The organism is Proteus cibi (assembly GCF_003144405.1).
In the GTDB taxonomy this organism is placed as follows: Bacteria; Pseudomonadota; Gammaproteobacteria; order Enterobacterales; family Enterobacteriaceae; genus Proteus; species Proteus cibi.
In genome coordinates this window covers 1-57671 of record NZ_PENW01000033.1, presented here as the reverse complement: position 1 = coordinate 57671, position 57671 = coordinate 1, and the positions used below count along the sequence as shown (strand labels likewise).

Sequence of the window (57671 nt, the reverse complement as noted above, 5' to 3'; positions counted from 1 at the left end):
GGCTAATATCCCAAAATCACAACAACTTGATGAATTACAATTCTATTTACCTATTGAGAAAGCGGTTTCATCAGCGCAATTAACTGAATTAATTAGTCAGTTTGACCCTCTATCAAAACGTTGTCCGGCTTTGCAATTTCAACAAGTTGAAGGGATGCTCAAAGGTTTTATTGACTTAGTCTTTTCTTGGGAAGGGAAATACTATGTTGTGGATTACAAATCGAATTGGCTTGGTGAATCGAGCGAGGATTACACTCAAGAAGAGATGATGAATGCAATGATGGATCATCGCTACGACTTGCAATATCAACTCTATACCTTAGCGTTACATCGTTTTTTACAACAGCGCATCCCTGATTATGATTACAAAAGCCACTTTGGAGGGATTTATTACCTCTTTTTACGTGGAATAGACAAAGCACACCCCGGAAATGGCGTTTATGCTTATTTGCCTGATGAAGCTTTTGTTTTGGCACTAGATTCACTATTTACAGGTAAAAGTTGTAAGCCCGATGAAGTCGGTGAGAAATAAAAATGATCAAACTCTTAGAACAAGCGATTACACAAAACTTATTACGACCTTTAGATCTTCGATTTGCACAAATGCTGGTTGAAGATGAAAACCCTATTTTACTCTTTATATTTGCTTATTTGAGTGCTCAAACCGGAGCGGGTCATGTCTGTTTACCATTAAATATTATTCAAAAAGATCAGCTTTTTGATGGTAGACAAAAAGAGTTTGCACAAGAGATTTGGCAAAAAATGGGTAAGCCTTCTGCTCAAAAAATAGTAGAAGAATTGACTCATTGTCATTGCGTTAATCAAAGTAGTGATGATTCACCTTCTCCTATTATTTTAGATAATGAACTGCTTTATCTACAAAGAATGTGGAGCTATGAAGAGAAAGTTGCTCAATTTTTTAGGCAAGAGCACGCCATTGTTGATCTTGATGAAAATGATTTAATTAAGGTGCTCAATGCGCTTTTTCCAGCAACAAAAGAAAGCCAAGAAACCAATTGGCAAAAAGTGGCTGCCAGTGTTGCTATTACCAGCCCCATCTCTATTATTTCTGGCGGTCCTGGAACGGGGAAAACGACAACCGTTGCTAAAATTTTAGCCGCTTTTGTGATGCTCACATCGAATGAAAAGCCGATTATTCAATTAGCGGCTCCCACAGGTAAAGCCGCTGCGAGATTAACGGAATCTTTAGGTAACGCCTTAGCGCAACTTAATTTAAGTGAAGAAGAAAATAAGTGGATGCCAAAGCAGGCACAAACTATTCATCGTTTATTAGGCGCTCAGCCTGAAAGTCAGCAAGTGCGTTATCATAAAGATAATCCATTACAGCTTGATATTTTAGTTGTTGATGAAGCCTCAATGGTTGATTTACCTATGATGGCACGCTTGATTGATGCGCTCCCACCAAAATGCCACGTTATTTTCTTAGGTGATAAAGACCAACTTGCTTCTGTTGAGGCGGGTGCTGTATTAGGTGATATTTGCCGCTTTTCTGAAGAGGGTTTCAGCCAAAAACGATTTGATCAGATTAATCATTTAACTCAAGGTGAATTGGTTAAATCTACAGATATTATTCCTGTCTCTCAAACACCAGTCTCCGTCGTCAGTGATTCTCTGTGCCTATTACGTAAAAGCTACCGTTTTGGTGAGAATTCTGGGATAGGACAACTTGCTTTTGCGGTTAATAAAGGGCAGACAAAAACGGCTATTGCGTTACTAAAAAAAGCAGAAGTTAGTTCCCAACAACTCGAAATAGCATTAGAACCTCAAGATGTGAGTTTTATTGCTTTAGAGTCAAAAGAACGTTATTTACTGATGATACAAGATGCCGTTAATGCTTATCGTGAGTACCTCAATTTAGTGTTTCAAAAAGCATCACCTGATATTATTCTGAATGCTTTTAACCAATACCGTTTATTGTGCGCGCGAAGAGAAGGTCCTTTTGGTGTCAGTGGTTTGAATGACAGAATTGAAATGTTCTTGCATCGCCAGCGATTGATCCGTCGTCCTACCCATAGTTATCAAAGTGATTATATTGGACGCCCTATTATGATCCAACGAAATGACAGTACGTTAGGTCTGTTTAATGGTGATATTGGTATTATGCTCAATAACGATGAAGGTGAAATGAAAGCTTTTTTTCAATTGCCTGATGGGAAGTTGAAAGCGATACAACCAAGTCGATTACCACAACATGAAACTGCGTATGTAATGACAGTGCATAAATCACAAGGTTCTGAATTTACCCATACAGCATTAGTGCTACCTGATAAATTTTCACCTGTTGTTAGTCGTGAATTGTTGTATACCGCATTAACACGCGCTAAACAGAAGCTTTCTCTTTATGCTTCAGAGTCTATGGTGAAAATGGCAATACAAACACGTATTCAACGTCGAAGTGGGTTAATTGATAAATTACGTTATTAGCAGTTCGTTAATAATGCGAAAATAATAAAAGACAGGCATGAGAGGGAACCTGTCTTTTTTGTACTGGGTAATTACTCTTTATGTAAGTCCAAAATCAAAATTTTAGAACGGCGTTGATAATTATAAAGTGCTTGTTTTTCAATTGGTAGCTTATCAATTTCAGCTGGTTCGAAACCTTTTTCTTGAAACCAGTGGATGCTACGAGTTGTTAGAACAAACAGCTTTTCTAACCCTAATTGCTTCGCATGTGCTGAAATACGCTGTAGCAAAACCTCACCACGACAAGAGCTACGATAATCTGGATGTACTGCAACACAAGCCATTTCACCAATTTTTTCTGATGGATAAGGGTAGAGTGCTGCGCATGCAATCGTCATATTATCGCGTTCAATAATCGTAAATTGGTCAATTTCAATTTCCAATTGTTCTCTTGAACGTCTGACTAAAATGCCTTGCTGCTCTAATGGGCGAATAAGTTCGAGTATGCCACCAATATCATTAATATTCGCTCTACGAACTTTCTCTGCACTCTCCATGACGATTTGAGTACCAATACCATCACGAGAGAATAATTCTTGAATAAGCGCACCATCAGATTGATAACTGAGTAAGTGGCTGCGCTCTACACCACGACGACAGGCTTTCACCGCTCCCCGTAAGAATCTTACTGTGCCTGAATGGTAATCACCTTCTGTTTGTAGCTCTCGAATTTTATCTTCAGCTTGATTAGGTAGCAGTTCAGAAACAATGTGACCTTCTTCATCGACAACACCTTGGAATGAGCAAAAACCAATTAGTTTTTGTGCTTTAAGCTTTATCGCAAGCTGGGTTGCCACTTCTTCTGAAGTGAGATTAAAGCTTTCGCCAGTAACAGACACTGCAACTGGACCAATTAATACAATGGCGTTACTGTCTAACTGGCGATGAATAGCTTCTTCATCAATACGACGAATTTTTCCGCTATGACAATAATCAACGCCATCATCAACTCCTAATGGCTGTGCGATAACAAAGTTACCACTGACAACATTAATATGCGCACCTTGTAATGGCGTATTGCTTAAACTCATAGAGAGGCGAGCTGTAATATCGAGTTGCAATGTCCCCGCCGCTTGTTTAACAACTTCTAAGGTTTTGCTATCGGTGATACGCGTATATTTATGATAAATTGGAGATACTTTTTGTACCTCAAGAGCAGCATCAATTTGTGGACGAGCACCATAAACAACCACTAAGCGAATGCCTAGGCTGTGTAATAATCCAATATCATTAATAATAGATGGGAAGTTTTCGTCAGCTATGGCTTCGCCACCTAACATAATGACAAATGTTTTGCCTCTATGTGCATTAATATACGGAACCGAATGGCGGAATCCATCGACCAATTCGGTGCTACGCTCTTTCATAAAACCCTCTCAAGTGAATTTTTATTCGCATTTAATGTATTTTTATTCTTTTTGAGGAGGAATGGCAAGTAAAATCCTATCTTATTGTTTTCCCTGAAGGCAGAATATTCGTGTAAAAGTGAGTAATTGTGCTGTTTTTAAGTGACAGTGAAGTGTGGATTGGGTAAAGTTTTTCGTTCTTAACTTTTTTTATCTCTTTTTAGAGTTTATTGACGTTAATCGTTTTTTTGGAATATTTTCATGAGTCATTCTGAGCACAATCAAACTCGTCGTCGTCTTGTTAAAGGAATTGGCGCGTTATTATTGTTAAGTGTTAGTCCTGTTGGTCTTGCTGCCACAGCATCTATTGTTGCTGTGAGGGTTTGGCCTGCCTCGACTTATACTCGCGTGACTATAGAATCCAGTACCCCACTGAAATATCGTCAGTTTGCATTATCAAACCCCGAACGTATTGTGGTGGATTTAGAAGGTATTCAACTTAATAGCGTACTGAAAGGTGTCGCTAATCAGGTTCAGACTAACGATCCGTATTTAAAACTGATCCGCGTTGGTCAAAATACACCTAAAACAGTACGACTGGTATTTGAAGTAAAAACGCCTGTACAACCACAAATGTTTACGCTTAAACCGGTGGCCGAATTTAAAAACCGTTTGGTGTTAGACTTCTACCCAAGCCATGGTGCTGACACAGAAGACGATCCTCTTTTAGCACTATTGCGTGAATATAACGACGGTGATCTACAACAAGCAGTACCCGCACAAACCGACACCCGTAAACCAGGTAGAGCAGGGCGAGATAGACCCATTATTATCATGATCGATCCTGGTCATGGTGGGGAAGATCCGGGCGCGATTGGTAAATATAAAACACGTGAAAAAGATGTGGTGTTGCAAATTGCTCGTCGTTTAAGAACGCTTATTGATAAAGACGCCAAAATGAAGGCGTATATGACACGTAATGAAGATGTTTTTATTCCATTAACAGTACGTGTTGCTAAAGCTCGAAAAATGCAGGCAGATTTATTTGTCTCCATTCATGCTGATGCGTTTACAAACCGCTCTGCAAGAGGTTCATCTGTTTTTGCATTATCAAAAACGGGGGCAACCAGTAATACGGCACGCTATCTTGCTCAAACACAAAATGAGTCTGACTTAATTGGTGGGGTGAGTAAAAGTGGTGATCGCTATGTAGACCATGCAATGCTCGATCTCGTGCAGACTGCGACAATTAATGATAGCTTAAAATTTGGTAGTGAAGTACTAAAGCTATTAGGCGGTATCAATAAACTGCATAAAAATAAAGTCGATCAGGCGGGTTTTGCGGTATTAAAAGCGCCAGAGATCCCTTCTATCTTAGTAGAAACCGCTTTTATCAGTAATATTGAAGAAGAGAAAAAACTAAAAACAGCTAAATTCCAGCAACAGATTGCAGAATCTATTTTCAAAGGGATCAAAGCTTATTTTGCTAATGGCGGTGAATTAACCTTAGCGGATCGTAGCTAATCTTTTTCTCTATTTTTTTTATATTCCAGTAGAAAGCGAAGCTTATGTGCTTTCTATTGGAGTGTCTTATTGTATTTTCAATACGAAAATCCATTTAATACAATATGTTATTGAGATAAATAGAAATTAATGTAGCAAATCGATGAGTGGTATGATTAGGTTTGTAAAATAAGAGAGAAAATAAAATAAGAAGAAATTTTGAAGAGTNACCATGCTGCTCCATCCCGCGACTGAATTATTGTTTATAGAATTGGTTGCGGGAGCTGGATTTGAACCAACGACCTTCGGGTTATGAGCCCGACGAGCTACCATGCTGCTCCATCCCGCGACTGAATTATTGTTTATAGAATTGGTTGCGGGAGCTGGATTTGAACCAACGACCTTCGGGTTATGAGCCCGACGAGCTACCATGCTGCTCCATCCCGCGACTGAATTATTGTTTATAGAATTGGTTGCGGGAGCTGGATTTGAACCAACGACCTTCGGGTTATGAGCCCGACGAGCTACCATGCTGCTCCATCCCGCGACTGAATTATTGTTTATAGAATTGGTTGCGGGAGCTGGATTTGAACCAACGACCTTCGGGTTATGAGCCCGACGAGCTACCATGCTGCTCCATCCCGCGACTGATACTATAACTTATTGCTTTGTGAATTGGTTGCGGGGGCCAGATTTGAACTGACGACCTTCGGGTTATGAGCCCGACGAGCTACCAAGCTGCTCCACCCCGCGTCTCCACAGAGGGGCACTATACTCAGGATCTGCCGAGTTGCAAGTTTTTTATGAAATTTTTACAGTTTTCTTTTAAAAACGGTCAGAAATAATACATCGAGACGCAAATTTAGGCAGTTATACTTGTTGGGTGAATTTTAATTTCACTAATGATAAGAAAAATATCTCAAGTGTTTGTCTATCCATATCTTTATTGATTTTGCTTTGGTATCTTTCTAACTCAAAATCAACACTCAATTCAGTCATTAAGTGGGTCGAAAATGGTTACTTGGCGAAAATCGTTAATTTTAGGTATGTTAGCGCTTGCCTTGACAGGATGTCATCGTCCAACAGAGCAAGGGCAACAGTATAAAGATGGAAAGCTTAAGCAAGATCTCATTGAAGTAACTTCGCCAAATACACAAGGTACACCTATTAATGGCCCTGATTACTTACAACAAGTCAGTCAGATAAACCAAACATCATCTCGTTTGTATAATAGCAACAAAGAGACTTATCAGGCGGTTGAAAACTGGCTACGTTCTGGTGCAGATACACGACAATTACGTCAGTTCAATCTTTCTGCATTTCAAATGGAAGGGGTTGATAAGTACGGTAATGTCCAATTTACGGGATATTACACACCTGTTCTTGAAGCCCGTTTAACAAAACAAGGTGAGTTCCAATACCCTCTTTATAAAATGCCTGCTAATAGTCGGTCAAAATTACCTTCTCGTGCGGCTATTTATAATGGTGCATTAAGCCCATCTTTAATTGCAGCGTACAGTAACTCCATTATGGATAATTTTATGATGGAAGTTCAGGGAAGTGGTTATGTTGATTTTGGTGATGGTAAACCTTTGACGTTCTTTGGTTATGCAGGGAAAAACGGACACCCTTATCGCAGTATTGGCAAAGTACTTATTGATAATGGTGAAGTAGAAAGAAAAGATATGTCTATGCTTGCTATTAGAGATTGGGCTGATAAACACAATGATGCTGAAGTGAGAAAATTATTAGAAGAAAATCCATCATTTGTTTTTTTCAAACCAGAGCCTTTTACACCAGTTAGAGGTGCCAGTGCTATCCCTCTCGTTGCACTTGCTTCTGTGGCTTCTGATAGAAGTATTATTCCAGCCGGAACGGTATTACTCGCTGAAATTCCTGTACTTGATAATACGGGTAATTTCACTGGCGAATATCAAATGCGTTTAATGGTGGCATTAGATGTAGGAGGGGCAATTAAAGGCCATCATTTCGATATTTATCATGGAATTGGTAAAGATGCTGGTCATATGGCAGGTTTTTATAATCATTATGGGCGCGTTTGGGTATTAAAAAAATCACAACTCAACTTATTAAACCCTTCGTCATAAAAACGATTTACTCTTTATCTGCACGTTATTAACGGTAAAATGATGCAAACGACATGGCTATTGATATTAATAGCCATGATTATTTCTGTTATTTAGGTTGTTATCGCATTATGCAAAATTCATTATCAGATTCATATTTACAACGCTTTTCTGGAATAGGGCGACTCTATGGGCAACAAGCGTTGTCTTATTTTGCTCAGGCTCATATCTGTGTCGTGGGTATTGGAGGGGTCGGCAGTTGGGCTGCGGAAGCATTAGCACGTAGTGGTATTGGTGCTATCACCTTAATTGATATGGATGATGTGTGTGTGACGAACACGAATCGGCAGATACATGCATTGAAAGAAAGTGTGGGTCAACCAAAATGCGATGTGATGAAACAGCGTATTTTAGAAATCAATCCAGAATGCAACGTGACCAGTATTGATGATTTTGTCACGGTTGATAATGTCGCTGAAATGATGAATAACAACTTTGATTATGTCATTGATGCCATTGATAGTGTAAGACCCAAAGCTGCGTTATTAGCGTATTGCCGTCGTTATAAAATTCCGGTGATCACTACAGGTGGTGCGGGTGGTCAAATTGATCCAACACAAATTCAAGTCGTTGATTTAGCAAAAACAATTCAAGATCCTTTAGCGGCTAAATTAAGAGAACGTTTGAAATCTGATTTTAACGTCGTAAAAAACAGTAAGGGAAAACTTGGGATCGACTGTGTTTTTTCAACAGAACAACTCGTGTATCCACAAGGCGATGGTACGGTTTGTGCCGCAAAAAGTACGGCAGATGGTGTGAAACGAATGGACTGTTCAGCTGGCTTTGGGGCTGTAACGATGGTAACGGCATCGTTTGGGTTTATTGCGGTGTCTCATGCTTTGAAGAAGATGCTAGCAAAGGCGCAGCGTACTCAGCCACAGCGTTGTTGATGGCGTTCATTCGCACTAGTCGCATACTGATGTATGCTCCTAGTGACTCACTGACTTGTCGCCTAGCGACATCTTGAATGATTTAGAGTATAAAACTTAATACTGGGAGGTGAGTGATTTTAATCGTGCGATAATCGCATTCACTCCGTCAGTACGAGATTGGCTAATTTGATTAGCCAATCCTAATTGTTCAAAAATCGCTAACATATCGATATCAGCGATTTCTTGCGCCGTTTTATTTTCAACTGCGGTTAAAATAATAGTCAGTAAGCCTTTTACAATACGACCATCACTATCACCATAAACATGGTATTTACCGTCACTATTTAATTCGACACCTAGCCATACTTTGTTCTCACATCCCTTGATCTCTTTTTCTGATGTTTTTAATTCATTAGGTAATGCGGGTAATTTACGTGAGAGTTGGATTAATTGGCGATATTTCTCTTCCCATGCTTTTGATTTTTGAAAATCATTAAGCAAGATATCTAACGTAATTTCATTGCCAAAGGGATGCTGTGTTGTGATGTTAGTCATGATGATTATTCGTCTTTTAAGAGTGTTAACGCAAAAATAACAGCGTCAATAAAGGCATCGATATCAGAAAGTTGATTATAAGGCATAAAAGAAACGCGTAAACAGCCTGAAATATTTAATGAATCAATAAGCGGTTGTGCGCAATGTTGCCCTGTGCGTAATGCAATGCCTTTCTCTGTGATTAATGTTGCTAAATCACTATGATGAACACCGTCGAAATTGAAAGAAATAACCGATGAATTGGTGGCTCGGTAACTGATAAAGCCATTTAGCTTACTGAGCCGCTTCTCAGCTTCTTCTGCAAGCTCAATAGCATATTGGTTAGCACGATGCATATCTTGTTGTTCTAGCCATGCTAATGTGGCTGAAAATGCCATAACACCGGCAACATTTGGTGTTCCTGCTTCAAAGCGTTGAGGAATAGGGGCTGGCGTAAATCCGTTAAATGTTGCGTTAGTTAGCATCTTTCCACCACCATGCCAAGGTGCCATGTCCTCTAAATGTTTTCGTTTGCCATAACAGACACCTAATCCATTAGGACCATACAGTTTATGAGCAGAAAAAACATAGAAATCAATATCAAGTGCTGTGACATCGGTTGGATGATGCGCAATACCTTGTGCCCCATCGACAACGAGTAAGCAATTATCATATTGATGGACACATAGAGACACTTTATCTAATGCGATTTGAGCGCCTGTCACATTTGACATTTGGCTAACGGCGACAATTCGTGTCCGCTTATTGATTAACGCATTTAAGCGATCAATTGAAGGTAAAAAATGATCTTCAATTGCCCAACGGATCACTCGAGCGCCTGTTTGTTCTGCCAGTATCAGCCAAGGAATAAGGTTTGCATGATGTTCTTGTTCACTAACAATTATTTCATCACCTGCTTGTAAGCGTGGGCGAAAATAACCTTGAGCAATAAAGTTCAGAGATTCTGTGGTGCCTTTTGTCCAAATAATCGTATCACTATCAGCACTATTGATTAATTTGGCAACTTGTTGACGCGTCGCTTCATATTGTTGTGTTGTCTCTTTCGCATGCTGATATTGGCTACGGTGAACTGTAGCAAAATTATGGCGATAAAACGCATCTGAGGCTTCTATCATGGCAAGAGGCTTTAATGCAGTTGCTGCACTATCGAGATAAATCGTCTTTTCTTTAAGAGCAGGAAATTGTTGTCGAAATAAATCAGGTGAAAATACGTTCATAGTTAGGCTGTATTGGTAGACGAATAAATTTTCGTGATTTGTCGTTAAAAACAGGGCGTATATATTATACGGTTAATTATATTTATTTATAACGGAAACCTGAAAGCATCCGTTTGTTATGGGTCATTGCGCCCATAATAGCACGATTAAGATGATGAAAGTTCACTCAATAAAAAATCATGGAGAGCAGATTAATATCCTATTTTTTCTTATTTTAATTTATTGAGGATAATTTGCGGTGAGTTTTTTAGAATAATGATGATAAGTTCATTATAAAAAATGGATGAAAACATCAAAACGGTGTACGTGAGTAATTAAAAAGTAGAGAAAAATAGGGAATAAAAAAAGCACCGCCTTGGCGGTGCACTATAAAATCACTATGGACAGACAGGGTAAATGTACAGGAAGTGAAAAAAAACAGTAGCATCAGCTACTAAGTCTGGAATTTCCAGACAACTTGCAAACACAACATCACAACCACAAAGCCAAAAGTTTTGCAGTATTACTACTACACAACTTTTCGTTCCGGCTTAGGAAGTGCGCTTACTATAGGTATTTACTGGCTAATCATCAAGGGACAATTTATAATGCTTCGCATAAAAAAAACTAATGATGAAAGTTAGGGTCTACTAATAGCCAAAATAGGGGGTTAAGAACTGAATATGTCTAAACGTTTACCGCCATTAAATGCGCTTAGGGTTTTTGATTCAGCGGCACGTCATTTAAGTTTTACTAAAGCCGCTGAAGAATTATTTGTGACACAAGCAGCCGTGAGCCACCAAATTAAAACATTAGAAGAATTCCTTGGGCTAAAATTATTTAGAAGACGCAACCGCTCTCTTTTATTAACGGAAGAAGGGCAGAGTTATTACCTCGACATTAAAGAAATCTTTTCATCAATTAACGAGGCAACTCGCAAATTATTAGCGCGAAGCGCAAAAGGTGCACTTACCGTTAGCCTTTCTCCAAGTTTTGCTATTCAATGGTTAGTGCCACGGTTATCTGGATTTAATCAAGCTTATCCCGGCATTGATGTGCGAATTCAAGCGGTGGATAGAGAAGAAGATAAGTTGGCTGACGATGTTGATGTCGCTATTTTTTATGGTCGAGGAAATTGGACAGGATTACGTACAGATCGCCTTTATGCGGAATATTTGATCCCTGTTTGTGCACCATCTTTGCTGACAGGTGAAAAACCACTAAAAACCCCATCCGATCTGATTTATCATACACTGCTACATGATACATCTCGTCGAGATTGGCAAGCTTATGTACGTCAATTAGAGATACAAAATCAGATCAATGTGCAACAAGGACCAATTTTTAGTCATAGTTCAATGGTGATACAGGCTGCTGTACATGGACAAGGCGTTGCATTAGTTAATAATGTAATGGCACGTAGTGAAATAGAATCAGGTCGATTAGTAAGACCTTTTCCAGATGTCCTTGTTAGTAAAAATGCATTTTATTTAGTTTGCCAAGATAGTCAGGCTGAATTAGGTAAAATTGCGGCTTTTCGCCAATGGATTTTATCTCAAGCAGCGAATGAGCAAGAAAAGCTGGGTTTACTGACATCATCTTAATATTGCGATTGGCAAATATCTTCTAAATAGGAAGGAATAAACAGTGAATAGTCGTACATTGCTTATGTTTTCCGCGATCAGTGGCTTCTTTTATGTTGCTTTTGGTGCATTTGCAACTCATAAGCTTGCACCTCATTTATCGCCACAACATTGGGAATACATTCAGTTAGCGATGCGCTACCAAATCGTCCATACCTTATTACTTGTCGGGATTGCGGCAATGTTAATGCGTAAAACCATTTTATGGTTTTATTGGGCGGGTATTTTCTTTGGTGTTGGTATTCTACTTTTCAGTGGTAGCCTTTATTGTATGGCGCTAACCCAAGTCAGATTGTTATCTTATTTTACGCCAATTGGTGGATTTAGTTTTCTTATTGGTTGGGCTTTAATTTTTATTGGCGCTTTGCGTCTAAGGGCACCGGCGTCTCGCCATGAATAAAGTTGCATTATATTGTCGCCAAGGTTTTGAAAAAGAGTGCGCGGCTGAGATTACGGATAAAGCAGGTCAAATCGGCGTTTATGGTTTTCCTCGAGTTAAAGAGGGAAGTGGTTATGTGATCTTTGAATGCTACCAAGAAGGTGACGCAGACAAGATCGCGCGTGAAGTCAATTTCCGTGAATTAATTTTTGCTCGTCAGATGTTTGTGACAGGCGAATTACTTAAAGATCTACCGCCAGAAGATAGAATTACACCGATTGTTGGAATGCTAAAAGGTGTTGTTGAAAAAGCGGGTGAACTGCGCGTTGAAGTAGCAGACACTAACGAAAGCAAGGAATTATTAAAATTCTGCCGTAAATTTACAGTGCCATTACGTAATCATTTACGTAATGAGAAAATTTTGCTGAAAGTTGAGAATTTTAGCCGTCCTGTTATCCATGTGTTTTTTATTGCACCAGGATGTTGTTATGTTGGCTATTCTTATAGTTTCAATAATTCCGCGTTTTATATGGGTATTCCTCGGTTAAAATTCCCATCAGATGCACCAAGTCGTTCGACATTAAAACTTGAAGAAGCATTTCATATTTTCATTCCTTATGATGAATGGGAAGAGCGTTTAGCCAGTGGAATGAGAGCGGTCGATTTAGGGGCATGTCCCGGCGGTTGGACATATCAATTAGTGAAACGCAGTATGATGGTACATGCTGTTGATAATGGTCCGATGGCACAATCGTTAATGGATACAGGACAAGTTCGTCATCACCAAGTCGATGGTTTTAAATTTGAACCTACATCTAAAAATATCACATGGCTTGTTTGTGATATGGTAGAAAAACCAGCCAAAGTTGCTGCGTTGATGACAACGTGGATTGCTAATGAATGGTGCCGTGAAGCTATCTTTAACCTAAAACTGCCAATGAAAAAACGTTATGAGGAAGTCTCTCATATCCTTGAAAAAATAAAGTCAGAGTTAGCGGAAAAAGGGATTAACGTTAAGGTTCAAGCTAAGCACCTTTACCATGATAGAGAAGAGATAACGGTTCATATTCAAAATATTTGGGCTGCTTATCGACCAGATCGTGAGTTCTAAAAACGCTCAAAGCACATCAATTTATTGATGATAATAAAAGGCTAAGTTTATAAATAGAAACTTAGCCTTTTTTAATGAGAGCGAGTTATTTAAAGATATTAGCTTGTTGAATTTGAATGAGTGGGAACTTAGCTATTTTAAACGTAGCTGTTGTAGATTACCGTTTAATTGAATATCAGTACGTAATGTCGTGATTTTTCGACTAATAAATGCAGACTCTTTATGGGTAATAAGTTTGTTTTGCCATTTAGTAGGCACATCATCAATATGCTGATAGATCGATTCTAGATCTGGGTGAGCTTGTAAAAGCTCGGTCGCACTTTTAGGACCAATACCGGGAACGCCTGCAACTTTACTGCTGCTTACTCCTGTTAATCCCCAATAGTTGGTAAGTTGGGATGGTTCGACACCAAATTCAGATCTAATAAATTCTAAATCTAACCAGCGTCGTTGAAAATAATCGCGTATACGAATAGAAGGAGAAAGTAATTGGCAATAACCTTTATCCGTTGAAATAATTGTGACTCGAAAACCTGCACTTGCTACTTTGGTTGCCAGAGTGGCTGCAACGTCATCTGCTTCATCACCACCTGAGTGCCAGCTCTGTATACCTAAATTAAGTAACATTGCTTTAATTTCAGGTAATTGTTGTCGCAAATCATCGGGCATTGGTGTGCGACCCGCTTTATAATCGGGTAATAGTTGATGTCGCCAACTACCGTCTCTGTCATCTTCATCAAAGACCGCTACAGCATGAGTAGGTTGTGTGTGACCAAGTAATTGGTTGACGCTCTGTTCACACACAGTCTGACAGGAAGAACCTGATGCCGCATGAATGCGGCGGATCAGGTTTAAAGCATCAATAATCAGCAAATGTATCATAATAAATTAGCTGATAATCTCGTAACATGGTTGGTAAGCTGTACCGCCCGGAAGTTTCATACGATGTTGCTCAACAAAGCCCGCTAATAAAATATCCATGCGGCGCATAATTTCACGATCACCATGAATTTTATAAGGTCCATAAGCTTCAATCGCTTTCATACCGACTTCTTTTACGTTACCAGCCACAATACCGGAGAATGCGCGCCGTAAGTCAGCTGCTAATTTCTCAGGTGATTGATCCGTGCTTAAGTTAAGCGATGCCATATTTTCATGCGTCGGCTCAAAAGGAAGCTGTAAATCAGCATTAATCTTCATTGACCAGTTAAAGCTATAAGCATCACCAGTACTACGACGATTATCTTTTACCAAAGGCATATATTTTTTCATGATACGAGCGACTTCAGGCGCATCATCAATAATAATTTGGTAATGGCGTCGAGCTTCGTCACCTAATGTATTTGCGATAAAATCATCTAATACATTAAAGTAGTCTGCACTCTCTTTAGGACCTGTTAAAATCAGTGGTAATACTTGGTCTTGGTTTTCTGGAGACATAAGAATACCAAGTAGATACAGCAATTCTTCTGCTGTTCCTACACCGCCTGGGAAAATAATAATACCATGTCCAATTCGTACGAAAGATTCCAGACGCTTTTCAATATCTGGCATAATAATCAGTTCGTTAACTAATGGATTTGGTGGTTCAGCCGCAATGATTGACGGCTCGGTCATACCAATAAAACGACTATTTTTATAACGTTGTTGAGCATGACCAACGGCAGCACCTTTCATTGGTGCTTCCATCGCACCAGGACCACAGCCTGTGCAGATATTAAGTTCGCGTAACCCTAATTCGTTACCTACTTTTCTGCCGTAAAGGTATTCAGTTTCATTGATTGAGTGACCACCCCAGCAAACGATCATATTCGGATCTTCATCAATATGAAGGGCTCGAGCATTACGCAAAATCGAGAAAATGGTATTAGTGATGTGAGTACTATTTTCTAAGTTCAGGTGAAGATCACGTTTTGCTGTTGTGATCTGCCCGTGAACAAACAATATGTCACGAAGGACTGCAAATAAGTTAGCTTGTAGTGAGCGAATAATTTTTCCGTCAACAAAAGCGTCTTCAGGAGGATTGACTAACTCTAGTTTTACGCCACGTTCACGGCGCAGTACGTTAATATCAAAATCTTGGTATTTAGATAATAGCTCTTTACTACTATCAGTAAGGCTACCAGAGTTGAGAACAGCAAGAGAACAATTGCGAAACAGCTGATAAAGATCACTGCTTGCGGTTCTCTTTAGCATATCAACTTCTAGCTGTGAAAGCAGATCCATGGAACCTAATGGGCTGACATGAGTTATCACGTAGGACTCCTTTTTCTCCTGAAATAACAAACTGAAGTGCAACTGATCTTGGTATAACACAGATCATATTAACATACAGGCATTATTCCGTTATTGTCTGGCTAATCGACTAATTTCTGGAACAAACTCACAATTACTACGCCAAGGATTGATGTCTAATCCACCGCGTCGCGTATATCTGGCATAAACAGTTAATGTCTCTGGCTTACATAATTGCATGATATCGTGGAAAATTCGCTCAACACACTGTTCATGAAATTCATTGTGTTGTCTAAATGAAACTAAATAGCGTAGTAGTTTTTCACGATCAATCTTTTTACCCTTATATTGAATAGCGATTGAACCCCAATCTGGTTGATGAGTGATAAGGCAATTTGATTTTAACAGATGACTGACAAGGGTTTCTTCAACCAGAGTATCGGTTGTCGATTCGTTTAACCATTGCACATCAAACTGATAATTATCAATTTCAATATCTTGTTCATCAATACACTCTCCAGCAAAATCGACAATAGGTTGTGATGTAAAATGCGAAAGTGGATAAATGGTTAGATTAACTTTGCCTTTAGCACAAGCCGTTAAATCTTTAAGTAAGGTTTTTTCGACGATATCCCAACTTTCAAAACGAGTTTGATTAAAACTGTTGAGATATAATTTAAAACTTTTAGATTCAATAAGATTTTCAGTGGTTGCATCTAATTCAACATGACCAATAGCAACTTGTGGTAAGCCTTTGCTATTAAGCCATGAGAGCTCATACATAGTCCAAATATCACCACCATGAAAAGGTAAATTTTCAGCAGTTAAAGAGAGTGAATCTCGATTTAGGCTACGTGGTACACCTTGCAATAATCCGGCATCATATTGATCATGATATTGAGTCTCTTTGCCCAGAGATAATGCTTCAAGAGATTGATCACCTTGATATAAAGACATAATTTACATCCTAACTTTAGCTGAAAATAAAAGAAGGTTAATTATACTATTGAAACATCAATAGTATATGAATGCTTTATTTTTGATGCTCTGAATTAGTGACATAATCAGGTAACATAAAGGAAATTCTTATTTAAATAGATAAAACAGATAATCATGACTGAAAACATCTCCTCAGAATTAAAAGCCTTTACGCAAAAGTATGTTGATTTGTGGCAAGAAAAATCAGGCTTACCTCCTGCAAGTGAAGATCTTTATGGTGTTCCTTCTCTTTGTATATCAAGAACAGGCGATGAAGTTGTTTATTGGTTACCGCAACCTTTTGTAGGAACAGATAAACTAGAAAAAGTGGAAAAAGCGATGGGGATTATTATTCGTCCTGAATTGCACGATTACTTTACCACTCAGTATGCTGGTGATATGCAGGTCCGGTTTAGAGAGATAGATTTCAGCTTGATCCAAGTGTGGAGTGAAGAGGATTTTATTCGCTTACAAGAAAACATTATTGGGCATTTGGTCACTCAAAAGCGTTTAAAACTTACACCCACATTGTTTATTGGTACCACAGATTCAGAAAATGAAATAATTTCTGTGTGTAATGTTTCTGGTGAAGTCATTCTTGAAACTTTCGGCAAAAAGAAAAGAGACGTTTTAGCTGAAAATTTATCTCTCTTTCTATCAGAATTAGTCGCTGTATATAATGAGTAACGTAATCTATATCCCCTTTTTTTTGTGAGATATATCTTACAAAAAAGCGTGTGTTTTTTTATCAAAAAACGTCATTGATAAAAAGATGATTGGTTTATTTAAGGAGAACAATAAGTTATTAACTTATTGTTTTTGTTTATAGTTATAGCTCTTTAATTGTTTTTCTTTTGTGGGTTGTTTAACTAATCAATTATTGGCATTCTACGTCCACCAAATAAGGGACTGTTTGGTGACCGATAAAATGTAGAGTAATCAAGGACACAGGAAATAGGATATTTCCATTAATGTGAATATGGACTTAATCACAGGGATAGATAAAAACGGTCTTGCTTGGATGCACGTGTTGTACAGACAACTATTTTTCTTGTCTAAAAGGAGTTTCGGCTCCTTTTATTTTTTTATTTGTTTTCTGCTATTCCATCCCAATGTTATCCTTATTCGTAAGTTTGATATAAGGGATAAATGATGACACTAGAACAACGCATTTTAGCGAAATTGCTCTTGATTGAAGAAGAGATGAAGAACATTGCGCTATGGCAATTAGAATCTCCTACTGAACAAGCATTTGAAAGTGTTGAGCCTTTCTGTATTGATACAATGAGTGCTCATGAATGGTTACAGTGGGTATTAATTCCGCGATTGTCATCGATGATTGAAAACGAGATGCCATTACCGAATACATTTGCAATCGCACCTTATTACGAAGAAGCATTTAAAGACGATAAGAGTCGAGATGTTACTGATTTACTCAATCATTTGCGTGAACTTGACGCAATGTTTAAATCATAAGGTCGATAATGCTAGATATTATTTATCAAGATGAGCATCTTGTTGCGGTGAATAAACCTGCGGGTTGGCTTGTTCACCGCAGTTGGTTAGACAGGCATGAAACAGTGTTTGTAATGCAGACTCTAAGAGATCAAATCGGACAACATGTTTTTCCGGTGCATCGTCTAGATAGACCTACATCAGGTGTTCTATTAATGGCACTTTCTTCTGATGTTGCTAGGGCGCTATCTCAATGTTTTGAACAACATAAAACAGAAAAAATTTATCATGCTGTTGTTCGAGGATACGTTGAAGAAGCATCTGTTATTGATAGCCCTTTAGTCGAGGAACTCGACAAAATTGCAGACAAATTTGCAACTCAACCTCCGAAAGTTCAAGATTGCGTGACGCACTGCCAGCCGTTAGGTATTGTTGAAAAAGAGGTTGCGATTGGGCGCTATCCTACATCTCGATTTAGTTTATTAGAGCTACGTCCTGAAACGGGGCGCAAGCATCAATTACGTCGGCATATGTCTCATATTCGACACCCAATTATTGGTGATACTGCTCATGGTGATTTACGCCAAAACCGTGGTGTTGTAAATCATTTTCAATCTCATCGCTTGATGTTACATGCAAGCCATCTAAACTTAATTCATCCAATCACATTGCAACCACTTAACTTAACGGCTAAATGGGATCTGCCTTGGCAACACCTAATTAATCAATTTGGTTGGCGTGGGTTAAGACCTGAATTAGAGCAGTATGGTGAAGATTTAGCTCATCATTTTTAATTCTTTTCTTAATTTCAAATATTACTTACTCAGCGTGACTATTAAGGCTTTTTTACTTAAGTCTTAATGGTTTGCGCAAATTTATAATCTATTTTAACTATTTGTAAAATATATAATTCTATTAATTGATCTGATCACATGTTTGAAACGTGACAGCTATCATGTATTCATTAAGCGATTTATTTTATGATGTAAAATAAATAAGGCTTATCATTAGATAAGTTTATGAAATAAAACCCACGCTACTTTAAACAAATAAAAACTTACAACATATAAAAACCCACATTCCGGGAGTCTGCTTGATGTTTAAAAACCTATTTGTTGTTTTACAAAAAATCGGAAAGTCCTTGATGTTACCGGTATCTGTACTGCCAGTTGCCGGTATTTTATTAGGGGTTGGTTCCGCGGATCTTTCATGGATCCCATCTTCTGTTTCTCAAGTTATGGCAGAGGCTGGTGGTTCGGTTTTCTCTAATATGCCACTTATTTTTGCCATTGGTGTTGCGTTAGGTTTTACCAATAATGACGGGGTATCAGCACTGGCCTCTGTTGTGGCTTATGGCATTATGTCTAAAACCATGATTGTGGTTGCTCCTTGGGTTTTAGGTTTAACACCAGCTGAAATTGAGACTCAACACCTTACCGATACAGGAGTATTGGGAGGGATCATTGCTGGTATTATTGCTGCCTCTATGTTTAACCGTTTTTATCGAATTAAATTACCTGAATATTTAGGCTTTTTCGCAGGAAAACGTTTTGTGCCTATTATTTCAGGTTTAATCGCTATTTTTGTTGGGATTATCTTAGCCTTTATTTGGCCTCCTATTGGTACCGCTATCCAACGTTTTTCTGAGTGGGCTGCGTATCAAAATCCTGCCGTCGCTTTTGGTATTTATGGTGTTGTAGAGCGTGCATTAGTGCCATTTGGTTTACACCATATCTGGAATGTACCGTTCCAAATGCAAGTGGGTGAATATGTAAATAGTGCAGGACAAGTATTCCATGGTGATATTCCTCGCTATATGGCGGGAGACCCTACTGCGGGTATGTTGTCAGGTGGCTTTTTATTTAAGATGTTTGGTTTGCCAGCGGCGGCTATTGCGATATGGCATTCAGCACGTCCTGAGAATCGTGTAAAAGTGGGGGGTATCATGATTTCTGCGGCATTAACTGCCTTCTTAACAGGGATCACTGAACCTATCGAATTCTCATTTATGTTCGTCGCACCCATTCTTTATGTTATTCACGCCATTTTAGCGGGCTTAGCATTTGTTATTTGTATCTTGTTAGGTATGCGTGATGGTACGAGTTTCTCTCATGGTTTAATTGACTTTATCGTATTGAGTGGCAATAGCAGTAAACTGTATCTATTCCCAATTATTGGCATACTTTATGCGATAACTTATTACTCTATTTTCCGTTTCTTAATCGTCAAACTAAACCTGAAAACCCCAGGTCGAGAAGTGGAAGATAAAAATGCAAAACAAGCTGATAAAAGTGCGATGGGACAATCTTTAGTCGCTGCGTTTGGTGGTAAAGACAATATTAGTAGTTTAGATGCTTGTATTACTCGTTTACGTATTGGTGTTAAAGAAATTGAAAAAGTCGATCGTGATGAGTTGAAAAGACTCGGTGCCGCAGGGGTTGTGGTCGTTGGCTCGGGTATTCAAGCAATTTTTGGCCCTAAATCAGATAACTTAAAAACCGAAATGGATGAATATATTCGGTCTTTAGGTTCAAATGAGTAATGAATAGTGTCTGTTAATTAAAAAAACACGCTCAAATTTACTATTGAGCGTGTTTTTTTATATTATAATTTCAGTAAATAAAATTCTTTTTTGAAATGATTATCATTTATTAAATCGTATTATTTCTATCATTTTAAGTGATAGGAAATATAAAAATGGAAATCCACTTCAAAAATTTAGCCAATGTTTTATCTCCAAATGATAAAAAAGAAAATATATATTTTTTATTATCTTCGAAAATTGTTAACTGCTCTAATTCGCTATCTTTCGATGATTTCTTTATTTTTACTGAAAAAGACAAAAGATCAGGAACGAAAATTTATATTGATAAGTCTATTTTTACTAAAATAGAAAATGAATTAACATTAACTATTAATAATTATATAGATAGTAATCTTAAGCGATTAGATAAGGTTAATAAGGCTAATAATAATCACAAAGACTTATTTTTAAGAGATACAAATAACCAACTTAAACAAGTCGTCAATATCCATTCATTAAATAGTGCGAAAAAATTTATTTCTAGTTTAATTTCAGAAACAAATTCTAAAGATTTAATAAATACAATTTTTAATAAAAGTAAAAATCCAATAATTAATTCTTTTTTTAATAGTGCATTTTTTTCAAAAGTTCAAACTAAATCTATTAATGAAATAGTCAGTAATTTGAAAAATAAAATAATAGAATTAAATGTAGGGTGTAATCTACCATATAAGCCAAAAGAGCATGATATGGTACTCGTTAAACTGGGTAATGGCGAAGCTGCCAGTAATAAATATGTTTATGAGAGCGAAAAAAAGAGTCAAATTGTAAAGCATGATAAGAAAGAAATTTCTTCAATACAATGTAAAGAGATGAGTAAAATAGCACAAAGTGAATTTGAAATACTGTTTAATTTCCTTAATGAAAACATTAAAAAATATCATGATATAATAGATAACTATAATAAATGTATAAAGTTTAATAATATCAATAAGATTTTTAATTCTATTAAAGATGGTGACCTATTATTTGAGCGTATTTATACAGCACTTGATGAAATAGATAAGAATAGATCTATACAAGATTATGCAGATTGTTATCACGAGTTTAAAAAAACATCCGAGGAACTTAATCTGTTTTACAAAAATTATATTAAAAAAATAAATGATGATGTGTTAAAACAAGATGATGTTACTGATTTAGTAAATATGACAAAAAAGATAGAGTCTAATACGGGGTCTTTAAAGATAGATATAGAATTGTTAAAACCTTTCTCTGATAGCTGTAATAACTTTAAAAATGAAATAATAAATGCTAATTCTTCTCTTATTAAAAAGGGAGAGGGCAGTGCCTGCTCTTTGATTACATCAATGGAAGTAAAAACGAATGAATGTAAAAAAATATTATCTGATTGTATAAAAAGAAAAGAATCGGGAATTTTATCTAGGATATATAAATTTATATTCCCTAAAAAACATAATGATGCAATGAAATCATTAAATGAACATCTCAATAAAATTGAGGATATATCACGTTATCTTAGTCATTATGATATTAATCAGAATGACACTTTTTCACAGAGTGAAATTATTGCGATGGTAACGGCAAAATTATCTGAAACACCACCAAGAACATTATTAAGTTATTTATATGGTGAAAATATAAAATGGGATAATTTTAAACGTTCTCTTTTTAATTAGTTGATAATTTAATTTTTTGAGTACAAAGCCGAATTCTTATATGTTAAATTTAAGCTTATTTGATTTTTTCACAATATAATTTGGATAAAATATTATGGCTAAAATCGGCATTTTTGTAGGTACTGTTTATGGCAATGCATTGGCGGTAGCTGAAGAAGCGCAGCGTATTTTGCTTGAGCATAAACATCAAGCCAATATTTATGAAGACGGTACACTCGCAGATTGGCAAAAATATTCAACAGTGCTTGTGATAACGTCAAGTACTGGACAAGGTGATTTACCTGATACCATTGCTCCGCTATTTCATGAATTACGTGATAATGTTGGATATCAGCCAAACCTAAGTTATGGCTTGATTGCCTTAGGTGATAGTAGTTATGACTCTTTTTGTGGCGCAGGAGTGCAATTTGATGAGTTGTTACAAGAACACCAAGCAAAACGTATCGGCGAAATATTAAAAATAGACGGTATGGATGTCGCGGAGCCAGAAGTATTTGCAATTGATTGGCTTGAAAACTGGGTTAATCTATTAGATTAATTAGAGAATAATTTAATATTTAATTGTTTGATAAAATAATGAATTCTATTCTGTATTTAAAACACCGCTTATTTCTGTTTTATACAGTAAGTAAGCGGTGCTTTTCTATAAAACTGACATACATAACAGCTAAAAAGGGGTGGTTATTAACGGCGAGTCAGTTTTTCTAAGTCTGCTTCAATTTCAGCAATTTTATTCGCTACAACATGCTCAAGGTGGCGTAAGTCGTCTAGGATCTTGTGTTTTAAATCGACTTCGACTTGGTCTTGTTGACAAATTTGATCTAATTCTTCAATAACATAACGTAAGTTAGTATTGATTTCATTGACTTCTTTAAAACCTTGTCCTGATTGGCTATCAGCGATCGTTTTACGTTGGCGTGGATATTTAAATTTTACGCTTTTTGCAAAAAATTCACCTTTATCTTTGCGAAAATAGATTTTTAAAATATCGTTATTAGCTTCTTGGCGTAGAGTATAGCGGTCAATATCTTCAGGATGCGGGATCCCTAAATTTTTTAAATTATCGTACATATATTGGCACCTGATAGAAAGATGAGTGAAAGAATAGCGAACAGAATTAATTCTATCCGCTGTTCTTATATTAGTCGATAGTTCTTAACAATTCATTAATACCTACTTTTCCACGCGTTTTTGCGTCAACTTTTTTTACGATCACTGCACAGTAAAGGCTGTAGCTTCCATCTTTAGAGGGTAAATTGCCTGATACAACAACAGAGCCTGCTGGGACTCGACCATAATGCACTTCGCCTGTTTCTCGGTCATAAATCTTGGTACTTTGACCAATATAAACGCCCATTGAAATCACGGCGCCTTCTTCGACAATGACCCCTTCAACAATTTCAGAGCGAGCACCAATAAAGCAGTTGTCTTCAATAATGGTTGGGTTTGCTTGTAGTGGTTCTAAAACACCGCCAATACCCACACCACCAGAGAGGTGGACATTTTTCCCGATCTGAGCGCATGAACCTACCGTTGCCCATGTATCAACCATGCTACCTTCATCGACGTAAGCACCAATGTTGACATAAGATGGCATTAAAACAGTGTTACGAGCGATGTAAGCTCCTTGTCTAACAGCTGCTGGCGGAACAACACGAAAACCTTCTTTCTCAAAACGTGCTTGGTCATAATCAGCGAATTTCATCGGCACTTTGTCAAAATAGCGACTTTCATTGCCATCTATTACTTGATTATGATTAATACGAAAAGAGAGTAGAACCGCTTTTTTTAACCATTGATGAGTCACCCACTGACCGTCAATTTTTTCCGCGACACGCAGTTTTCCGCTGTCTAGCAGTGCAATAACGTTATTAATGGCATCACGAATATGAGGCTCAACGTTGTTTGGAGTGATATCAGCTCGATGTTCGAAGGCGTTATCAATAATAGATTGTAATGCTTGCATCAATAGTATTTCCTATATGTATTGTCGTGGGTTCCTATATTTTATCCTTTGAAACTAGGGCTTTTGTCAACCTTTCTACGACTTCATCCTTCATTTTCTGGTTTAGTGCCTTATTTTCGCTATCGGTTAATACAAAGAAATCCTCAACACGTTCGCCTATTGTGGTTATTCTGGCACCATGTAATGACAGTGAAAGATCAGCAAAAACTTTACCAATAATGGCTAATAATCCCGGACGATCTCGTGCGAATAGTTCCATGTAGGTGCGCTTATTATGGTTGGAAGCGATAAAGTTAATTTTTGTCGGAACATCAAAATGGCGTAATTTAGCTGGTAATGAGCGTGTTTTTGCATTGGCGTTATAAGGGGCAGATACAACTTGGATCAATGCATTGCGAATTGCATTATATCTATCAATCGCCAAAGGTTTGCCATTAGGCTCTAATACAATAAAGGTATCCATAGCCATATTATCGCGGTTAGTAAAAATTTGAGCGTTATGGATACTTAAATTGCGTCTATCTAATTCACCTGCCACCGATGCAAAAAGGGATGGTCTATCGGCACACCAAATAAAGATTTCAGTACCACCATGTTCTGTTTGTTGGCTGATTAACACCATAGGATCAGCGCTATTATGCTCGATTAATGCAAGTGCATGCCATGCAATTTGTTCTGGTGTGTGTCGTAAAAAATAGTCGGCATGGCAACGTCCCCAAATTGCTTGCAATTTATCTTCATCAACCTGTTCTATTCGTAAAATAGTTAGTGCTTGCAAACGATGATGGCGAATACGCTCACGTAAATCAGGAATAGAGTGCATACCTTGGCGTAACTGATTTTCTGTTGATAGAAAAAGTTCACGTAATAGGCTCTGTTTCCAGCTATTCCATAGACTGCTATTGGTTGCACAGATATCCGCAACGGTTAAGCACAAAAGATAACGTAATCGACTCTCATTTTTTACTTCTGATGCGAACTGAAAAATAATGTCAGGATCTTGAATATCACGTCGTTGCGCTGTAACAGACATAAGTAAGTGGTGACTAACAAGCCATTCAACTAAGGCGGATTCTCTCTGATTTAAACCATGTTGTTGTGCAAAAAACGCCACATCTTGTGCGCCAAGAACAGAGTGATCTCCATGACGTCCTTTCGCAATATCATGAAAAAGTGCAGCTAAACGTAGTAATTCAAGTTGCGGTAGTTTTGGGTAGATATCAACACAAAGAGGGTGTTTTTCATGGTTCTCTGGGTGACTAAAGCTTTCAAGTTTTTGTAAAACACGAATGGTATGTTCATCAACGGTATAGGCATGGAATAAATCAAACTGCATTTGACCTACAATATTATTCCATTGCGGGAAATAAGCCGCGAGTACACTGTGTTTATGCATCGGAACAAATGCGCCAGAAACCGCACGAGGATGGCGTAATATCTGCATAAAAACTTGACGTGCGAGAGGGTACTCACATAAAGGCTGTACTAAATGCCGGCGAGCGTAACGTAAATGGCGGAGCGTTGTTGAATAAATTCCAGTGATCTCTTTATGCTCTGCCATACGTAAAAAGAGGCGCATAATAGCGATAGGATCGTCAAGGAAGCAACTGTCATCAACAACATCAATTAAAGAACCTCTTAATTGAAATTCATTGTCTAGAGGACGAGGTTTTACATTAGGTTGTAGAGCAAGAATAGCTTCGTCAAATAACTGAAGTAACATATCATTTAGCTCACTGACTCGACGAGTTACACGATAATAATCCTTCATCATTTTTTCAACGGGCTGATTGCCTTCACCTTCATAATTTAAAAGTTGAGCAACGTTGAGTTGTCTATCAAACAATAGGCGATTGTCATAGCGAGAAAGCACGAGATGGAGAGCAAAACGAATTTTCCATAGCGTGTATTGGCACTCTAATAGCTCTTGTCCTTCTGCTGGTGTTAAAAAGCCAAAATTGACCATTTCAGAAACTGATGCCGCTCCAAAATGACGATGAGCGACCCAAATTAAAGTGTGGATATCACGTAGCCCACCAGGGCTACTTTTGATATCAGGTTCTAGGTTATAACTCGTGCTATGGTATCGCTGATGCCTCTGTTTTTGTTCTTCAACTTTTGCAGCAAAAAAATCAGGTGATGGCCAAAATCCTTGGCTAAAAATATGATTAATTAATTGCTGATAAAGTGAATTATTTCCACAAATAAGGCGTGCTTCTAGTAAGTTTGTTGCAACGGTTAAGTCTGAAAGACCTTCTAACAGACATTCTTCCATTGTTCTAACACTGGCACCAATTTCAAGGCGTACATCCCACAGTAATGTAATGAGCTTGCTGACTTTATCTTCAGCCTTAGGTGATAACAGTGTTTCACTTAAAAAGAGAAGATCAATATCAGAAAGCGGATGTAACTCTTGTCTGCCATAACCACCGACCGCAATGATACTAAGATCAGGGTAATCGGATAGCTGTGTATAGTGCCACAATTGTGTTAAGAGTTGGTCAATGAAATGGCTACGGGCTTGAAGTAATAAGGCAACATCAACATCATGATGAAAGGCATCTGCTAACCAAGACTGAAATTGTTCAATAGATTGCTTAAGTTTAGCGCAATCTAGGGTGTTTTCTGTCAGCAAAAAAGGGGAAGGGGGCGGTGTTTGAAATGCATTTTTATTAGTCATTATTCGTCTTCTTTCTCAATGTTTGCTTATGATATTAAGACTAATGTTAAAACGATAACCTGACTAGTGATTCTGCTGTTGCATCGTAAATAAAATAAAAAAAGCGACACATCTCGAAAAAATATGTCGCTTTTACATTTTTCGCTAAAAAACTTAGGCGTTGACTAATACCGCAGAAATAAAGGGTTCTTCTTCTTTGCGTAGTGTCATGATTTCACAGCCATTATCAGTAACAACTAACGTATGTTCGTATTGTGCTGACCAACCTCTGTCTTTAGTTTTAACCGTCCAGCCGTCTTTCATTGTACGAATACGGTAATCACCTGTGTTTACCATTGGCTCGATAGTGAATGCCATGCCTTTTTGTAACACAACACCACTATCATCTGCATCATAGTGTAGAACTTGAGGTTCTTCATGGAATCCTTCACCAATACCATGACCACAATATTCACGAACAACAGAATAGTCATGACCTTCAACAAATTTTTGAATGGCTTTACCCAGTTCACGTAAGCGAATACCTGGCTTAACCATTTTGATTGCCAGATAAAGACTTTCTTGAGTGATACGACATAAGCGTTCACCTTGGATTGTTGGTTTACCTACGATAAACATTTTTGAGGTGTCGCCATGAAACCCTTCTTTAATGACAGTGACATCAATATTCACGATATCACCCTCTTTAAGGATTTTTTCTTCGCTAGGAATACCGTGGCAAATAACATCGTTAACTGAAATACAGACTGATTTAGGGAAACCATGATAGTTAAGACAAGCAGGAATAGCCTGTTGTACGTTAACAATATGCTCATGACAAATACGGTCTAATTCAGCGGTGTTGACACCCGGTTTTACGAACGGTGCGATAATTTCAAGAACTTCTGCCGCAAGACGACCTGCGACGCGCATTTTTTGAATATCTTCTTCTGTCTTGATTACAATAGCCATTTGAGTTCTTCGTCTAGATTAAAAGCCACAATACGAATTAGATAATACACTTTGTTGTATTCATATTTTGTATTGCAGGTTAAATGAATGATGATGAGAAATAATTCTGATTACCATTTATGATATCAGCAGAAAGTAGGTGTGCCAATAAAGAGGATGTGTGCAATCTGTCTGATATCGAGAATAATGACGAACATTACGCCTTCTTAATCTGATTGTCTTTACATATTGCGCTTTTCTATTGGTGTTTTTCTAGCAAATTGATATTAGAGCAATATTTATTATCATTGCGTGAATACCGCTTTTTCCTTTGTTCAAATGATGTGTCTTTATGCCAAATAAGCCTATGGCAAACGTAAGTAATAGTGGTTTCTTGAGGTTATTTATGGTATAAAGCGCGCCGGAGTTCTGTTATTGCATCACACAGTGGGTAATAGCAGTAAATCTGAAACATTCAATTGTGTTAATTACACACACAAATCGGCACATAACGCCGGGGTGCTCTTATGTAAAGGTCAAACCTTTACAGCTGATGAGTCGGTCGTATGGGATTTGTGGACGAAATAACCCCAAATTTAAATTTATAGAGGTCTAAAATGGCAACTGTTTCAATGCGCGATATGCTGCAAGCCGGTGTTCACTTCGGTCACCAAACTCGTTACTGGAATCCAAAAATGAAACCATTCATCTTTGGTGCGCGTAACAAAGTTCATATCATTAACTTGGAAAAAACGGTTCCAATGTTCAATGAAGCTCTGGTTGAACTGAACAAAATTGCTTCTCGTAAAGGCAAAATCCTGTTTGTTGGTACTAAGCGCTCTGCCGTTGAAGCTGTTAAAGAAGCAGCAGAAAGCTGTGACCAGTTTTATGTAAACCACCGCTGGTTAGGCGGTATGCTGACTAACTGGAAAACTGTTCGTCAGTCAATCAAACGCCTGAAAGATTTAGAATCACAATCTCAGGACGGTACTTTTGACAAACTGACCAAGAAAGAAGCGTTAATGCGTTCTCGTGAACTTGGTAAGTTAGAAAACAGCCTGGGTGGTATCAAAGACATGGGCGGTTTACCTGACGCTCTGTTTGTTATCGATGCTGAACACGAACACATTGCTATCAAAGAAGCAAACAACCTGGGTATTCCAGTATTTGCTATCGTTGATACTAACTCTGATCCAGATGGTATCGACTTCATTATCCCTGGTAATGACGATGCAATCCGTGCGGTTAAATTATATCTGACCGCTGCAGCTACAGCTGTTCGTGAAGGTCGTTCTCAAGATCTGGCTGTTCAGGCTGAAGAAGGCTTAGTCGAAGCTGAATAATAAGGCATGCTCGTAAGAGCCCTTATTTAACCAGGTATTGCTATATATTGGTTAGGGGGCCTCAATAGGCCCCCTTTACACATCTGCTATGAGAACATCTATGGCTAGCCCATAGAAAAGTCGAGGAAGAAACAAATGTCTGGAATTACCGCTGCATTGGTAAAAGAACTGCGTGAACGTACTGGCGCAGGCATGATGGAATGTAAAAAAGCGCTGGTTGAAGCTAATGGTGATATCGAATTAGCAATCGACAACATGCGTAAATCAGGTCAAGCTAAAGCGGCTAAAAAAGCAGGCCGTGTTGCTGCTGAAGGTATCATCCTTGCAGAAGTTGCTGCTGATGGTAAATTCGGTGCGCTGGTTGAACTGAACTGTGAAACAGACTTCGTTGCTAAAGATGCTGGTTTCATCGCTTTCGGTAAAGAAGTTATGGCTACTGTATTAGCAGACAAAACGGATGATATCGAAGCTCTGAAAGCTAAATTCGAAGAAGCACGTACTGCATTAGTTGCTAAAATCGGTGAAAACATCAACATTCGTCGTGTTGCTGTATTAGAAGCTGAAGAGTTAGGTACTTACCTACACGGTGCTCGTATCGGTGTTTTAGTTTCAGCTAAAGGCGCTAACGAAGAACTGATCAAACACATTGCTATGCACGTTGCTGCAAGCAAACCAGAATATGTTCGTCCTGAAGATGTTCCTGCTGATGTTGTTGAACATGAGCACCAAATTCAGATGGATATCGCAATGCAATCCGGTAAACCACGCGAAATCGCAGAAAAAATGGTTATCGGTCGCATGAACAAATTCACCGGTGAGATTTCTCTGACTGGTCAGCATTTCGTAATGGACCCAAGCAAAACTGTTGGCGAACTGCTGAAAGAAAACAATGCTGATGTTATCAACTTCGTTCGTTTCGAAGTGGGTGAAGGTATTGAGAAAGTTGAAGCTGATTTCGCAGCTGAAGTTGCTGCAATGAGCAAATAATAACGCTTAGCGTTAACAGAGCCGCCTAATGGCGGTTCTGTTTTGTTGTAATCTCCACTGGCTGTTTGCTTTTTTTTGTTAAAAAGAGAAGCTATCTAAAACCTCCAATTAACTAATCTGCTTAGGACAGAACACCATGGCTACCAATGCAAAACCTGTATATCAGCGAATTTTATTAAAGCTGAGTGGCGAAGCCCTGCAAGGCGCAGAAGGTTTCGGTATCGATGCGAGCGTACTTGATCGCATGGCTCAGGAAATCAAAGAACTCGTTGAATTAGGTATACAAGTCGGTGTCGTAATTGGCGGTGGTAACTTGTTCCGTGGCGCAGGTCTTGCCGCGGCAGGTATGAACCGTGTTGTGGGTGACCACATGGGAATGCTTGCGACAGTAATGAATGGTTTAGCAATGCGTGATTCATTGCATCGTGCTTATGTAAACGCACGCCTTATGTCAGCATTTCCACTGAATGGTGTCTGCGATAACTATAGTTGGGCAGAAGCAATTAGCTTATTACGCCACGGTCGAGTTGTTATTTTCTCGGCTGGTACAGGCAACCCATTCTTTACTACCGATTCTGCTGCGTGTTTACGCGGTATTGAAATTGAAGCTGACGTTGTATTAAAAGCAACGAAAGTGGACGGAGTTTATTCTGCCGATCCAACCAAAGATCCTGATGCAGTACTTTATGAAACACTGACTTATCAGGATGTATTAGAACGTGAATTGAAAGTCATGGATCTTGCTGCATTCACATTAGCCCGAGATCATAATTTACCTATCCGCGTATTCAATATGAATAAACCGGGTGCATTACGTCGGGTTGTAATGGGTGAAAGTGAAGGAACTTTGATTTCTCACGCTTAATACACAGAGACAACGGTATAATTTGGCGTTAACATCTAGAATACGCCAATTTATTTATGTCGGTATGATTTTATATCGACTGGAAGATAACCAGTTCCCAAGGGTTTATAACGTGATTAATGAAATCAAAAAAGATGCTCAAGAACGCATGGATAAAAGCGTTGAAGCACTAAAAAGCCAGATTAATAAAGTTCGTACTGGTCGTGCGTCTCCTAGCCTTTTAGATGGCATTGTAGTTGAATACTACGGAGCGCCAACCCCATTAAACCAAGTTGCTAACGTTGTTGCAGAAGATGGCCGTACACTGGCGATCACTGTATTCGATCGTACTTTAGCACCGGCTGTTGAAAAAGCGATTATGGCATCAGATTTAGGTTTAAATCCTTCATCTGCGGGAGCCATTATCCGTGTTCCACTGCCTCCATTAACTGAAGAACGTCGTAAAGACTTAATCAAAGTTGTTCGTGGTGATGCAGAACAAGGTCGCGTTTCTATTCGTAATATCCGTCGTGATGCTAACGATAAAGTCAAAGCATTACTGAAAGATAAAGAAATCAGCGAAGATGATGAACGCCGTTCACAAGATGACATTCAGAAGTTAACTGACATGTTCATTAAAAAAATTGATGATGCATTAGCGCTGAAAGAAGCAGAGTTAATGGAATTCTAATTTTTATATCTTTTTTCGATAATGCCGCTCTTTAGCGGCATTATTTTTTAATTATTTATTTGAAAATTCGTGCTTAATACCTTCTTTTGTCACATTATTTATTAAAGTTTTCATCTTTAATCCTCATTTACCTTGCCATACTGATATAATTCTTTTTAATTAAAACGTTGTAGACATACTGATTGATTAATAAATGAAACAAATAACTATATTAGGCTCAACAGGATCTATCGGAACTAGCACTCTTTCCGTCATTGAAAACAATCCTGATGAGTATCAGGTCCTTGCCCTAGCGGCAGGAAAAAATACAGACAAAATGGCACAACAGTGCCTTGCTTTCCAGCCCAAATACGCTGTGATGTCTGATGAAAAAAGTGCAAATCAACTTAAACAGTTACTCGCTAATACATCTTGTAAAACAGAAATTCTATCTGGTTCCCATGCGATCAATGAAATTGCAGCTCTTGATGAAGCTGATCAGGTTATGTCTGCTATAACTGGCGTTGCAGGATTAAAACCGACACTTGCCGCTATTGAAAAAGGTAAAAGAATTCTGTTAGCAAATAAAGAATCGCTGATAACTAGTGGGCGTCTTTTCTTTGATGCAGTTGCTAAATATGGCGCAACAATTTTACCTATTGATAGCGAACATAATGCAATTTATCAAAGCTTACCTAAAGCAATTCAAGAAAATCTAGGTCATGCATCATTAGCTAATGAAGGTGTGACAAGTATTTTGTTAACAGGCTCTGGCGGACCATTTCGCTATACACCATTAGATGAACTGGAAGCAATGACGCCAGATCAAGCGTGTGCGCATCCAAATTGGTCTATGGGGCGTAAAATTTCAGTTGATTCTGCAACGATGATGAATAAAGGGCTTGAGTATATTGAAGCTCGTTACTTCTTTAATGCCTCTGAAGAAGAAATGGAAGTCATTATTCATCCACAATCAGTCATTCACTCAATGGTTCGTTATCGCGATGGCAGTATCATCGCTCAAATCGGTGAACCCGATATGAGAACACCAATTGCATACTCAATGGCTTATCCTCATCGTACTCAATCTGGTGCAAAAGCATTAGATTTCTTTGAGATTCAATCTCTCGAGTTTATTCGTCCAGATTACCAACGTTACCCTTGTTTAGCACTTGCTATTGAAGCGTCAAAGCGTGGGCAAGCGGCAACTACAGTGTTAAATGCGGCTAATGAAGTGGTTGTTGATGCATTTTTACACGAAAAAGTGAAATTTACTGATATTGCTAAAATTAATCGCAAAGTTGTTGAACATTTTGACCTATCAGAGCCTCAAAGTATTAATGATGTTCTAGAAATCGATAAATTAGCAAGATTAGAAACACACCAGTTAATCACTCAATTTGTATAATGGTGATTATATTTAATATAGGGTGTTTGTTCGTCTTTCTGGCTAATGGTATAGTTGCCGAATCACTAAAGACAATAATGAAAATTAACAGTTCATTACTAAGGCTATTGCTTTAGCAACTTTGAGGCTTTGCCAAAGGCCGTGGGTGACACGGTTTTTTTTTGTGCATAGATTATCCGAAGAGGACTGTCTGTATCAGTATCAGATTAGCAAAGGGTTAAATTGAGTGAACTTATCCAGTGACGATTCATCCGCATCAAAACCAAAGCATGTTGCTATCATTATGGATGGCAATGGACGCTGGGCTAAAAAGCAAGGGAAACTCCGAGTAACGGGGCATCGCGCGGGAATTAAAGCAGTTCGGGATGCGGTTAGCTTTTCCGTAAAACACAAAATTGAATCACTAACGTTATATGCATTTAGCAGCGAAAACTGGAATAGACCAGAGCAGGAAGTGAGTTCTCTCATGGAATTATTTGTTTTTGCTTTAGATAACGAAGTGAAAAGCCTGCATAAACACAATGTGAAATTGACGGTCATTGGTGATATCAGTCGTTTTAGTCGCCGTTTACAAGACCGAATTAAAAGTTCTGTGGCACTCACAGCGAATAATACAGGACTTAATTTAAATATTGCGGCTAATTATGGCGGTCGATGGGATATTACTCAAAGCGTAAAACAATTAGCGACATCCCTCGCAAAAGGGGAAATTAGTCTCGAAGATATTAATGAAAATGCAATATCTTCACACCTTTGCTTGCATAATCAGCCTGACGTTGATCTTGTTATTCGTACAGGTGGTGAGCATCGTATAAGTAATTTTCTTATTTGGCAGATTGCTTATGCTGAGCTTTATTTTACACAGGTTTTATGGCCTGATTTTGATGAACAAGTTTTTCAGAATGCATTAGATGCTTTTGCTAAACGGGAAAGACGTTTCGGTGGTACTACATCAGAAACAGATACTATAAATCTGGGAGGATAACTTGCTTAAGTATCGTGTCATCACCGCATTAATTTTAATCCCTATTGTTATTGCAGCACTATTTCTACTTCCTCCAACAGGTTTTGGATTAGTCATTATTGCGATATCAGGCTTAGCGGGTTGGGAATGGGCACAATTTATTGGTTGGCATTCTCAAGGTAAGCGTATTGCGACAGGGATCGGCTTTGCTGCATTGTTACTCGTTATGCAGTTTTCTTTACCTAATTTTGACCACCTACTAGATACTCCAATGATAAAAAATGGTTTGTGGGCGGGCTTAATTTGGTGGGTAGCAGCAATTTTATTAGTTGTAAGTTATCCGAATTCAGCCAATATGTGGAAAAATTCAGTTTTTATTAAGCTATTGTTCGGTATATTGACGATTGTTCCCTTTTATTGTGGCATGATGGCGTTGCGTATGTTGGGTTATAACACGGATAGTTATACCGGTGCATGGTGGCTACTGTATGTCATGTTATTAGTTTGGGCTGCTGACTCTGGTGCTTATGCTTTCGGACGTTTAATGGGTAAGCATAAAATGGCACCTAAAGTATCTCCAGGTAAAACTCTCGAAGGGTTAGTTGGTGGGTTGATTACAGCAGGTGTTGCATCATGGTTATTTACTTATTTTGCACCTGTGGTTGAAGTACCTAATAACTTGTTATTAATATCTGGCGTTGTTGTCATCGTATCAGTGTTTGGTGATCTAGCAGAAAGTATGTTTAAACGTGTTTCAGGCATTAAAGACAGCAGCCAATTGATACCAGGACATGGCGGTGTGCTTGATAGAATTGATAGTTTGACTGCGGCTATCCCAGTCTTTGCAGGATTGGTCTTTCTGATTTCTTCTGGCTTTAAACTATAAAGGTAAGTAATGGGTATCCTGTGGAATCTTGCCGCGTTTATTATCGTTTTAGGTATTTTAATTACGGTACATGAGTTTGGGCATTTTTGGGTAGCTAGGCGCTGTGGTATTTATGTCGAGCGTTTTTCTATTGGTTTTGGAAAAGCAATTTGGCGCAAAATAGATAAACATGGCACTGAATTTGTTATCGCATGGATACCTTTAGGTGGCTATGTAAAAATGTTAGATGAAAGAGTCGCTGAGGTTGCACCTGAGCGTCGTCATCTTGCATTTAATAATAAAACAGTTGGTCAACGTGCTGCGGTTGTTGCCGCAGGACCTATTGCCAACTTTTTGTTAGCGATAGTCGCCTATTGGATAGTTTTTATGATAGGTGTTCCTGCATTAAAACCTATAATTGCAGACATTCGTCCGAATTCTATCGCAGAACAAGCAAAATTAACGCCTGGAATGGAACTAAAATCCGTTGCAGGTATCGAAACGCCTGATCAGAATGCAGTGCGTTTAGCATTAGTCAGTAAAATTGGTGCTAAAGAGGTTTCATTCGTTGTTTCAGATCTAAATTCTCTTTCTGAGAGTGAGAATATACTGAATTTGCAACAATGGAATTTTGATCCTGAAAAACAAGATCCTATCTTGTCCCTAGGGATAATGCCTGTTGGCGCACGGTTAGACTCAAAGATTATTGAGGTTACGAAAGGCTCTGCTGCTGAAAAAGCGGGTTTACAGGCAGGGGATCGTATCGTTAAAGTTGACGGTCAGCCAATTGATACATGGCATCCATTTACTTATTTTGTTCGACAAAGCCCAAATAAAGTCTTGGCGCTTCTTGTTGAACGTAACGGTTCGTCGCTGATGTTGAATATTACACCGACAGCTGTTGCACTGAAAGATGGCACTGAAGTAGGGCAAGTTGGTGCACAGTTACAAATATTACCTCCTGATGAGCAATATTTGATAATGCAGCAATACAACCCATTTTCGGCGCTCTATGAAGCATCTGATAAAACATGGCAGTTGATGGGTTTAACTGTCAAAATGATTGGCAAATTAGTCGTAGGTGACGTCAAATTAACTAACCTTAGTGGGCCTGTGTCTATCGCGAAAGGCGCAGGAATGTCTGCTGATTCTGGTTTTATTTATTATTTGATGTTTATGGCGCTTATTAGTGTCAATTTGGGGATCATTAACTTGTTTCCCCTGCCTGTCTTAGATGGCGGGCACCTGCTTTTCCTGGTTATCGAAAAGATAAAGGGAGGGCCGGTATCTGAGCGTGTACAAGATTTCTGTTATCGTATTGGTATTATGGCACTGATGCTTTTAATGGGACTTGCACTTTTCAATGATTTCTCTCGCTTATAATTGGTAAGCAGAGACCGGTTAGGAAAACACAAAACAACGATGGCGATGAAAAAGTTGCTTATAGCGTCGCTGCTGCTGGGCAGCGCCACTGCATACGGTTCAGACGGATTCGTAGTTCAGGACATTCAATTTGAAGGTCTTCAACGCGTCGCCGTTGGTGCAGCATTACTGAACATGCCTGTCCGGGTTGGAGACTCGGTAGGTAGTGATGATATCAGCCGAACTATCCGTTCATTATTTGCGACAGGAAACTTTGATGATGTTCGTGTCTTGCGTGACGGAAACACTCTGATTGTTCAAGTAAAAGAGCGTCCAACTATTGCCAGCATTACTTTCTCTGGTAACAAAGCAATCAAGGAAGAGATGCTAAAACAGAACCTTGATGCTTCTAACATTCGTATCGGTGAAACACTTGACCGTACAATGCTAGCGAATATCGAGAAAGGGCTTGAAGATTTTTATTATAGTGTTGGTAAATATAATGCAACTGTGAAAGTGGTTGTCACACCGCTTCCTCGTAACCGTGTTGACTTAAAACTTGTGTTTGCAGAGGGTGTTTCAGCAACTATTCAGCAAATCAACATCGTTGGTAATAAAGCGTTTTCTACTGCTGAGCTCGTTAACCGCTTCCAATTACGTGACGATGTTCCTTGGTGGAACTTAGCTGCGGATGAAAAATATCAAAAGCAAAAACTGGCTGGTGACTTAGAAACATTAAGAAGCTTCTATCTTGATCGTGGTTATGCACGTTTCGATATTGAATCAACAAATGTCAGTTTAACACCAGACAAAAAAGGAATTTACATTACCATTAACCTGAAAGAAGGTGATAAATACACAGTAGAAAATACTGAAATCAATGGTAATACAGCGGGCTATACTAAACAAATTGAAGAGCTTATCGAAATTGCACCCGGCTCTCTTTATAATGGCGCGCAAGTCACGAAAACAGAGAATGATATTAAAAATCTGTTAGGGCGTTATGGATATGCTTATCCTCGCGTTATGACAAACCCTGAAATTAATGATGAAAATAAAACAGTGAAACTGCATGTAAACGTAGATGCAGGAAACCGTTTCTATGTTCGTCAAGTACGTTTTGCGGGTAATGACATAACTAAAGACTCTGTTTTACGCCGTGAAATGCGTCAAATGGAAGGTGCATGGTTAGGTAGCGATTTAGTTGAACAAGGTAAAGAGCGTTTAAATCGTTTAGGTTATTTCGAAACGGTTGAAACAGAAACTCAGCGTATTCCAGGTTCTCCTGATCAGGTTGATATCGTCTATCGCGTAAAAGAGCGTAACACGGGCTCTCTTAACTTTGGTGTCGGTTTCGGTACTGAAAGTGGTGTGAGCTTCCAAGTAGGTGTTACTCAAGATAACTGGTTAGGTACAGGTAACGCAGTTGCTATTAACGCGAGTAAAAATGATTACTCAACTTACGCAGAATTATCTGTTACTGACCCATACTTTACCGTTAATGGTGTCAGTTTGGGTGGTCGAATTTTCTATAATGACTTCCGCGCTAATGATGCTGATTTATCGGGTTATACCAATAAATCTTATGGTGTAGACGGTACATTAGGCTTCCCAATTAATGAATATAACTCAGCACGTCTTGGCTTAGGCTATACTCACAATGGTCTGTCACGAATGGAACCTCAGGTTGCAATGTGGCGTTACCTAGAAAGTATGGGGGAAAATCCTGGCTTTGATAAACGTGAGTCGTTTAACGCGGATGACTATACTGTCAGTATGGGGTGGACATTTAATAACTTAAACAAAGGTTTCTTCCCAACATCAGGTGTGAGAAGTAACTTAAGTGGACGTGTGACTGTACCAGGCTCTGACAACAAGTACTATAAAGTGACTTGGGACGGTATGGCGTATTACCCAATTGATGAAAAAGAATCTTGGGTAACCCTGTTTAAAGGTCGTTTAGGCTACGGTGATGGTTTAGGTGGTAAAGAATTACCATTCTATGAAAACTTCTATGCCGGTGGTTCTGGAACCGTTCGTGGTTTCCGTTCAAATAATATCGGTCCTAAAGCCATTTATTTGCAGAAGAATGCAGACGGTACAGTAACACCAAAACCGGGTGAGCCATCTAGCGATGCGGTCGGTGGTAATGCCATGGCTGTGGCAAGTTTTGAACTGATCACTCCAACCCCATTTGTGGATGATAAATACTCATCATCAGTCAGAACATCTTTGTTTGTTGATGCGGGTACTGTATGGGATACCAACTGGAATAGCACTAATGCTAATTGGACCGCAGGTATGCCAGATTACGGTAAGGCAAGTAATATACGTGTTTCAACCGGTGTTGCATTACAATGGTTATCTCCTTTAGGTCCGTTAGTATTCTCTTATGCGAAGCCAATAAAAGATTACGAAGGCGATAAATCAGAGCAATTCCAGTTTAATATTGGTAGAACGTGGTAGCGATGTAAGTAAAGTTGATGCCTGATTCATCATGTTGAAAAAGGCATCCGATTTCTGACAAAAAATTATTTTTGGTTTTAAGGAGTTTAATCGTGAAAAAATTGTTATGTGCCGCTGCCCTAGGAATGGCATTGACCATGTCAGCAGGTGTTCAAGCCGCAGATAAAGTAGGTGTTGTGAACATCGGTCAAGTTCTCCAACAAATTCCTAACCGTGATGCGGTAGAGAAACAATTGGAAAATGAATTCAAATCACGTGACACTGAATTGCAGAACTTAGGTAAAGCATTACAGACCGCTGTTGAGAAATATCAAAAAGACGCACCAACGATGAATGCAACACAACGTGCAAATACAGAGAAAGATCTGGTTGCTAAACGTGAAGCATACGCACAAAAAGCACAAGCTTTTGAGCAAGACTTTAGCCGTCGTCAAGCTGAAGAACGTAACAAAATCATGAAACGTGTATTAGACGCTGTTGATGCAGTAGCGAAGAAAGAAGGCTATGATGTGATCCTTGATGCTAACACTGTACCTTATTTCGCAGATGGTAAAGATATTACTGCTCAGGTTCAAAAACAGGTTAAATAATAGATGTTTTCAATTCGATTAGCTGATCTTGCTCAGCAGTTGAATGCACAGTTACACGGCGATGGTGATATCACTATCGCCGGTCTTGCTTCAATGAGCCTAGCAAATAGCGAACAAATTACATTTCTTTCCGATAGTCGCTATCGTGAAAAATTAAGTGAATGTCAGGCGGCTGCCGTTGTATTAACAGAAGCTGATCTTCCATTTTGTCCCGTTGCTGCACTTGTGGTGAAAAACCCGTATCTTGCCTATGCTCAAATGGCACAGATTATGGATACAACACCGCAGCCAGCACAGGATATTCACCCAAGTGCTGTTATTTCTCCTGATGCTAAGTTAGGAAAAAATGTATCCGTGGGTGCAAATGCAGTTATCGAATCTGATGTTATCCTTGGTGATAATGTTGTGATTGGTGCTGGTTGCTTTGTGGGTAAAAAAGCACATATTGGCGACAATAGCCGTTTATGGGCAAATGTATCTATTTATCATGAAGTTATCATTGGTAAAGATTGTTTGGTTCAATCAGGTACTGTGATTGGTTCAGATGGTTTTGGTTATGCGAATGAGCGTGGTAATTGGATCAAAATTCCACAATTAGGTTCAGTGGTAATTGGTGATCGCGTTGAAATCGGTGCATGTACCACAATCGACCGAGGTGCATTAGATAACACAGTTATCGGTAATGGTGTTATCATTGATAACCAGTGCCAAATCGCACATAACGTCATTATTGGTGACAATACCGCTGTTGCTGGTGGTGTCATCATGGCGGGTAGCCTGAAAATAGGCCGCTATTGTATGATTGGTGGAGCAAGTGTTATCAATGGTCACATGGAAATCTGTGATAAAGTCACGGTAACAGGTATGGGAATGGTAATGCGTCCTATTACTGAACCGGGTGTTTATTCTTCAGGAATTCCGCTGCAATCGAATAAAGCATGGCGTAAAACCGCAGCACTTGTGTTGCGAATTGATGAAATGCAAAAAAGGCTCAAGTCGCTTGAACGTCAAGTAGAAAGTGGCGACAAGTAACAATATACGTCATTGGCGAATGTTACTCATTTTGCGACCTGCGGGTTAACTCACTTTTTGAGTCACAGCAGGTCGTGTCATTATTAATTAGACTCAGTTTTATTAGACAGGAAGAGTATTGCAATGAGTGAGAATCATACTCTGCAAATCGAAGAAATTTTAGATTTACTTCCACACCGTTACCCATTCTTATTGGTTGATCGTGTCCTTGATTTTGAAGAGAAAAAATTTCTAAGAGCAGTAAAAAATGTATCTTTTAATGAGCCTTTCTTTCAAGGTCACTTTCCAGGAAAACCAATTTTCCCGGGCGTACTGATCCTCGAAGCCATGGCACAGGCAACGGGTATTTTAGCATTCAAAAGTGTAGGAAAGCTGGAACCTGGTGAACTCTACTATTTTGCTGCTATTGATGGTGCTCGCTTTAAACGTCCTGTCTTACCAGGGGATCAAATGATCCTAGAGGTAGAATTCATTAAAGAACGTCGTGGTGTTGCTCGTTTTAAAGGCGTCGCTAAAGTTGATGGGGAAATTGCTTGCGAAGCTGAAATGATGTGTGCTCGCCGCCGTGAGGTCTAGCCTATGATAGATAAATCCGCAGTCATTCACCCTTCTTCAATTATTGAAGCGGGTGCGGTAATTGGTGCTAATGTTCGCATTGGCCCTTTTTGTGTCATTGGTGGTCATGTTGAGATTGGTGAAGGTACTGATATCAAATCTCACGTTGTTATCAATGGACATACACGCATTGGCCGAGATAATCAGATTTACCAATTCACTTCTATCGGTGAAGTGAATCAGGATCTGAAATATCGTGGTGAACCAACGCAAGTCATTATTGGTGATCGTAACCTTATTCGTGAAAGTGTGACTATCCATCGTGGAACAACCCAAGGTGGCAATATCACAAAAATAGGTAACGACAACTTACTGATGATTAATACACACGTGGCGCATGATTGTATTATTGGTGACCGTTGTATTATTGCTAATAACGGAACACTTGGTGGTCATGTCACTTTAGGTGACTTTGTGATTATCGGTGGTATGAGTGCTGTTCATCAGTTTTGTCAGATTGGCTCTCACGTTATGGTTGGCGGATGTTCTGGTGTGGCACAAGACGTTCCTCCTTTTGTTATCGCACAAGGAAACCACGCAACCCCTTATGGACTAAATATTGAAGGGTTAAAGCGCAGAGGTTTTGCTAAAGAAGATCTTCATGCAATTCGTAATGCTTACAAAGTACTTTACCGTAATGGTAAAACACTGGAAGAAGCACGTGAAGAAATTGGGCAATTGGTTGCAGATAATAATAATCCGCATGTTAAATTGTTCAGTGATTTTCTGGAAAACTCAGCAAAATCTAACCGCGGTATCATTCGCTAATTAGGATATGACCTTGTCAGGCCAATTATCTACTACTCAGCGTCCGTTAGTTATCGGCTTAGTTGCTGGTGAAACGTCCGGTGATATCTTGGGCGCGGGATTAATCCGCGCTCTAAAAAAAATGCATCCCAATGTTCGCTTTGTCGGCGTTGCAGGCCCACTTATGCAAGCTGAAGGTTGCGAAGCTTGGTATGAGATGGAAGAGCTTGCCGTCATGGGGATCGTTGAAGTTCTTGAACGATTACCTCGCTTATTAAAGATCAGAAAAGATCTCACTCAACGATTTTCAGAACTAAAGCCTGATGTTTTCGTGGGGATCGACGCACCTGATTTTAATATCACGCTTGAAGGTCGTTTAAAGCAAAAAGGGATCAAAACTATTCATTATGTCAGTCCATCGGTATGGGCTTGGCGTCAAAAACGTGTTTTCAAAATTGGTAAAGCGACAGATCTCGTCTTAGCTTTTCTACCTTTTGAAAAAGCGTTTTATGATAAGTATCAGGTTCCTTGCCGTTTTATTGGTCATACAATGGCTGATGCCATAGCGTTAAATCCAGATAAAAAAGCCGCTCGTGAACATTTAGGAATATCTGAAGAAACCCCTTGTTTAGCACTGCTTCCAGGTAGTCGTCATGCTGAAGTTGAGATGCTGAGTGCGGATTTTATAAAAACAGCACAGTTACTAAAACAGCAGATCCCCTCTCTTCATATTGTTGTGCCATTAGTTAATGCTAAGCGACGCGCCCAATTTGAACAGATACATCAAAATGTGGCACCAGAACTTCAGATACAACTTCTTGATGGGCAAGCAAGAGAAGCAATGACAGCGAGCGATGCCACTTTGTTAGCATCAGGTACAGCTGCACTAGAATGTATGCTAACCAAATGCCCGATGGTTGTAGGCTATCGCATGAAGCCATTTACTTTCTGGTTAGCAAAACGGTTAGTTAAAACACCTTATGTCTCGTTACCTAATTTGTTAGCGGGACGAGAAATTATCAAAGAACTATTGCAAGAAGAGTGCGAACCCTCAGCGTTAGCACAACAACTTTTACCTCTTTTAACCGATGAAAAAAAAGTGCGTCAATTAAAAGAGATATTTTTACAGCTACATAGTGCCATTCGTTGTAATGCGGATGAGCAAGCAGCAAATGCAGTATTAGAATTGGTAGAGAAATAATGGAATTTGTATATCCAAAAGCAAATCTTATTGCTGGAGTTGATGAAGTTGGTCGAGGTCCATTAGTGGGCGCAGTGGTTACCGCTGCTGTTATTCTTGATCCAGCAAATCCAATCGAAGGATTAACAGACTCCAAAAAGCTAACAGAAAAAAAGCGTAATGCGCTTTATGACGAAATAAAAGAAAAAGCATTATGCTGGGCGATAGGGCGTGCCGAGCCTGAAGAAATTGATGAATTAAATATTCTTTGGGCAACGATGAAAGCAATGGAACGCGCTGTTGCGGGATTATCAATAACACCTGATATGGTCTTAATTGATGGTAACCGTTGCCCTAAATTACCAATGGCCTCTCAAGCGGTTATAAAAGGTGATAGTTTAGTTCAAGAAATTAGTGCAGCATCTATACTTGCTAAAGTGACTCGTGATAGAGAAATGGAAGAGTTAGATAAGCTTTACCCTGATTATGGTTTTGCTAAACATAAAGGGTATCCAACTGTTTTCCATATGGAAAAACTAGCCTTATTAGGGGCAACACCCTATCATCGAAAAAGTTTTGCGCCTGTAAAACGTGCTTTAAATTTAAAGTAATCCACAGAGTAATTAAACACTATGGCAGATCCTCGTTTTATCCATCTTAGGGTACACAGCGATTATTCAATGATCGATGGATTGGCAAAAACAGGGCCTCTTGTGAAGAAAGTGGCTTCGCTGGGAATGCCTGCTTTTGCAATTACTGATTTTACTAACTTATGTGGGTTAGTAAAATTCTATGGCGCAGCTCATGGCGCGGGTATTAAACCCATCGTTGGTGCTGATGTTTACCTAGAAACAGAATTATTAGGTGATGAATATGCTCATCTTACTATTCTTGCCCGCAATAATGTAGGATATCAAAACCTTACTTTACTGATTTCTGAAGCTTACAAACACGGTTATGGCGCTGTCGGACCGACAATTAAACAAGAGTGGTTAACAACTTATAAAGAAGGACTCTTGTTGCTTTCTGGCGGTAGAATGGGGGATGTGGGGAAGTTTCTACTTCGTGGAAATCGAGCTTTAGTTGATCAGTGTCTTGAGTATTATCAAACCCATTTTCCTGATAGTTATTATTTAGAACTTATTCGTACAGGTCGTACTGATGAGGAAACTTATCTTCATGAAGCCGTTGCACTGGCTGCTGAAAAAGGTCTGCCTGTTGTTGCAACTAATGATGTCTGTTTTCTTGACTGTGATGATTTTGACGCACATGAAATTCGTGTCGCAATTCATGATGGTTTTACGTTATCTGATCCCAAACGCCCTAAGAATTATAGCCCTCAGCAATATATGCGCACAGAAGAAGAAATGTGTGAATTATTTGCTGATATACCTGAAGCATTAGAAAACAGTGTTGAAATCGCGAAACGCTGTAATGTCACGATCCGTTTAGGGGAATACTTCCTTCCACAATTCCCAACAGGGGATATGAGCACAGAAGATTTCCTGGTTAAAAAATCACAAGAAGGTCTAGAAGAACGTTTAGCTTTTTTATTTCCAGATCCTGAAGAGAGACAAAAAAGACGCCCTGAATATGATGAGCGTCTTGATATCGAGCTGAAAGTCATTAACCAGATGGGATTCCCTGGTTACTTCCTTATCGTGATGGAGTTTATTCAGTGGTCTAAAGATAACGGTGTTCCTGTTGGACCTGGACGCGGTTCAGGTGCGGGATCACTAGTGGCTTATTCGCTGAAAATCACCGATCTTGATCCGCTTGAGTTTGACTTGCTTTTCGAACGTTTTCTTAACCCTGAACGTGTTTCGATGCCAGACTTTGACGTCGATTTCTGCATGGAAAAACGCGATAGAGTTATTGATCACGTTGCGGAAATGTATGGTCGTGATGCCGTATCTCAGATCATTACATTTGGTACGATGGCAGCGAAAGCGGTTATTCGTGATGTGGGTCGTGTTTTAGGACACCCATACGGTTTTGTTGACAGAATTTCAAAACTCGTTCCTCCTGATCCGGGGATGACGCTGGAAAAAGCGTTTGCTGCCGAGCCTCAATTACCTGAAATTTATGAAGCCGATGAAGAGGTTAAATCTCTTATTGATATGGCTCGTAAATTAGAAGGGGTGACTCGTAATGCGGGTAAACACGCGGGTGGGGTCGTTATTTCACCAACAAAAATCACCGATTTTGCCCCTCTTTATTGTGATGCAGAGGGAAATAACCCCGTTACACAATTTGATAAGAACGACGTTGAATACGCAGGTCTGGTTAAATTCGACTTCTTAGGTTTAAGAACACTAACCATCATTAACTGGGCATTAGAGATGATTAATGCCCGACGTGCTAAAAAGTCACTTGAACCCGTTGATATTTCGGCTATCCCATTAACGGATCAGCGCAGTTTTGATATGTTGCAGCGTTCAGAAACGACCGCGGTATTCCAGTTGGAATCTCGTGGTATGAAAGATCTTATCAAACGCCTACGTCCTGACTGCTTTGAAGATATGATCGCACTTGTTGCCCTATTTCGTCCTGGGCCATTACAGTCAGGCATGGTAGATAACTTTATTGACCGTAAACACGGTGTTGAAGAGATTTCATATCCTGATGTTAAGTGGCAACATGAAAGCTTACAGCCCGTACTAGAACCAACCTATGGGGTTATCCTATACCAAGAACAAGTGATGCAGATTGCACAGGTTCTTGCGGGATATACGCTAGGTGGCGCGGATATGTTACGACGCGCGATGGGTAAGAAAAAACCTGAAGAAATGGCAAAGCAACGCTCTGTTTTTGAAGAGGGTGCTATCAAAAATGGCGTTGATGGTGAGCTTGCTATGAGGATCTTTGACTTGGTGGAGAAATTCGCCGGTTATGGATTTAACAAATCACACTCAGCAGCGTATGCATTAGTTTCTTACCAAACATTATGGCTAAAAGCCCACTATCCAGCTGAATTTATGGCCGCTGTAATGACGGCAGATATGGATAATACTGAAAAAGTGGTGGGATTGGTTGATGAATGTTGGCGAATGGGCTTAAAGGTTCTTCCTCCTGATATTAATAGCGGCCTTTATCATTTTCACGTAAATGATGAAGGCGAAATCGTTTATGGTATTGGTGCCATTAAAGGTGTAGGTGAAGGTCCGATTGAAGCAATTGTCGAAGCGCGTCAGCAAGGTGGTCACTTTAAAGATATTTTTGATCTCTGTGCTAGAACAGAAACGAAAAAATTGAATCGCCGAGTGATGGAAAAACTGATAATGTCAGGCGCATTCGATAAGCTAGGGCCTCACCGTGCTGCTTTGATGTCTTCATTAGAAGATGCATTAAAAGCCGCAGATCAACATGCCAAAGCTGAAGCAATAGGGCAGTCAGACATGTTCGGTGTGTTAGCTGAAGCGCCTGAACAAGTCGAGCGTTCTTATGCCAATATACCTAAATGGCCAGACCAAGTTGTTTTAGAAGGTGAGCGTGAGACTTTAGGTTTATATTTAACGGGTCATCCGATCACGCGTTATTTAAAAGAAATTGAACGATATGCGGCAGGAACACGTCTAAAAGATTTAGTACCAACACCTCGTGGTCAAATGGTGAAAGTAGCAGGCTTAGTACTTGCTTCTAAAGTATTTACAACGAAACGTGGAAATCGGATCGGCGTTTGTACCTTAGATGATCGTTCAGGTCGCTTAGAAATTATGTTATTTTCTGATGCATTGGATAAATACCAACATTTATTAGAACAAGACAAGATTTTAATTGCTACTGGGCAGGTCAGCTTTGATGATTTCAATGGTGGGCTTAAAATGACAGTCCGCGAACTTATGGATATCAACGAAGCCCGTGAAAAATATGCACGAGGACTTGCTATCTCGTTATCAGACAGGCAAATTAATGAGCAATTATTAAATCGTCTTCGCGGCGTTTTAGAACCTCATCGTTCAGGCACGATACCGGTTCACCTTTATTTTGAAAAGCATGATGCCTGTGCACGTTTACGATTTGGTGCGACTTGGCGTGTTACGCCAACGGATATGCTTTTAACGGATCTGCGAACTCTGCTGGGTAATGAGCAGGTAGAATTAGAATTTGACTAAAATAGGAATGTTATGAGTCTTAATTTTCTGGATTTTGAACAGCCAATTGCCGAGTTAGAAGCGAAAATTGATTCGCTCACCGCAGTTAGCCAACATGATGAAAAAATCGATATTAATATCGATGAAGAAGTCTCACGTTTAAGAGAAAAAAGCCTAGAGCTAACGCGTAAGATTTTTTCTGATCTTGGTGCATGGCAAGTTGCACAACTTGCACGTCATCCATTAAGACCTTACACACTAGATTATATTCATCGTATCTTTACTGACTTCCAAGAATTAGCTGGCGACCGTGCTTATGCTGATGATAAAGCGATTGTTGGTGGTATTGCTCGTTTAGATGGCCGTCCTGTCATGGTTATTGGGCATCAAAAAGGGCGTGAAACGAAAGAGAAAATCCGCCGTAATTTTGGTATGCCAGCACCCGAAGGCTATCGTAAAGCGCTTCGTTTAATGGAAATGGCGCAACGTTTTAATCTTCCTATTATCACCTTTATTGATACTCCAGGGGCTTATCCTGGTGTGGGTGCTGAGGAGCGTGGTCAATCAGAAGCCATTGCACGTAACTTACGTGAAATGTCACGCTTTAATGTACCAATTATCTGTACGGTTATTGGTGAGGGCGGTTCCGGCGGAGCATTAGCGATTGGTGTTGGTGATAAAGTGAATATGTTGCAATACAGTACTTATTCCGTCATTTCACCAGAAGGTTGTGCATCCATTCTTTGGAAAAGTGCAGATAAAGCACCATTAGCTGCTGAAGCAATGGGCATCACTGCAAACCGTTTAAAAGAGCTTAAGCTGATTGATACGGTTATTCCCGAGCCTTTAGGCGGTGCGCATCGTCACTATGATGAAATTGCGGCTTCATTAAAAGCGCAAATTCAAGCTGATTTAGAAGAATTAGATGCATTTGAATCAGAAGAGCTAACAAACCGTCGTTACCAACGTTTAATGGAATACGGTTACTGCTGATAGCGTAATGTCATTCAAAAAATAAAAGAGAACCTCATGTTGATAACATGAGGTTTTTTTGTCCTCAAAGACGCTCTTTCACTAAGACAGTAAAGGAAGGTTATATCAACAATAATATATTAGATATCAATGTGTTAAATTCATCCCAAAAACAATGTTAATTCTAATTTTCACTAAAAGAATAATAAGCCATATCTATTGTCCGATGCGCCGTAAAACCTCGTCCTTCAGTGAAGTAATCGCATAAATCGTGTTTATTCCACCTTATTTTTCTTCATTAGTCCTACAATGCCTTAAATTTCGCACTCATTTTTCAGGACTACGTTGTATTCGTGCAAAATTGGGGAGAAAAGCTTAACATAATCATCTGAGTTCACTGATAAATGATGGAATAATGAAACAGGAATACGATTTACTCCTTAAAGAAATCAAACAACAAATTGATCCTTACACTAAAATTTTGGTGGGTTTTAGTGGTGGCGTAGATTCCACTGTTTTATTACAAGGGCTTGTACGTTTACGTGATGAATTCCAATTACCTTTAGAATTAACGGCTATCTATATTCATCATGGATTAAATATCAAAGCAGATGATTGGCTTGCTCACTGTAAACAATGTTGTCAGCAATGGCGCGTCAATTTTATTAGTGAAAAAGTGAATGTCGATCCTAAAGAGGGCGGTCTTGAAAATGGTGCAAGAGAAGCGCGTTATCAAGCCTTTCGCCGGTATTTACAGCCACAACAAGTGTTAGTGACAGCTCAACATCAAGATGATCAAGCTGAAACTTTTTTACTGGCTTTAAAGCGAGGCAGTGGTCCTGCGGGACTTTCCTCAATGCCTGCGAAAATGGCGTTTGAGAAGAGTTATTTATTTCGACCATTACTCAATATTACACGAGAACAAATAGAACGTTATGCTACTGAACAAGGGCTAAATTGGATAGAAGACGATAGTAATCAAGATGATCGTTATGATCGCAATTTTTTACGATTGCGTGTTATGCCCTTATTCACTCAACGTTGGCCTCATTTTTCACAAGCGGTAACTCGAAGTGCCGCATTGTGTGGTGAACAAGAAGCACTGCTAGACGAACTGTTAGACTCTGAACTTAATGGTTTAATGGACAGTGAGCACAGCTTAGATATTAATCAACTTGCCCAGTGTAGTGTTATCAAGCGCAATGCGTTACTGAGGCGCTGGTTTGCTAAACACAATAAAACCATGCCATCAAGAGAACAAATCTTACGATTATGGCGAGAAGTCGCTTTAGCAAAAGAAGATGCAGAGCCTCGATTACAATTTTATCAAGATGAAGTCAGACGCTATAAACAACGCCTTTATCTAGTTCCAATCATCGAAGTGCCTGTTGATCATGCTATTGAGTGGTCGCTCAGTGAGCCTTTATATTTACCGAATGGATTAGGATGTTTATCACTCGTAGCTGAAGCAGGAAAAAATACCATCAGAAAGCCTTTAAGTAATGAAACAGTTACAGTGCGTTTTGGTTTAACACAAGCATCTTTACGTATTGTAGGGCGAGAGCACGCTCGACATAGTAAAAAGATTTGGCAAGAGCTTGAAGTTGCACCTTGGCGTAGAACACGAATTCCTTTGATTTATTATAATGATACGTTAATTGCAGCTATTAACACATTTGTGACTGTTGAGGGAAAAGCAACATCAGAACACGCTATGACTATTGACTGGCGAGAGGCTCAGGAATGAACAACCGCCGGTTGGCGGTTGTTCTTTATTCGGTTATTCCGATTTTATAATGATTGTCCCAAGTTCGGGATTAGAAAAACTGGCAATAATATCCAGTCGTAAATCTTTAGCGCCTTCAGATGTTTTGACTTTGAGATATTCAACTTTCTTGCTTAAGAAAAGGTCATCAGCGATACCTTCAATAAGCTCACCATCATGCAGTTCAATATGGAGCGCCAAACCACGCTGGCATGCTAACTCCAGATATTCATAATCATCACAGTTAATTGGTTGATATTCTGTATTTGTTGACATATTCCCTCACCACTCTTTCGTGGCGGTGTTGCCGCCAGTGAATAATTCAGAATAAAATCATTATGCTGTTATTCGATGTGAGCACAATAGTTATTATAATAATTTTCTGAAATAGTGCTTTATTCGAAGTGATTTAAGAAATAATTGGCAATTAAAGGTGCATTTATCTTAAAGCTTGTTTTATTGCCCCCTTTTATTTTAAAAAATGCTAGAATTACATAGAGAATGATTTATGAAAAAGTACCCAGAGTGTAGGGAGTAGATGATGGGGAAAAAAATTTTATTTGTAGCCGTTGCTGCGGGGTTATTTGTACTGTCAGGTTGCCAAAATAATATAGGCCTATCACTTGATGGAAAAATTGTAGACCAAACTTACAACAGTATTCTGCCTTGTGCCGATTGTTCTGGTATCGACACGACAATTCTTGTTAATCAAGATGGCTCTTATGTTATGGAGCAAAGCTATCAAGGTTCCCCTGATGATAAACGCAGTTTCTTTGAATCAGGAACATGGGTATTAGGTAAAGATAAACTGACGTTAACGAATAGCTATGGTGAGAAGAGCTATTATTTACCTCGCGAAGATAAATTAGTCATGCTTGATATCGATGGTAACGTTATTAATTCAGAACTGAATTATACTTTAGCTAAGGTTCAGCCTAAACAGCTGGCTGGTGAGTTTACCTATTTTGCTGATGCAGGTACGTTTAAAGATTGTCAATCAGGGCGTGTTTACGCAGCCAGTGGTATTGAATTAGAAAAAGGCTATTTCTCAACCGGTGTTGATGGTGGAACACCTGTTTACCTCGAAGTTAATGGTTATTACAGTATTCGTCCTTCAATGGAAGATGGAAAATATGACCGAGCGTTAGTGGTTACAGACGAGAAACCTCGCTTTAATCGCCATGGCTCTTGTGGAAACCATCGCGGTAGCAGAAGCTAAGTTTTAGTTATTCTATTCTTAATAAAAAACCCGCTTTTGCGGGTTTTTTATTGCTCAATGAAGCCTCTTATCGTCCAGAGGCTTAATGATTATGCGAGTTGCTCTTTGATAAAGGCAACAACGTCGTCAACATTGACCAGTGATTTATCATCACTACGACGTGCTTTATATTCGATTTGATTGTTGTCTAAGTTACGATCACCAATCACGATTGTATGTGGAATACCGATAAGTTCCATATCAGCAAACATGACACCCGGACGTTCTTTACGATCATCAAACAGAACATCAATACCTTGAGCACGTAATTCGTTATAAAGTTTATCAGCGACTTCTTTTACACGATAAGAACGATGCATATTCATTGGTAAAATAGCAACTTGGAATGGTGCAATCGCATCTGGCCAAATAATACCGCGAGCATCATGATTTTGTTCAATAGCGGCAGCAACAATACGAGTTACACCGATACCATAACAGCCCATAGTCACGATTTGGTTATGACCTTCTTCGTTTTGTACAGTTGCTTTTAATGCTTCTGAATATTTTGTGCCAAGTTGGAAGATATGACCAACTTCAATACCGCGTTTGATTAGTAACGTTCCTTTACCGTCTGGGCTTGGATCGCCTTCAACAACATTACGGATGTCTGCAATTTCAGCAACAGGTAGGTCACGTTCCCAGTTGATACCAAAATAGTGTTTACCATCAATGTTTGCACCAGCACCGAAATCACTCATTACAGAGACAGAGCGATCCATAATTACTGGCAGTGGCAGATTAACTGGGCCTAATGAGCCCGGGCCTGCATTTACAGCTTGGCGAATTTCAGCTTCTGTAGCGAAAGTTAAAGGTGCTGCAACGATAGCGCATTTTTCTGCTTTAACTTCATTAAGTTCGTGATCGCCACGGACTAATAATGCAACTAATGGGTGACCACTTTCTTTTGTACCATGAACAATCAGTGTCTTAACTGTTTTTTCAATTGGCAGATTGAATTGTTCAACTAATTCAGCAATTGTTTTAGCGTTTGGTGTATCCACTAAACGTAATTCTTCAGTTGCCGCCGCTCGTGGAGTTGCAGGCATTACTGCTTCTGCTAATTCGATATTGGCTGCATAGTCAGAGCCAGTAGAAAAGACGATATCATCTTCACCGCTATCTGCTAAAACTTGGAACTCATGGGAGGCATTACCACCGATAGAGCCTGTATCAGCAAGTACTGGACGGAAATCTAAACCAATACGTGAGAAAATTTTGCTGTAAGCTTCGTACATTCTGTCGTAAGTCTCTTGTAAAGACTCTTGAGAGATATGGAAAGAGTAAGCATCTTTCATGATAAATTCACGAGAACGCATAACACCAAAGCGAGGGCGTACTTCGTCGCGGAATTTAGTTTGAATTTGATATAGGTTCAGTGGAAGTTGTTTGTAAGAGGTAATTTCGTTACGAACAATATCAGTAACCACTTCTTCATGAGTTGGGCCTAAAACAAATGGGCGCTCGCCTCTATCTGAAAAACGCAGTAATTCAGGACCATACTGTTCCCAACGACCACTTTCTAGCCATAAGTCAGCGGGTTGAACAACAGGCATTGAAATCTCAAGTGATCCTGCGTTGTCCATCTCTTCACGAACAATTTTTTCAATTTTTCTTAGAACACGAACCCCGGTCGGCATCCAATCATAAAGACCAGAAGCGAGTTTACGGATCATGCCTGCGCGAAGCATAAGTTGATGGCTGACAATTTCTGCATCAGCAGGTGTCTCTTTTAAAGTAGAGAGCAAATAGTGGCTAGTACGCATTATTAGGTTCCATTAGAACAAAAATACTTAGGCTGACTGTCACGCCAGTCTACATCAATATAATTAGAGAAAGACTTTAGTCTACCAGTGACTTAGGTCTGCCAAAAGGGGCAAAGCATTTTTTTCAATCTGATTTGTCTAAAGATATGGGAATGACTCTCAGATTAGATTATTCATGATAACAATATCAATGAAGATAATAGCAAGTTACCGCGGTTCTATACTAAGAACAAGTGTCTGTTGCCCATTGACTTGCCAGCGAACATTAAATTCGAGTAAGTGTACCGCATAAATTCTATCATTTTGTTCACCTTTCTTATAAGCAGGGCGCGGATCTTGCTGTAATACTTGGGTAATAAAACGTGAAAGATGAGGGTACTCATTGGCATAGTGTTGCAGTTGGTCTGATGCAACTGGCGAAAAGAAAACAGGCATTTCGTTGTTGGGGGCTTCTTGTGCAAATCCTGCAATCGCATTAGGGCGAGATTCTGCAAACGGTAAATAAGGTTTGATATCAAGAATAGGCGTGCCGTCCACTAAATCAAGGCTACCTAATTCTAAAATAACAGACTGATTTGCTGTGTTTACTTTTTTCAATTCAACCAATGACATACCAATTGGGTTGGGACGAAAGGTTGAGCGAGTTGCAAATACACCCATTTTGGCGTTGCCACCTAATCTAGGGGGACGAACGAGAGGATGCCAACCTTGTTGTGCTGTTTGATGAAAAACAAAAATCAGCCAAAGGTGACTAAATTGCTCTAAGCCTCGAACTACATCAGGGTGATTAAAAGGGGGATGTAGAATAAGTTGCCCGCCGCCATCCTGGATCAATCCAGGTTGGCGTGGAACGGCAAATTTTTCTTTATAAGGGCTAGAAATATACCCTATAGGATTCATTTGGTAGGTGTTCATTTTGTAATGAGTAGCGCTGTGCCTTCACAAATAGCAGATTGATAGCAACCTAAACCTGTGACAATTTGGCATTCATGCAACAAAACGGCATTCGCATTTTTGTAAGCGGCTTTTGTTGCCATTCTTTTTTTAGCAATAGGTAAACTTGCTGGTGGATCTTGTAATGTTTGACGACAAGATTCGCCAGCGACAATACCAAGATCTTTAAAAGGGGCACCTAAAAGGTCTTCAGTTTTCTCAACAATACGTACTGAAGGTAAAGTTTGTGACTTTGGTTTTTGTGGTTGCCCTGGTTTGTTTAAACGCATATCCGTAAATTTAGACTGATCAACATCAGATGATTTTTGCATTGAACAGCCTGTCATAAACAGCGCCATGATGCCAATAAGTAGCAAGCGCATGTGCATGGGTAATATCCTCTTTATTATTGTCTATACAAAAATTAAACGGCTCTAATTTAATGCAAATTAGCCAAGTAAAAAAGAGAAAGGCGAACAAATGTCCGCCTTTTTTATCATTAAATTAAATTTTAACGTATTACCAGCCTTTTACTGCACCGCCGTTAAAGATTTTATTTGCAGCACTATCAACTTCATCCGTTTGGTAAGCTTGAATAAATTTCTTCACATTCTCACTGTCTTTATTATCTTCGCGTGCCACAATGATATTGACATATGGAGAGTCTTTATCTTCAACAAAAATACCGTCTTTTGCTGGTGTTAAGTTTACTTGGCTTGCATAAGTGGTATTGATTACCGCCAAATAGATTTTTTGATCATCTAATGAACGTGGTAATTGAGGTGCTTCTAATTCTACTAATTTTAGATTTTTAGGATTTTCAATAATATCTAAAGAAGTTGGTAATAAGCCCACACCGTCTTTTAATTTAATTAATCCTACTTTTTCTAATAACAGCAGTGAACGCCCTAAATTAGTTGGATCGTTAGGGATAGCCACTTGAGCACCATCAGGTAAATCAGCTAAATCAGTAATTTTTTTAGAGTAACCTGCGATAGGGTAAATAAACGTATTTCCTACAGCAGTGATCTTGAAATTACGATCTTTAATTTGTTGATCTAAATAAGGCTTGTGTTGGAATGCATTAAGATCGATATCACCACGACTTAATGATTCATTAGGCATTACGAAGTCATTGAAAGTCACAAGTTCTACATCGAGACCATATTTATCTTTAGCAACTTGTTTTGCTACTTCTGCAACTTGTTGCTCAGAGCCAGAAATCACCCCCACACGAATATGGTTTGGATCTTTTTCTTTTTCTCCGCAACCAGCTAATGCTAATGCGCCAATTAAAGCACTTACGACTGCGAGCGATTTAAATTTCAATGACATACATTTACCCTTATTTGATCTGTTAATTAAAAGGTTTCGATTTAATAATTGAAACCTTCAATCTAATTATTTATGAGTTGTCAGCTTCACTAAGCGATCGCCGAAAAACTGAATGATAAAAACAAGAATAACGAGCAGAACAATCACAATATTCATTACAGTTGCATTATAGCCAACGTAACCATATTGATAGCCAATTTGACCTAAACCACCTGCACCAACAGCACCACCCATTGCTGAGTAACCCACTAATGTAATTAGTGTAATGGTTGCAGCATTAATCAAACCTGGTAAAGATTCTGGCAATAAAATTTTCTTAATAATTTGCATTGGTGTTGCACCCATAGAACGAGATGCTTCAATTAATCCTTGTGGGATTTCCAATAGCGTATTTTCGACCATACGAGCAATAAAAGGTGCTGCTGCAACCGTTAATGGTACGATGGCTGCCTGCAAGCCAATAGATGTTCCTACAACCAAGCGAGTAAAAGGGATCATCCAGACAAGCAAGATAATAAAAGGGATAGCCCTAAAAATATTCACAAGTGCTGAAATAACACGATAGGCAGGTGGATTTGCCATAATTTGTTCAGGACGAGTGACATAAAGTAAAACACCAAGTGGTAACCCAATAACAAAACCAAAGAAGCCTGAAACGAAGGTCATGACTAAGGTTTCCCAGATCCCACTAATTAATAAATAAACCATTCCTTCAGACATAACCGAGAACCTCTACTTTCACATGATGCTCTTCTAAAAACGCAATCGACTTTTCAGTATTACCATTCTTACCGTGTAGCTCAGCTAACATCACACCAAACTTCACACCGCCGGCATAGTCCATCTGTGAACTTAAAATATTAATATCTGCGTCAAAACGGCGAGCAACGATAGACATTAATGGTGCATCGACTGACTGACCGTTAAATTCAAGTTTCAATAATGGGAATAAACCTTCCTCCCACTCTGGTTTCATGCGTTCTTTGTAATCTTCAGGAATATCCAATTGCAGTGTTGATTGAATAAAAGCCTGAGATACGGGTGTTTTCGGATGAGAGAAAACTTCACTTACGGCATCACTTTCAACTAATTCACCACCACTTATTACTGCAACCTGATCACAAATGCGTTTTACAACGTCCATTTCATGGGTAATTAATAAAATGGTGAGACCTAAACGACGGTTAATATCCTTTAGTAATTCTAAAATAGAACGTGTTGTTGCTGGATCAAGTGCGCTCGTTGCTTCATCACACAATAAAACATTGGGTGAATTTGCTAATGCGCGTGCAATTGCAACACGTTGCTTTTGCCCGCCAGATAAGTTTGCTGGGTAATACTCTTTCTTATCTGACAAACCGACTAATTCAAGTAATTCATCAACACGTTTATTAATTTCAGCGCGAGGCGTATTATCAAGTTCTAATGGTAGTGCCACATTATCAAACACTGTACGAGAAGACAGTAAGTTGAAATGTTGGAAAATCATACCAATGCCACGACGTGCTTTTGTTAACTCTTTATCAGATAACTTAGTTAGATCACGACCATCAACAAGCACTTCACCTGAAGTGGGTTTTTCTAACATGTTCACGCAACGTATTAGTGTACTTTTCCCCGCTCCTGACGATCCAATAACACCAAAAATCTGCCCTTGAGGCACATGCAGGTTAATATTTGATAGCGCTTGTATGGAACGCTCTCCCTGCTTAAATACTTTGTTTATATTCGTCAGTTTAATCATGTTTTTCTTTATATAAGTAGATATGGGACATAAAGACTATTCTGCCCGAGTTAAAATAGATGTTAAGGCGTCTAGACGTCTAAGTCAATAAAAAAGAGTTGAAGAGTAATAAAGAAAGAAAGCCGTGGATATCATTCTCTATATAAGAAAAAACATGCGATACTAATAAAAATATCTAAATGGAGTAATGCTGTGAGTAAGGGGATTTCTGCGATTTTTTTAGATCGCGATGGAACTATTAATGTAGACCATGGTTATGTGTCTGAAATTGATAATTTCGAATTTATCGATGGTGTTATTGAGGCAATGGCTGAATTAAAAGCGATGGGATATGCCTTGGTACTAGTGACGAATCAATCGGGTATTGGTCGTGGCTACTACAGTGAAGATCAATTTTTACATCTAACAGAGTGGATGGATTGGTCTTTGGCTGATAGAGGTGTTGATTTAGATGGTATCTATTATTGCCCTCATCATCCAGATGCTACTGTAGAAGAATATAAGAAAGAGTGTGATTGTCGCAAACCAGCCTCAGGTATGTTTATGGATGCGAAAGCACAATTAAACATCGATATGACTTCTTCTTACATGGTTGGCGATAAAAAAGAAGACATGTTGGCAGCAAAAGCTGCGGGAGTGGGGCATAAAATTCTTGTTCGCACAGGAAAAGAGATAACTGAAGAGGCACAACAGTGTTCAGATTTTGTTCTCGATAGCCTTGCAGACTTACCAAAATGGTTAAAAAGTCACAAAAAATAGGCATATCGTTTAATTTGCCAACAAACGAACATTTTTTTTAAAAAAACTATTGCCAGCCTCAGAAAACTCCCTATAATGCGTCCTCGTTGTCACGGCACAGGGCGCTAAGCGAACTGACTGAGAGAACGAAGAAAAAAGTGAAAAGCCTTATAAAATAACGCTTGACACTGAATGAGGAAGATGTAGAATACGCCTCCTCGCAACAACGCAGAAGACCGGAAACGGCAGCGAATGTTGCACTGCTCTTTAACAAATTATCAGACAATCT

51 protein-coding genes and 5 tRNA genes (1 of these 56 running past the window's edge) are annotated in these 57671 nt (G+C 39.1%); 34 read left to right on the top strand and 22 right to left on the bottom strand.

Features of this window, described 5'->3' with window-relative positions; translation table 11 throughout:
- Together recB and recD are read left to right on the top strand one after the other, a co-directional pair.
- Positions 1-532 carry the final stretch of an exodeoxyribonuclease V subunit beta gene (gene recB, locus DK865_RS16795; RefSeq protein ID WP_109392389.1) on the top strand. It extends 3080 nt beyond the left edge of the window, so the window shows 532 of its 3612 coding nt (coding positions 3081-3612); its start codon lies beyond the left edge, outside the window; its stop codon occupies positions 530-532.
- 2 nt (positions 533-534) lie between these two features.
- A complete protein-coding gene (gene recD / locus DK865_RS16790) occupies positions 535-2445 on the top strand; it encodes an exodeoxyribonuclease V subunit alpha (RefSeq protein WP_109392388.1) in 1911 nt (636 codons plus the stop codon).
- Between the two features lie 71 nt (positions 2446-2516).
- Here the strand turns inward: recD and argA are convergent, their stop codons facing one another.
- The gene (argA, locus tag DK865_RS16785; RefSeq protein ID WP_023582735.1) at positions 2517-3851 is read right to left on the bottom strand and encodes an amino-acid N-acetyltransferase; all 1335 of its coding nucleotides are present in this window, start codon (positions 3849-3851) and stop codon (positions 2517-2519) included.
- Positions 3852-4091: 240 nt separating this feature from the next.
- Between argA and amiC the strand changes: the two genes are divergently transcribed.
- Complete coding sequence (amiC, locus tag DK865_RS16780; RefSeq protein ID WP_023582734.1) at positions 4092-5354, top strand: N-acetylmuramoyl-L-alanine amidase AmiC; 1263 nt, start codon at positions 4092-4094, stop codon at positions 5352-5354.
- 251 nt (positions 5355-5605) lie between these two features.
- Here the strand turns inward: amiC and DK865_RS16775 are convergent.
- From DK865_RS16775 to DK865_RS16755, 5 genes are all read right to left on the bottom strand, one after another.
- Positions 5606-5682: transfer RNA gene (locus DK865_RS16775), tRNA-Met, on the bottom strand.
- 22 nt (positions 5683-5704) lie between these two features.
- Positions 5705-5781 (bottom strand) — tRNA-Met (locus DK865_RS16770).
- A gap of 22 nt (positions 5782-5803) precedes the next feature.
- Positions 5804-5880: transfer RNA gene (locus DK865_RS16765), tRNA-Met, on the bottom strand.
- Between the two features lie 22 nt (positions 5881-5902).
- Positions 5903-5979: transfer RNA gene (locus DK865_RS16760), tRNA-Met, on the bottom strand.
- Between the two features lie 30 nt (positions 5980-6009).
- Positions 6010-6086 (bottom strand) — tRNA-Met (locus DK865_RS16755).
- Positions 6087-6346: 260 nt separating this feature from the next.
- Between DK865_RS16755 and mltA the strand changes: the two genes are divergently transcribed.
- Together mltA and tcdA are read left to right on the top strand one after the other, a co-directional pair.
- Complete coding sequence (gene mltA, locus DK865_RS16750; RefSeq protein WP_023582732.1) at positions 6347-7441, top strand: murein transglycosylase A; 1095 nt, start codon at positions 6347-6349, stop codon at positions 7439-7441.
- A gap of 110 nt (positions 7442-7551) precedes the next feature.
- A complete protein-coding gene (gene tcdA, locus DK865_RS16745; protein WP_023582731.1) occupies positions 7552-8370 on the top strand; it encodes a tRNA cyclic N6-threonylcarbamoyladenosine(37) synthase TcdA in 819 nt (272 codons plus the stop codon).
- Between the two features lie 96 nt (positions 8371-8466).
- Here the strand turns inward: tcdA and csdE are convergent, their stop codons facing one another.
- Positions 8467-8907: a cysteine desulfurase sulfur acceptor subunit CsdE gene (csdE, locus tag DK865_RS16740; protein WP_023582730.1), complete on the bottom strand. Its 441-nt coding sequence runs from the start codon at positions 8905-8907 to the stop codon at positions 8467-8469.
- A 5-nt stretch (positions 8908-8912) separates the two neighbouring features.
- Positions 8913-10124, bottom strand: a complete 1212-nt coding sequence (gene csdA / locus DK865_RS16735; protein WP_109392387.1) for a cysteine desulfurase CsdA — start codon at positions 10122-10124, stop codon at positions 8913-8915.
- A 662-nt stretch (positions 10125-10786) separates the two neighbouring features.
- Here csdA and DK865_RS16730 point away from each other — a divergent pair.
- The 3 genes from DK865_RS16730 to rlmM are packed head-to-tail and all read left to right on the top strand — an operon-like array spanning position 10787 to position 13236.
- The gene (locus DK865_RS16730) at positions 10787-11707 is read left to right on the top strand and encodes a transcriptional regulator GcvA (RefSeq protein ID WP_023582728.1); all 921 of its coding nucleotides are present in this window, start codon (positions 10787-10789) and stop codon (positions 11705-11707) included.
- A gap of 43 nt (positions 11708-11750) precedes the next feature.
- Positions 11751-12146 (top strand): DUF423 domain-containing protein, encoded by a 396-nt coding sequence (locus DK865_RS16725; protein WP_036913817.1) that lies wholly within the window; start codon positions 11751-11753, stop codon positions 12144-12146.
- A complete protein-coding gene (gene rlmM / locus DK865_RS16720; RefSeq protein WP_109392386.1) occupies positions 12139-13236 on the top strand; it encodes a 23S rRNA (cytidine(2498)-2'-O)-methyltransferase RlmM in 1098 nt (365 codons plus the stop codon). Before DK865_RS16725 ends, rlmM begins: the two co-directional genes overlap by 8 nt.
- Positions 13237-13368: 132 nt before the next feature.
- On the opposite strand, the gene xni is transcribed toward rlmM, so the two are convergent.
- The 3 genes from xni to queF form a co-directional block, all read right to left on the bottom strand.
- Positions 13369-14118, bottom strand: a complete 750-nt coding sequence (gene xni, locus DK865_RS16715; protein WP_023582726.1) for a flap endonuclease Xni — start codon at positions 14116-14118, stop codon at positions 13369-13371.
- Positions 14119-14124: 6 nt separating this feature from the next.
- On the bottom strand, positions 14125-15492 hold the full coding sequence (gene ppnN, locus DK865_RS16710; RefSeq protein ID WP_036913815.1) for a nucleotide 5'-monophosphate nucleosidase PpnN: 1368 nt from the start codon (positions 15490-15492) through the stop codon (positions 14125-14127).
- A gap of 90 nt (positions 15493-15582) precedes the next feature.
- Complete coding sequence (queF, locus tag DK865_RS16705) at positions 15583-16428, bottom strand: NADPH-dependent 7-cyano-7-deazaguanine reductase QueF (protein WP_109392385.1); 846 nt, start codon at positions 16426-16428, stop codon at positions 15583-15585.
- Positions 16429-16584: 156 nt separating this feature from the next.
- Between queF and syd the strand changes: the two genes are divergently transcribed.
- From syd to DK865_RS16675, 6 genes are all read left to right on the top strand, one after another.
- Positions 16585-17136, top strand: coding sequence for a SecY-interacting protein (syd, locus tag DK865_RS16700; RefSeq protein ID WP_023582723.1), 552 nt, complete (start codon positions 16585-16587; stop codon positions 17134-17136).
- Positions 17137-17601: 465 nt separating this feature from the next.
- Positions 17602-17925: a YqcC family protein gene (locus tag DK865_RS16695; protein ID WP_036913813.1), complete on the top strand. Its 324-nt coding sequence runs from the start codon at positions 17602-17604 to the stop codon at positions 17923-17925.
- Between the two features lie 8 nt (positions 17926-17933).
- Positions 17934-18698 (top strand): tRNA pseudouridine(65) synthase TruC, encoded by a 765-nt coding sequence (gene truC, locus DK865_RS16690; RefSeq protein WP_109392384.1) that lies wholly within the window; start codon positions 17934-17936, stop codon positions 18696-18698.
- Between the two features lie 302 nt (positions 18699-19000).
- On the top strand, positions 19001-20446 hold the full coding sequence (gene ptsG / locus DK865_RS16685; protein ID WP_109392383.1) for a PTS glucose transporter subunit IIBC: 1446 nt from the start codon (positions 19001-19003) through the stop codon (positions 20444-20446).
- Between the two features lie 155 nt (positions 20447-20601).
- Positions 20602-22128: a hypothetical protein gene (locus DK865_RS16680; RefSeq protein WP_109392382.1), complete on the top strand. Its 1527-nt coding sequence runs from the start codon at positions 20602-20604 to the stop codon at positions 22126-22128.
- A gap of 94 nt (positions 22129-22222) precedes the next feature.
- Positions 22223-22666 (top strand): flavodoxin, encoded by a 444-nt coding sequence (locus tag DK865_RS16675; protein ID WP_109392381.1) that lies wholly within the window; start codon positions 22223-22225, stop codon positions 22664-22666.
- Positions 22667-22812: 146 nt separating this feature from the next.
- On the opposite strand, the gene DK865_RS16670 is transcribed toward DK865_RS16675, so the two are convergent.
- From DK865_RS16670 to map, 4 genes are all read right to left on the bottom strand, one after another.
- Entirely contained in the window at positions 22813-23199 is a 387-nt protein-coding gene (locus DK865_RS16670) for a DUF3461 family protein (protein WP_023582716.1), read from the bottom strand.
- 70 nt (positions 23200-23269) lie between these two features.
- The gene (dapD, locus tag DK865_RS16665) at positions 23270-24094 is read right to left on the bottom strand and encodes a 2,3,4,5-tetrahydropyridine-2,6-dicarboxylate N-succinyltransferase (protein ID WP_023582715.1); all 825 of its coding nucleotides are present in this window, start codon (positions 24092-24094) and stop codon (positions 23270-23272) included.
- Positions 24095-24128: 34 nt separating this feature from the next.
- Positions 24129-26774 carry a bifunctional uridylyltransferase/uridylyl-removing protein GlnD gene (gene glnD / locus DK865_RS16660; protein WP_109392380.1) on the bottom strand — a complete coding sequence of 882 codons (2646 nt, stop codon included), beginning with the start codon at positions 26772-26774 and terminating at the stop codon, positions 24129-24131.
- A gap of 153 nt (positions 26775-26927) precedes the next feature.
- Positions 26928-27725, bottom strand: coding sequence for a type I methionyl aminopeptidase (gene map / locus DK865_RS16655; protein WP_023582713.1), 798 nt, complete (start codon positions 27723-27725; stop codon positions 26928-26930).
- 596 nt (positions 27726-28321) lie between these two features.
- Between map and rpsB the strand changes: the two genes are divergently transcribed.
- The 18 genes from rpsB to tilS all read left to right on the top strand — a co-directional run bounded on the left by rpsB (position 28322) and on the right by tilS (position 49590).
- Complete coding sequence (rpsB, locus tag DK865_RS16650; protein WP_023582712.1) at positions 28322-29047, top strand: 30S ribosomal protein S2; 726 nt, start codon at positions 28322-28324, stop codon at positions 29045-29047.
- A 135-nt stretch (positions 29048-29182) separates the two neighbouring features.
- Positions 29183-30034, top strand: a complete 852-nt coding sequence (tsf, locus tag DK865_RS16645; protein WP_023582711.1) for a translation elongation factor Ts — start codon at positions 29183-29185, stop codon at positions 30032-30034.
- A gap of 136 nt (positions 30035-30170) precedes the next feature.
- On the top strand, positions 30171-30899 hold the full coding sequence (gene pyrH / locus DK865_RS16640; RefSeq protein WP_023582710.1) for a UMP kinase: 729 nt from the start codon (positions 30171-30173) through the stop codon (positions 30897-30899).
- Positions 30900-31011: 112 nt separating this feature from the next.
- Positions 31012-31569 (top strand): ribosome recycling factor, encoded by a 558-nt coding sequence (frr, locus tag DK865_RS16635; RefSeq protein ID WP_036913811.1) that lies wholly within the window; start codon positions 31012-31014, stop codon positions 31567-31569.
- Positions 31570-31762: 193 nt separating this feature from the next.
- Positions 31763-32956: a 1-deoxy-D-xylulose-5-phosphate reductoisomerase gene (gene ispC / locus DK865_RS16630; protein WP_109392379.1), complete on the top strand. Its 1194-nt coding sequence runs from the start codon at positions 31763-31765 to the stop codon at positions 32954-32956.
- A gap of 283 nt (positions 32957-33239) precedes the next feature.
- Complete coding sequence (gene uppS / locus DK865_RS16625) at positions 33240-33941, top strand: polyprenyl diphosphate synthase (protein ID WP_023582707.1); 702 nt, start codon at positions 33240-33242, stop codon at positions 33939-33941.
- 1 nt (position 33942) lies between these two features.
- Entirely contained in the window at positions 33943-34806 is an 864-nt protein-coding gene (gene cdsA, locus DK865_RS16620; protein WP_109392378.1) for a phosphatidate cytidylyltransferase, read from the top strand.
- Between the two features lie 9 nt (positions 34807-34815).
- Positions 34816-36168, top strand: coding sequence for a sigma E protease regulator RseP (gene rseP / locus DK865_RS16615; RefSeq protein ID WP_023582706.1), 1353 nt, complete (start codon positions 34816-34818; stop codon positions 36166-36168).
- A gap of 39 nt (positions 36169-36207) precedes the next feature.
- Positions 36208-38613: an outer membrane protein assembly factor BamA gene (gene bamA, locus DK865_RS16610; RefSeq protein ID WP_109392377.1), complete on the top strand. Its 2406-nt coding sequence runs from the start codon at positions 36208-36210 to the stop codon at positions 38611-38613.
- 92 nt (positions 38614-38705) lie between these two features.
- Positions 38706-39203: an OmpH family outer membrane protein gene (locus DK865_RS16605; RefSeq protein WP_036934019.1), complete on the top strand. Its 498-nt coding sequence runs from the start codon at positions 38706-38708 to the stop codon at positions 39201-39203.
- Between the two features lie 3 nt (positions 39204-39206).
- Entirely contained in the window at positions 39207-40235 is a 1029-nt protein-coding gene (gene lpxD / locus DK865_RS16600; protein WP_023582704.1) for a UDP-3-O-(3-hydroxymyristoyl)glucosamine N-acyltransferase, read from the top strand.
- Positions 40236-40358: 123 nt separating this feature from the next.
- The gene (gene fabZ, locus DK865_RS16595) at positions 40359-40811 is read left to right on the top strand and encodes a 3-hydroxyacyl-ACP dehydratase FabZ (RefSeq protein WP_006535887.1); all 453 of its coding nucleotides are present in this window, start codon (positions 40359-40361) and stop codon (positions 40809-40811) included.
- A gap of 3 nt (positions 40812-40814) precedes the next feature.
- Positions 40815-41618: an acyl-ACP--UDP-N-acetylglucosamine O-acyltransferase gene (gene lpxA / locus DK865_RS16590; protein ID WP_109392376.1), complete on the top strand. Its 804-nt coding sequence runs from the start codon at positions 40815-40817 to the stop codon at positions 41616-41618.
- Between the two features lie 7 nt (positions 41619-41625).
- Positions 41626-42798, top strand: coding sequence for a lipid-A-disaccharide synthase (lpxB, locus tag DK865_RS16585; protein ID WP_023582702.1), 1173 nt, complete (start codon positions 41626-41628; stop codon positions 42796-42798).
- Positions 42798-43388 carry a ribonuclease HII gene (rnhB, locus tag DK865_RS16580; RefSeq protein WP_006535883.1) on the top strand — a complete coding sequence of 197 codons (591 nt, stop codon included), beginning with the start codon at positions 42798-42800 and terminating at the stop codon, positions 43386-43388. Before lpxB ends, rnhB begins: the two co-directional genes overlap by 1 nt.
- 21 nt (positions 43389-43409) lie before the next feature.
- Positions 43410-46892, top strand: coding sequence for a DNA polymerase III subunit alpha (gene dnaE, locus DK865_RS16575; RefSeq protein WP_023582701.1), 3483 nt, complete (start codon positions 43410-43412; stop codon positions 46890-46892).
- A gap of 12 nt (positions 46893-46904) precedes the next feature.
- Complete coding sequence (accA, locus tag DK865_RS16570) at positions 46905-47864, top strand: acetyl-CoA carboxylase carboxyl transferase subunit alpha (protein ID WP_023582700.1); 960 nt, start codon at positions 46905-46907, stop codon at positions 47862-47864.
- A 394-nt stretch (positions 47865-48258) separates the two neighbouring features.
- Positions 48259-49590: a tRNA lysidine(34) synthetase TilS gene (tilS, locus tag DK865_RS16565; RefSeq protein ID WP_109392375.1), complete on the top strand. Its 1332-nt coding sequence runs from the start codon at positions 48259-48261 to the stop codon at positions 49588-49590.
- 33 nt (positions 49591-49623) lie between these two features.
- Here tilS and rof read toward each other — a convergent pair whose 3' ends face one another.
- Positions 49624-49884: a Rho-binding antiterminator gene (gene rof, locus DK865_RS16560; RefSeq protein WP_023582698.1), complete on the bottom strand. Its 261-nt coding sequence runs from the start codon at positions 49882-49884 to the stop codon at positions 49624-49626.
- A 262-nt stretch (positions 49885-50146) separates the two neighbouring features.
- Here rof and nlpE point away from each other — a divergent pair, with 262 nt between their 5' ends.
- On the top strand, positions 50147-50827 hold the full coding sequence (gene nlpE / locus DK865_RS16555) for an envelope stress response activation lipoprotein NlpE (protein WP_109392374.1): 681 nt from the start codon (positions 50147-50149) through the stop codon (positions 50825-50827).
- Positions 50828-50916: 89 nt separating this feature from the next.
- Here the strand turns inward: nlpE and proS are convergent, their stop codons facing one another.
- The 6 genes from proS to metN all read right to left on the bottom strand — a co-directional run bounded on the left by proS (position 50917) and on the right by metN (position 56644).
- Positions 50917-52632 (bottom strand): proline--tRNA ligase, encoded by a 1716-nt coding sequence (gene proS / locus DK865_RS16550; protein ID WP_109392373.1) that lies wholly within the window; start codon positions 52630-52632, stop codon positions 50917-50919.
- Positions 52633-52839: 207 nt separating this feature from the next.
- Positions 52840-53547 carry a tRNA (N6-threonylcarbamoyladenosine(37)-N6)-methyltransferase TrmO gene (gene tsaA, locus DK865_RS16545; protein WP_109392372.1) on the bottom strand — a complete coding sequence of 236 codons (708 nt, stop codon included), beginning with the start codon at positions 53545-53547 and terminating at the stop codon, positions 52840-52842.
- Positions 53544-53954, bottom strand: a complete 411-nt coding sequence (gene rcsF / locus DK865_RS16540) for an Rcs stress response system protein RcsF (protein WP_023582694.1) — start codon at positions 53952-53954, stop codon at positions 53544-53546. Before rcsF ends, tsaA begins: the two co-directional genes overlap by 4 nt.
- Before the next feature lie 130 nt (positions 53955-54084).
- Positions 54085-54900 (bottom strand): MetQ/NlpA family lipoprotein, encoded by an 816-nt coding sequence (locus DK865_RS16535; protein WP_099074393.1) that lies wholly within the window; start codon positions 54898-54900, stop codon positions 54085-54087.
- A gap of 66 nt (positions 54901-54966) precedes the next feature.
- On the bottom strand, positions 54967-55620 hold the full coding sequence (locus tag DK865_RS16530; RefSeq protein WP_023582692.1) for a methionine ABC transporter permease MetI: 654 nt from the start codon (positions 55618-55620) through the stop codon (positions 54967-54969).
- The gene (metN, locus tag DK865_RS16525) at positions 55613-56644 is read right to left on the bottom strand and encodes a methionine ABC transporter ATP-binding protein MetN (protein ID WP_023582691.1); all 1032 of its coding nucleotides are present in this window, start codon (positions 56642-56644) and stop codon (positions 55613-55615) included. Before metN ends, DK865_RS16530 begins: the two co-directional genes overlap by 8 nt.
- A 192-nt stretch (positions 56645-56836) precedes the next feature.
- On the opposite strand from metN, the gene gmhB reads away from it, so the two are divergent.
- A complete protein-coding gene (gene gmhB, locus DK865_RS16520; protein ID WP_109392371.1) occupies positions 56837-57403 on the top strand; it encodes a D-glycero-beta-D-manno-heptose 1,7-bisphosphate 7-phosphatase in 567 nt (188 codons plus the stop codon).
- Positions 57404-57671 lie beyond the last annotated feature (268 nt).

Coding starts and splice junctions, on each gene's coding strand:
- rlmM (WP_109392386.1), top strand. CDS start 12,139: ATGAATAAAGTTGCATTATATTGTCGCCAAGGTTTTGAAAAAGAGTGC.
- DK865_RS16695 (WP_036913813.1), top strand. CDS start 17,602: ATGACACTAGAACAACGCATTTTAGCGAAATTGCTCTTGATTGAAGAA.
- tsf (WP_023582711.1), top strand. CDS start 29,183: ATGTCTGGAATTACCGCTGCATTGGTAAAAGAACTGCGTGAACGTACT.
- DK865_RS16675 (WP_109392381.1), top strand. CDS start 22,223: ATGGCTAAAATCGGCATTTTTGTAGGTACTGTTTATGGCAATGCATTG.
- DK865_RS16530 (WP_023582692.1), bottom strand. CDS start 55,620: ATGTCTGAAGGAATGGTTTATTTATTAATTAGTGGGATCTGGGAAACC.
- ptsG (WP_109392383.1), top strand. CDS start 19,001: ATGTTTAAAAACCTATTTGTTGTTTTACAAAAAATCGGAAAGTCCTTG.
- tilS (WP_109392375.1), top strand. CDS start 48,259: ATGAAACAGGAATACGATTTACTCCTTAAAGAAATCAAACAACAAATT.
- recD (WP_109392388.1), top strand. CDS start 535: ATGATCAAACTCTTAGAACAAGCGATTACACAAAACTTATTACGACCT.
- bamA (WP_109392377.1), top strand. CDS start 36,208: ATGGCGATGAAAAAGTTGCTTATAGCGTCGCTGCTGCTGGGCAGCGCC.
- rseP (WP_023582706.1), top strand. CDS start 34,816: ATGGGTATCCTGTGGAATCTTGCCGCGTTTATTATCGTTTTAGGTATT.
- queF (WP_109392385.1), bottom strand. CDS start 16,428: ATGTCTTTATATCAAGGTGATCAATCTCTTGAAGCATTATCTCTGGGC.
- rnhB (WP_006535883.1), top strand. CDS start 42,798: ATGGAATTTGTATATCCAAAAGCAAATCTTATTGCTGGAGTTGATGAA.
- pyrH (WP_023582710.1), top strand. CDS start 30,171: ATGGCTACCAATGCAAAACCTGTATATCAGCGAATTTTATTAAAGCTG.
- lpxA (WP_109392376.1), top strand. CDS start 40,815: ATGATAGATAAATCCGCAGTCATTCACCCTTCTTCAATTATTGAAGCG.
- argA (WP_023582735.1), bottom strand. CDS start 3,851: ATGAAAGAGCGTAGCACCGAATTGGTCGATGGATTCCGCCATTCGGTT.
- accA (WP_023582700.1), top strand. CDS start 46,905: ATGAGTCTTAATTTTCTGGATTTTGAACAGCCAATTGCCGAGTTAGAA.
- dapD (WP_023582715.1), bottom strand. CDS start 24,094: ATGCAAGCATTACAATCTATTATTGATAACGCCTTCGAACATCGAGCT.
- fabZ (WP_006535887.1), top strand. CDS start 40,359: ATGAGTGAGAATCATACTCTGCAAATCGAAGAAATTTTAGATTTACTT.
- dnaE (WP_023582701.1), top strand. CDS start 43,410: ATGGCAGATCCTCGTTTTATCCATCTTAGGGTACACAGCGATTATTCA.
- csdE (WP_023582730.1), bottom strand. CDS start 8,907: ATGACTAACATCACAACACAGCATCCCTTTGGCAATGAAATTACGTTA.
- metN (WP_023582691.1), bottom strand. CDS start 56,644: ATGATTAAACTGACGAATATAAACAAAGTATTTAAGCAGGGAGAGCGT.
- ispC (WP_109392379.1), top strand. CDS start 31,763: ATGAAACAAATAACTATATTAGGCTCAACAGGATCTATCGGAACTAGC.
- truC (WP_109392384.1), top strand. CDS start 17,934: ATGCTAGATATTATTTATCAAGATGAGCATCTTGTTGCGGTGAATAAA.
- csdA (WP_109392387.1), bottom strand. CDS start 10,124: ATGAACGTATTTTCACCTGATTTATTTCGACAACAATTTCCTGCTCTT.
- nlpE (WP_109392374.1), top strand. CDS start 50,147: ATGATGGGGAAAAAAATTTTATTTGTAGCCGTTGCTGCGGGGTTATTT.
- lpxD (WP_023582704.1), top strand. CDS start 39,207: ATGTTTTCAATTCGATTAGCTGATCTTGCTCAGCAGTTGAATGCACAG.
- glnD (WP_109392380.1), bottom strand. CDS start 26,774: ATGACTAATAAAAATGCATTTCAAACACCGCCCCCTTCCCCTTTTTTG.
- xni (WP_023582726.1), bottom strand. CDS start 14,118: ATGATACATTTGCTGATTATTGATGCTTTAAACCTGATCCGCCGCATT.
- uppS (WP_023582707.1), top strand. CDS start 33,240: ATGGATGGCAATGGACGCTGGGCTAAAAAGCAAGGGAAACTCCGAGTA.
- tcdA (WP_023582731.1), top strand. CDS start 7,552: ATGCAAAATTCATTATCAGATTCATATTTACAACGCTTTTCTGGAATA.
- amiC (WP_023582734.1), top strand. CDS start 4,092: ATGAGTCATTCTGAGCACAATCAAACTCGTCGTCGTCTTGTTAAAGGA.
- syd (WP_023582723.1), top strand. CDS start 16,585: ATGACTGAAAACATCTCCTCAGAATTAAAAGCCTTTACGCAAAAGTAT.
- lpxB (WP_023582702.1), top strand. CDS start 41,626: ATGACCTTGTCAGGCCAATTATCTACTACTCAGCGTCCGTTAGTTATC.
- rcsF (WP_023582694.1), bottom strand. CDS start 53,954: ATGCACATGCGCTTGCTACTTATTGGCATCATGGCGCTGTTTATGACA.
- proS (WP_109392373.1), bottom strand. CDS start 52,632: ATGCGTACTAGCCACTATTTGCTCTCTACTTTAAAAGAGACACCTGCT.
- DK865_RS16670 (WP_023582716.1), bottom strand. CDS start 23,199: ATGTACGATAATTTAAAAAATTTAGGGATCCCGCATCCTGAAGATATT.
- DK865_RS16535 (WP_099074393.1), bottom strand. CDS start 54,900: ATGTCATTGAAATTTAAATCGCTCGCAGTCGTAAGTGCTTTAATTGGC.
- DK865_RS16680 (WP_109392382.1), top strand. CDS start 20,602: ATGGAAATCCACTTCAAAAATTTAGCCAATGTTTTATCTCCAAATGAT.
- DK865_RS16730 (WP_023582728.1), top strand. CDS start 10,787: ATGTCTAAACGTTTACCGCCATTAAATGCGCTTAGGGTTTTTGATTCA.
- rof (WP_023582698.1), bottom strand. CDS start 49,884: ATGTCAACAAATACAGAATATCAACCAATTAACTGTGATGATTATGAA.
- mltA (WP_023582732.1), top strand. CDS start 6,347: ATGGTTACTTGGCGAAAATCGTTAATTTTAGGTATGTTAGCGCTTGCC.
- map (WP_023582713.1), bottom strand. CDS start 27,725: ATGGCTATTGTAATCAAGACAGAAGAAGATATTCAAAAAATGCGCGTC.
- tsaA (WP_109392372.1), bottom strand. CDS start 53,547: ATGAACACCTACCAAATGAATCCTATAGGGTATATTTCTAGCCCTTAT.
- rpsB (WP_023582712.1), top strand. CDS start 28,322: ATGGCAACTGTTTCAATGCGCGATATGCTGCAAGCCGGTGTTCACTTC.